The organism is Mesorhizobium sp. NPDC059025, assembly GCF_042739655.1.
Lineage (GTDB): Bacteria > Pseudomonadota > Alphaproteobacteria > Rhizobiales > Rhizobiaceae > Mesorhizobium.
Map to the genome: position 1 here is coordinate 1 of NZ_JBHYIM010000021.1, position 56,892 is coordinate 56,892.

Sequence of the window (56,892 nt, forward strand, 5' to 3'; positions counted from 1 at the left end):
ACTAAGCGCCTGCAAATCAGTAAGGGTGGAAACACTCGCAACCTGGGGCATGCCTGTTCTCCATTGGAGTCGGATTATCGGGGGATCGAAGTCGAAAGATTACTAAGAGGCGCACTGGGCTGGTCTATTTGGCAGCTTTCGGCCTATGGAAGGCCGACGAATGGGTGTGGGGACTGCTTCAGTTGATCAGCTAGTCAACGAGCCCAGATCTCGCAATAGATGAAAACCGCGCTAACTGTAGTCTTGGATCGCGATCTGGATATGAGTCGACTGAAGCCCTCAGCTTTCGCTTTTTGTCGATGTTCTTCCACCTTTCCGGTGGAACCGACGATCAGTTTCCATTCAGGAGCGGTGCCGTTTGGAGCTTTTCTCCAATTCGTAAGGTCGACGTCTATTTGCGACAGAGGAGACGGCCGGCACGCCACCGTATGAGGCATGTAGCCTAGGCGAGTACGACCATCGATCGCTTGTTGCGCTTGCTGCACGCTTGTGCACCCCGCGACTACTGTCGCCCCTAGCACCGCCAAGAACTGAATCTTGATCCGCATTTCTTTCCCCCGCCCAGACTGATCGCCGAAATACCACAAGCAGATATCGTCGAACTAGCCGCCCTTGGCCTTGGCGTAGGCGTTCGGCGCCGCTGACGGCTTATCGGCAAGTAGATTGGAATAGATGGCGCGCCGCATTTGTCGTAGGCTGGGACTCGTTCCTTCAGCGCGCAGCCCTTGCGCCCGACAATCTCAGTAAGCAGGACCGACAACGGACGATCGCCGCCTACCTCCAGCATCTCGAGCTTATCGTATTGCGCATGGATGTCGCATTTAATGGCGATGATGGTCTGCCGGCAGAAACCGCCGGTCGACAAGGAGCAGCGCGACGTGTGGCTCGGCCACGACGAGAAGCGCACGGCCAATGCCTATGAAGCATTGGATCCGGAACACCTGGCAGACTGCATGCAAGCGACCGAAAGGTCGTTGCAGAACTGCAAAAACACACCAAACGCGCCCTGTTTGACTGCAAGTCGCGACTTCAAGGTGGTTGTGGGAGGGAAGGCTTGAAACTGAAAGCCTTGGAAAGGAAGGGTTCGAATGGTGGGCGTGACAGGGATTGAACCTGTGACCCCTACGATGTCAACGTAGTGCTCTCCCGCTGAGCTACACGCCCATCCGACGCCGCGCATACACCACTTTTGTTTCGGCGCGTCAATAGCGAGAAACACCGAAAGAAAGCCGACATCCAAAATGTCGCGATGGCACTGATCCCTAGACAGAATATCGGCTGCCCTGGCGGTCGAATTCCTTCGTTGGCAGGGTGATCGGGAGACAATCCCAACCGGACTGGAGCCGAATCGACCACAATCATGCACAGGCGCACACAGACTTGCGCCTCCAAAATGGCCGCGATGTGTGTTGCGGTCGTGCCGGCCGCTCAGGCGGCGTGCAGCATCTTCTCGACTTCGTTGACGAGGTCGCGCAAGTGGAATGGCTTGGACAGCACCTTGGCGTCGCGTGGCGCCTTCGAATCGGGGTTCAGCGCGACAGCGGCGAATCCTGTGATGAACATCACCTTGAGATCCGGATCGATTTCCGTAGCCCGACGGGCGAGTTCGATGCCGTCCATCTCGGGCATGACGATGTCGGTCAACAGCAGCGAGAACGGCTCTTCACGCAGCCGCTCATAGGCGCTGGCGCCATTGTCGAAATCACTGACCTGGTAGCCCGCGCGCTCAAGCGCCTTGACCAGGAACCGGCGCATATCGTCGTCGTCTTCCGCCAGCAGAATGCGTGCCATTCTCGTCCCGTCCGAATCATCCCCCGAGATTGTGGAGGAACAATCCCGTTAACCATCACGTATATGGAATCGCGAGGGTAAACATCAAGTGAATGATGGGTGTCTATCCCTTGCGTTAAGCCGCCGAAACGCTGGACACGGCCCAAACACGGTGGCACGGTGGGGCCATGAGAGACGCGTTGCGATGGGTTCCTGAAATTTGACGTCGCCAGTCGAGGATTTTGCGGCCGTCCCGCCCTTCGAAGTCCGCTCGGGCGCAGAGCAGCGTGTTCCTTTCGTCTTTAATTCCCCGCACAGCGGCCGCCACTATCCCGATCGGTTCCTGGCGATGGCCAAGCTCGACCGAAGCACCATCCGCCGTTCCGAGGATTGTTATGTGGATGAACTGTTCGGTGCGGCGATCATGCTCGGCGCACCGATGCTGGCCGCCAATTTCCCGCGAGCCTATCTCGATGTGAACCGAGAGCCGTGGGAACTCGACCCACGCATGTTCGTCGAACCGGTGCCGCCTTATTGCAACATCCGCTCGGCACGCGTGGCTGGCGGGCTCGGCACCGTGCCGCGGCTGGTGGGGGAGGGCCTGGATATCTATGCCGCGCGGTTGCCGATCGCCGAGGCCTTCCAGCGCATCGAGCTGATCTACAAGCCCTATCACGAGGCGCTGAAACGGTTGATTGCCGGCACGCATGCCCGTTTTGGCTACGCGGTGCTGATCGATTGCCATTCGATGCCGGCCAGCGTGCGCACCAGCGACCAGGGCGTGCGCCCCGATTTCATCATCGGCGACCGTTTCGGCACGTCCGCTTCGGCGATGCTGACGCACGAGGCGATCTCGCTTCTCAGCGGCATGGGTTACACGGTCGCCTACAACAAACCTTATGCTGGCGGCTTCATCACCGAGCATTATGGCCGGCCGGTGCGCAATCTGCATGCGCTGCAGATCGAGGTGAACCGCGGACTCTACATGAATGAACGCACCTTCCAGAAGTCCGTTGGGTTCGATCCCCTGGCGCAGGATCTGGCGCGCTTCACGGCGGACCTGATGGCGGTACCGGATCACCACTTCCTTGATCTGCCGGAAGCGGCTGAATAGGGAATGGTGATGTATCGGTAGTGAGATGGTGAATGGTGTGACGACACAGTCTTGCCACCGCTCGCCATTTCGCTGCCCACGACCTCACTGCCCCATAAAAAAGGACCGCATCGTTGACACGACGCGGTCGAAGTCTAGGGAGGAAACGCCCAAGATGGGCATGGACAGGAGAACCTGTCCGCCTTCGAGGTTATTGTGCATTGCACAAAAGTCAATCTGATAATTAATTCAAAATGAAATAGGAAAGGATCGCCGCCCCGTGCGCGTGACATTCCCGCAACGCTTTTGTTAAGTACGCGCCAGGCACATAATCCGGCCCGGCAATTCCAGGAGAGGCACTTTGAACATTTCCCCCGACTTCATGCGGCGGATCGCCGGCGCAGCCGCGGCCGAGACCTTACCGCGCTTTCGCAGTCAGGGCGCCGTGGTCAACAAGCTCTCCGGCGGCTTCGATCCTGTCACAGAGGCTGATCGGGAGGCGGAGCGAGCGATCCGCGCGCTGATCGGCGCAGAGTTTCCGGATCACGGCATCCTTGGTGAGGAGCACGGCAGCGAGAACCTTGCCAGCCGGCATGTATGGGTGATCGATCCGATCGACGGTACCCGCGCTTTCATTTCCGGCCTTCCTGTATGGGGCACGCTGGTGGGGCTGACGGTCGACGGTGACGCGGTAGCCGGGCTGATGTCGCAGCCTTTCACCGGCGAATTGTTCTACGCCAATGCCGATGGCGCTTTCTATGAAGGGCCCGGCGGTCCGCGCAAGCTGGCGGCGCGCAAGACGACGAAACTGGAAGACGCGACGCTGTTCACCACCACCCCGGGGCTTTTCAAGGGCGAAGCGCGCAGCCGTTTCGACCATTTCGAGACCAAGGTGCAGTTGTCGCGTTACGGTACCGACTGCTACGCCTTCGCGATGGTGGCAGCGGGTACGGTCGACATCGTCGCCGATCCGGGGTTGAAGCCCTATGACATCGTGGCCCTGATCCCGATCATCGAGAAAGCAGGCGGCGTCATCACCACTTTCGATGGGCGACCGGCCGAGAATGGCGGCGATATCCTGGCGGCTGTAACGCCCGAACTGCATGAGGCTGCCATGGCGGCGCTGCGGGGCTGAGCGACGGATTCGTCGCGGTTTTCGAAGGTCTGACGGACTTTCAAAAGCCTCGAATTGACAGCCGAGGCCCTGCGCAGTTGATCAGAAGCCGTCGCAATCCTCGGCCAGGCGCTTCTGGTGGGCGTTGACGATCTTGCCGTCGGCGATGCGGTAGGTTTCCTGGTTGAGCGTGAGGCCTGGCTGGAAATCATAGCAGACGATCATCGTGATCGAGGTTTCGTCTTTTTCCTGCAGCCTGTGGCGTATCTCGGCGTTGGCCAGCACATCCTGAGACTGCTCCATATAGGCGATGAATTCCTCACGGCTCTGCGACTTGCCTGAGGCCTCCGTGTGAAAGACCGCGTTTGGCGCAATCAGGCCGGCAAGACCGGCAACGTCGGATTCCGAGAGACGTCGATACCATTCCCGCACCACGCGTTCCGGTTCATCGGCCTGCGCAGGGGCTGCCAAGGCACCGGCGAACAGCGAGCCAGCCAACACGACAAACTTCAGGGTGCGGGGCATCTTCGTCCTGTCTCGTGTTCCGTGTTTCAACCCGACGCTGCCTCTGGCTGCATCGCGCTGCCCGGTATGAAGGCGTCGAAAGCCGCCAGGAACTGCTCGCGGTAATAATCCTTCTCTTGCAGGATTTCGTGCTTGGCGCCGTCGATCATAACGAAGGAACCGAGCCGGACGTGGCGGGCGAAATGCTCGACCGCGCGGGTCGAGACGACGCGATCACTGCCGGCGCCGATGATCAAAGTCGGGATCTTCATCGCTGCCATGAATTCGGGGTCGCGCACGGTTTCCGCGGCGGCTGCGGCGGCGCGCAGCCAGCGAACCGTGGGACCACCCAGCGCCAGCTGCGGATAGGCCTGATACAGCCCGGTGTTGCGACGATAGCGCTCGGGATCGCTGGTCAGCAGATTGCGTTCGAATGGCGTCGGCAAGGCCTTGCGTGGTCCCCAGGCGGCGTAGAGCCGGCCAAGACCCAGACAAGTCAGGACACTGCCGAGGCGGCGCACGGTCGTCATCGAGACCCGCTGATCGGGCAGATCGAGAAATGGCGCGATCAACACCATGCGCTGCACACGGTTGACCATGTTGGCGCTGGCAAGCAACGCCACGAGAGCGCCGGCAGAATGCGCGAGGATGTAGTACGGTCCGCGGCAGTCGGGCAGGACCACTTCCGTGAACAGTTGCTCCAGATCCCTGGCATAGTCCTGAAAGCTTTTCACATAGCCGCGCTGCGGGTTCTTGAGCAGCCGGTCGGAGGCGCCCTGGCCGCGCCAGTCGAGCATAGCCACCCCGAAACCGCGGTCGGTCAGGTTCCGCACGGTCTCGAAATACTTCTCGATGCATTCGTTGCGACCTGGCAGGACCACCACCGTGCCTTTCAGCGGCCTGCCGGTGGCGGCAAACCTGGCGAAGCGGATCTGCTTGCGGTCGCGCGTGGTGAGGAAGCCGGAAAAGGCGTTTTCCGGGACGGGATTGCCGTCAAGTTCGTAGAAGAGATCCGTCATCGGGCGCTTCGAGTGTTCGCACCCGCGGGCGGGCCAACCATCAGGTGATAGAGGCTATCCGCTAAAATGCAAAGCAAATCCGGTGATGCGCCAGACCGCCAAAACGTCTGAAGCCGGAAGCGCGTGACGCAGCGCTTCCGGCTCCTGTCGACCCGGGAGGAAGGGACGTTGCACCCGGCTCGGCTTCGTCGCGGCGCTATTTCGCCGCTGATTTCGATGTTGGAATGAAGGTAGCGCCGGCCGTCTGAACGGCGGCAGAAGAGGTGGTTCATCTGCCGTTCATCTCAAACTAGCGCCTGGAACCTTGGTCGAATGCCTTGAAACCGCTTTCCGGCACCCCCAGATGTCCGTTGCGGCCGCCGATGTCGGGGTCGCTGGTTCATTGGAAACGCCTCCAGGGTTTCGCCTGAACCATCACGCAAACCATGTTGCTCAACAGGAGAACACACCATGCGTCATGTCGATTTTTCCCCGCTTTATCGCTCGACCGTCGGTTTTGACCGTCTGTTCACGATGCTGGATTCACTGGCTCAGCCTGAAGGCGGCCAGAGCTATCCGCCCTACAACATCGAGCGCACCGGCGAGGATTCCTACCGGATTTCCATGGCCGTCGCCGGTTTCTCGGATGACGAGATTTCGATCGAGGCCCACCGCAATGTGCTGACCATCAAGGGTGAGCGCAAGGACGAAGCCGATGGCGAAGGCTCGGAAGTGCTTTATCGCGGCATCGCCGCTCGCGCCTTCGAGCGCCGCTTCCAGCTGGCCGACCATGTCGACGTCGTCGGTGCTGCGCTCAAGAACGGCCTGCTTCACATCGACCTGAAGCGCAACATCCCCGAAGAGCTGAAGCCCCGCAAGATCGCGATTTCGGCTGCTCCGGCCAAGACCAAGCAGATCGAAGCCAAAGCGGCCAACTAAGTCGCCGGTTTCGGTAGATCTCCCTCCCGAGATGAAAGCGGCGCCTTGCGGCGCCGCTTTTTGTTGTGATCTGGGATGCCTGGGAGCCTACATGCCGCTTTTGCGATTGAGCGCGATGGCCCCGCAAATGATGGCGAGCGCGGCAAGCCCGCAGGCAGCAGCGAGATAACTCTCCTGAAAGCCGACGGCCTCGATCAGAGGCTGGCTGACGAGTGGCGAGGTGAAGTGGCCGATGAACATCGACGCTGTCGCCATGCCGGCCAGGCGCCCGCGAGTGGCCGAGCTGGCCTGCGTGATGATGCCGGACATCAGGTTGGGTATGGTGAGACCGAGACCCGCGCCGGCAATCGCCATCGCAAGCAGCACCGACGGCATCGTCGTTGAGAAGGCCACCAACACAAATCCCAGGGTCATCAGGCAAAGGCCCATGACGAAAATCGCCGGCACGGAAAGCCTGGCGCGCAGTCGGCCGTAGGCAAGTGCGGAACCCGCCATAACCAGATTGTGCAGACCGAGCGCAAAGCCGGCATTGCTTGCGGCACCGATACCGATCGCGCGCAGGTAGAAAGGCAACTGCGACGGGATGAAATAGAAGATCATGTTGACGAGGAAGGCGAGCACGCACAGGGCCGCGACCGGCAGCCAGCGAACCGCGTGTTCGGAGGGAGTGCCGATGGCCTGTCGACCGTCGGGCGTCGACCTCCCTGGTTCCGTCAGGAAAGCGATTGCGGCGGGGATGATGGCGAAAGCCACGGCATAGATCGCGAAAGGGGCACGCCAGTGATAATCGGCGAGAAGACCGCCCGCGGCGACGAAAACAACACCGCCTATGCCGGTGAAGGCCTGCTGCAATCCCAGATAACGCTCGCGCTCGCTGCCGCTGAAATAGTCGCCGACGAGCGCGGTGGTCAGCGTCATGATGCCGCCGATCGCGATGCCGAGCGCGGCGCGACCGGCAAGCAGCGCTGGCAGGCTGTCGATGAACAGGCCCGAAATACCGGAGAGTCCATAGAGCAGGATCGAGCCGATCAGCAGGCGCAGCCTTCCGTAGCGATCAGCGAGACCGCCGATTAGCGGCGCGCAGAACGCAACGAACAGGGCCGGCAGCGTCAGCACCATGCGGCTGAGCAGCTTGACACCGTCGACATCGGCAAAGTGCGCCTCGAGGGCCGGCAACGAGGGTGAGATCGTGGTGCCGGCCATGATCGTCAGGGTCGCGACCGTGAGCAGCGTTATCTTGCAGCCAATAACCGATCGCGCGCCCGTCGCCGGGACTATCGATTGCACCATTGTCATGCCTCGTCTCCATGCTTCTGGGCTGGCCCCCGTCCTTCATGGCGAGCGGTTGCTTCCCTATGACGTGTCCGGAACGCCGCGCTGTGGCCATTCGGACCGATCGGGCAGGGGTTTACAAGTTCAAGTGAACTTGAGGTCAAGAGGCTTCGAACGAATTCTGCCGGACCGGTTTCAGTTCCTGCCGGGAAGTTATGAAGCGAGGGTCAGGTCCTTTGCAGCGCGAGGTGCGCGCCCAGCCCGACCAGCAGCGCGCCGCCGGCGCGGCGCATCAGCCGCTGGGCGCCGCTGGAGCGTTTCAGACGCGTGACGATGACGCCGGCGAGCAGGACGCAGACGATGTCGGCGGAGGAAAAGATCAGGTTGGCGAGGCTGCCGAGGATCAGGAATTGCGCCCAGACCGGGAACGATGCCGAGGGATCGATGAATTGTGGCAGAAAGGCCAGGAAGAACAACGCCGTTTTCGGGTTGAGCACCTCGACGGTGATGCTCTCCACGAAAGCGCGGCGGCCCGATTTCGCACCAATGGCATGGGGGTTGATTTCACCGCCGTCCGACTTTGCGCGAAACATCGAGATGCCAAGCCAGACCAGATAGGCAGCACCTGCGAGCTTCACCAGCAGATAAAGAACGGGGACAGCGTGAAAGAGCACCGAGAGCCCCGCGGCTGCGGCGACCACATGCACCGTGCAGCCAAGATGGATGCCGGCTGCTGCCATGAAACCCGACCAGCGACCGCGCGCGATGGTCTGCGCCGTCGCGTACAGCATGGCAGGGCCTGGGATATAGGCGAAAACCGACGTCGTGATGAAAAAGGCGATGAGGAGCTCGGTGGAGGGCATGGGTTTTTCTCTGAAGCCGTCAGCTGACCGATTTTACACAAAACTCTGCCCGGGCCCATCATGGCAGATGAATTTCCGCCTTCATGAAGGTCACGGCCTTGCCGGTGATCAGCACACGATCGCCAGCGAGTTCACACAGGAGATGGCCGCCGCGTGCCGAAGCCTGGAACGCCGACAAACGAGTCTTGCCAAGCTTGCCTGCCCAGTGAGGAACAAGTGTCGCGTGGATCGAGCCGGTCACGGGGTCTTCCGGAATGCCGGCACCCGGCGCGAAATAGCGCGAAACGAAGTCGTAGGTGTTGCCCTTGCCGGTGATAACCAGCCCCTGCAGCTTCAAGGTCGCGATTTTCGCCAGATCCGGCGTGAAGGCGCGGACGGCCGCCTCGTCAGGCAGTTCGACGAAGATGTTCTCGAAATTGCGGAAGGCGTGGTGGTCGATATCGGCGAACAGTTCGTCGATCGGCGCTGGCAGGTCCGGCAGTGTTTCCGGGGGAAAGCTCGGCAGGTCCATGCGATAGCCGTCATCGACACGGGCAACACGCAGTTCGCCGACGCGCGTGGAGAACGTCATTTCGCCAACCGTGCCGTGATGCGCGGCAAGTACATGCGCGGTCGCCAGCGTGGCATGCCCACAGAACTCGACCTCATGCACCGGCGTGAACCAGCGCAGGTCCCAGCCCTTGCCGTTCGGTCGGGCAAAAGCGGTTTCGGCCAGATTGTTCTCGGCAGCGATGGACTGCATGGTCTCTGCAGCCAGCCAGTCGTCGAGAACAAGCACGGCGGCCGGATTGCCACCGAAGATCCGATCCGAGAAAGCGTCGACCTGATACATCACCGTCATGGCAGTTGCTTTCACTGCGTTTCAAGCCTTGAGTTGTTCGGCGAAGCGGTCGACATCCTTTTCGGTGGTGGCGAAGCTGGTCACGAACCGGTAGAGCGCTTCATTCTCGGCGATGTGACCGTCGAACCCATGCGGTTTGTGCCAGTCGTAGAACGCAGCTCCTGAAGCCAGAAGCCGCTCGGCCTTCTTCTTGTCGAGAATCGCGAAGACCTCGTTGGCCTGCGGCAGCCAGGCCAGCTTGGAGTTTTCGTCATCCTCGATCGCCGCTGCCAGGCGCCCGGCCATGGCGTTGGCGTGGTGCGCGGTTTCCATCCACAGTCCGTCCTTGAAATAGGCATCGAACTGGGCGGCGATGAAGCGCGATTTCGAGAACAGCTGCGCAGCACGCTTGCGCAGGAAAGCGAGCTCCTTGGCGCGATCGAGATCGAACAGCACGATCGCTTCCGCACACCAGCAGCCATTCTTGGTTCCGCCGAAGGACAGGATGTCGATGCCGCGCTTCCAGGTCATTTCGGCGGGGCTCGCCTCCAGCGAAGCGAGCGCGTTGGCAAAACGGGCGCCGTCCATATGCAGCGGCAGGCCGTAGCGGCTGGCGATCCTGGAAATGGCCTCGATATCCTCCAGTCCGTAGACCGTACCTGTTTCGGTCGACTGCGTGATGGAGATCGCCATCGGCCTGCCGGCATGAACGTTTTCTCCGGCAAAACGCTGGATCGCCTGCTCCAGGGCCGCCGGGTCGATGCGGCCAAGCGCACCGTCGACAGGCCGCAACCGCGAGCCGCCGGTGAAGTATTCCGGCGCACCGCATTCGTCTTCGACGATGTGCGATTCGCGATGGCAGAAGGTGATGCCGCCGGGTTTGTTGTAGGCGGTGAGCGAAAGCGAGTTGGCGGCGGTGCCGGTGGCCACGAAGAAGACCGCGACTTCGCGTTCGAAAATCTCGCTGAAGCGCTGAGCGACTGCCTTGTCGAGATCGCTGTCGCCATAGGCCGCAGCAAAGCCGGTGTTGTTCGCATTGAGTGCGGCGGCGACCTTGGGATGGGCACCGGCCCAGTTGTCGGAGGCAAAAAACATGCTTCGAGGCCTATTTCCTGGCAATTCGGGGAAGGCGCGAACCATGACGGCATTCCGAGCCACTCTGCAAGGTCCAGCACTGGCCGGATGTTTGGAGCCAGAGCTCGTTCGAGCGCTGCGCGTCCTCCTGGACGCGCGCTCTAACACCTTGATCGGGCGTATGATCCTTTCCGAAAACCGATTCCGAGTTTCGGGGTGATAGGCTATGCTGTCCGGCCAGAAAGTTTCTGTGGCGGCGGATCGCGCGTAATTTTCTTTCGCCAATCGGCTGAAAAATTTCCGAATCGGTCTTGTGTGGTGTCGGGATTTCTGTCATAGAAATTTAGGACAGCATTGCTGTCTTATTTACCGGTACCAACCAGGCTGGATTGGCGTAAGATAAGCGCCTGTCCGGCTGCCGCCACGAGTGGCGTGCGATGACAGGCCGAACCGCGGCCGGACGATACCCGGCATGGTTCGCCAGGATTTCGCGACAGGTGCGAGAAGTGTGGAGAGGGAAGTGTCAAGCTTCCCATGGAGAAGCAGCGCCCGAGTGGCGCAGAACAGAGGATAGGACGATGACGGAAGTGACGCCATCTGTGACGACGGTATTTGCCCCGGTTGCACAGACGAAAGCGGCCACCGTCAAAACCGCTCTGCGAACCACCACAAATCCGACTGCCGGACTGTTCGACCGATCGCCTTCGGCCCAGGGCATGTATGATCCGCGCAACGAGCATGACGCCTGCGGCGTCGGCTTCATCGCCCAGATGAAGGGCGTGAAGTCGCACCAGATCGTCAAGGACGGCCTGCTCATGCTGGAGAACCTCACCCATCGCGGCGCGGTGGGGGCGGATCCGTTGATGGGCGATGGTGCCGGCGTTCTCGTGCAGATCCCCGACCGTTTCTTCCGCGAGGAAATGGCCAAGCAGGACATCGAACTGCCGCCGGCCGGCCAGTATGGCGTTGGCCACTGGTTCATGCCGCGAGACCCCGAACTGCGCGCCCATGTCGACGCGATCATCACCGAGTCGGCGCAGTCGGAAGGCCTGCCGCTCATCGGCTTCCGCGACGTTCCGGTCGACAATTCCTCCTTGTCCAAGGCGCCCGATATCGCGGCCGCCGAGCCGTTCCATCGCCAGGTGTTCATCGGCCGCACGCCCGACATTGACAATGACGAGGAATACGAGGCGCGCCTCTATCTCCTGCGCAAGGTGATTTCGGGCCGCATCTATGCCGAGCACAACAACAAGGACATCGGCTCGTACTGCGTGTCGCTGTCGGCGCGCACCATCGTCTACAAGGGCATGTTCCTGGCCTACCAGGTCGGCGCCTACTACAAGGATCTGTCCGATCCGCGCTTCGAGACCGCGTTGATCCTGGTCCACCAGCGCTTTTCGACCAACACCTTCCCGTCATGGAAGCTGGCGCATCCTTACCGCATGGTCGCCCACAACGGCGAGATCAACACCGTGCGCGGCAACAACAACTGGATGGCGGCGCGCCAGGCCTCGGTCGATTCCGAGCTGTTCGGCAACAACATCTCCAAGCTGTGGCCGATCTCCTATGAAGGACAGTCGGACACGGCCTGTTTCGACAATGCGCTCGAGTTCCTGTTCCAGGGTGGCTACACGCTGGCGCATTCGATGATGATGCTGATCCCGGAAGCCTGGGCCGGCAACAAGTCGATGGATGCCGACCGCAAGGCTTTCTACGAATATCATGCGGCGCTGATGGAGCCGTGGGATGGCCCCGCCGCCGTCTGCTTCACCGACGGACGCCAGATCGGCGCGACGCTGGACCGCAACGGCCTGAGGCCGGCGCGCTACATCGTCACCGACGACGACCGTGTCATCCTGGCCTCCGAGGCCGGCGTGCTGCCGGTCGAGGAAAAGCACATCGTGCGCAAGTGGCGCCTGCAGCCCGGCAAGATGCTGCTCATCGACCTGGTCGAGGGCCGCATCATCTCGGATGAGGAGATCAAGAAGGAGATCGCCGCACAGCATCCTTACAAGGATTGGCTGAAGCGCACCCAACTGGTGCTGGAAGATCTGAATCCGGTGGAGCCGCGCGCGCTGCGCAAGGACGTGACCCTGCTCGATCGCCAGCAATCCTTCGGCTACAGCCAGGAAGACCTGAAGCTGCTGATGGCGCCAATGGCCGTCACCGGCCAGGAAGCGGTTGGCTCGATGGGCACCGACACGCCGATTTCGGCGATGTCGGACAAGTCGAAGCTGCTCTACACCTATTTCAAGCAGAACTTCGCCCAAGTCACCAATCCGCCGATCGACCCGATCCGCGAGGAACTGGTGATGAGCCTGGTGTCCTTCATCGGACCGCGGCCGAACATTTTCGACCTGGTCGGTTCCTCCCGCAAGAAGCGGCTGGAAGTACGCCAGCCGATCCTGACCAACGGCGATCTGGAGAAGATTCGTTCCATCGGCCATACCGAGGACCGTTTCGACACCAAGACCATCGACGTCACCTATTCGATCACCGAAGGAGCCGCGGGCATGGCGGGCGCGGTCGAGCGCCTGTGTGATCGCGCCGAAGCGGCGGTTGCCGGTGGCTACAACATCATCATCCTGTCCGACCGCCAGGTCGGCCCGGATCGCATCGCCATTCCGGCGCTGCTGGCGACGGCCGCCGTGCACCATCACCTGATCCGCAAGGGGCTGCGTACCTCGGTCGGTCTGGTCGTGGAATCGGGCGAGCCGCGCGAAGTGCACCACTTCTGCTGTCTCGCCGGCTACGGCGCCGAAGCGATCAACCCGTATCTCGCCTTCGATACATTGCTCGACATGCACAAGAAGGGCGAGATGCCGGAAGAGGTCGATGCCTCGGAAGTCGTGTCGCGCTACATCAAGTCGATCGGCAAGGGCATCCTCAAGGTGATGTCCAAGATGGGCATATCGACCTACCAGTCCTATTGCGGCGCGCAGATCTTCGACGCCGTCGGCCTGAAGGGCGATTTCATCGAGAAGTACTTCACCGGTACAGCGACCCTTATCGAAGGCGTCGGGCTCGACGAAGTTTCGGAAGAGACGGTGGCACGCCATGGTGATGCCTTCGGCGATGATCCCGTGCTGCGCACCACCCTGCAGGTTGGTGGCGAGTACATGTACCGCATGCGCGGCGAGGCCCACATGTGGACGCCTGACGCCGTGGCCACGCTGCAGCATGCCGTACGCAAGGGCTCATGGTCGACCTTCAAGGAATTCTCGCAGCAGATCGACAGCGAGACGGCACGTGCTCAGCAGATCCGTGGCCTTTTCCGCGTCAAGCTCGCTGAAGAGACCGGCCGCAAGAAGGTTGCCCTGGAAGAGGTGATGCCGGCGGCCGAGATCGTGAAGCGTTTCTCGACGGGCGCGATGTCTTTCGGCTCGATCTCGAGGGAAGCCCACACCACGCTGGCAATCGCCATGAACACGATCGGTGGCAAGTCGAACACGGGTGAAGGCGGCGAGGAGCCGGACCGCTATCTGCCGTTGCCGGGTGGCGGCCGCAATCTCGAACGTTCGGCCATCAAGCAGGTGGCGTCGGGCCGCTTCGGCGTGAGCGCCGAATATCTCGTCAACGCCGATATGATGCAGATCAAGGTGGCGCAGGGCGCCAAGCCCGGCGAAGGTGGCCAGCTGCCCGGCCATAAGGTTGACGCCACCATCGCCAAGGTTCGCCATTCGACGCCGGGCGTCGGCCTGATCTCGCCGCCACCGCATCACGACATCTATTCGATCGAAGACCTGGCACAGCTGATCTACGACCTGAAGAACGTCAACCCGGCCGCTGACGTGTCGGTGAAGCTGGTGTCGGAGGTGGGTGTCGGTACGGTTGCCGCGGGCGTCGCCAAGGCACGCGCCGACCACATCACCATCTCCGGCTATGACGGTGGTACCGGGGCCTCGCCGCTGACCTCGCTCAAGCACGCGGGTTCGCCTTGGGAAATGGGGCTGGCCGAGACGCACCAGACACTGGTGCTGAACGGCCTGCGTTCGAGGGTGGCGCTGCAGGTCGATGGTGGCCTTCGCACCGGTCGCGACGTCATCGTCGGCGCGCTGCTTGGCGCCGACGAATTCGGCTTCTCGACCGCACCGCTGATCGCTGCCGGCTGCATCATGATGCGCAAATGCCACCTCAACACCTGCCCGGTTGGCGTCGCCACCCAGGATCCGGTGCTGCGCAAGCGCTTCAAGGGCACGCCCGAACACGTCATCAACTACTTCTTCTACGTGGCGGAAGAGGTGCGCGAGCTGCTGGCTGAAATGGGTTACACCCATCTCGACCAGATCATCGGCGACACCGATCTTCTGGAAAAGCGTGAGGTCATCAATCACTGGAAGGCACGTGGCCTGGACTTCTCGAAGATGTTCTACAAGCCCGAGGCGCCGCGCGAGGCCGTGCACTGGACCGAGCGCCAGAAACACCCGATCGACGACGTGCTCGACCGCCAGATGATCGAACAGGCCAAGCCCGCTCTCGAGGCACGCCAACCCGTCGAGATCGCGCTGCCGATCCGCAATGTCGACCGCTCCGCCGGCGCCATGCTGTCGGGCGAGGTCGCCAAGCGTTTCAGGCACAAGGGCCTGCGCGAGGACACCATCAAGGTGACGCTGACCGGCACCGCCGGCCAGTCCTTCGGCGCCTTCCTGGCGCGCGGCGTGTCGTTCGAACTGATCGGCGCCGGCAACGACTATGTCGCCAAGGGCCTGTCTGGCGGCCGCATCGTCATCCGTCCGCCGGAAGACGCCAAGATCGTCGCCGAGGATTCGATCATCGTCGGCAACACCGTGCTCTACGGCGCCATCGAGGGTGAATGCTACTTCCGTGGCGTGGCCGGCGAACGTTTCGCCGTGCGCAACTCCGGCGCGGTAACAGTCGTCGAAGGCGTGGGCGATCACGGTTGCGAATACATGACCGGCGGCGTCGTCGTTGTCATCGGCAAGACCGGTCGCAATTTCGCGGCCGGTATGTCGGGTGGCGTCGCCTATGTGCTGGATGAAGAGGGCGATTTCGCGCTTCGCTGCAACATGGCCATGGTCGAGCTCGAGCCGGTCCCGGAAGAGGACGACCTGATGGAAAAACTGCTCCATCACGGCGGCGACATCGACCACAAGGGCCGCGTCGACGTGTCCGGCGACATGACCAGCCACGACGAGGAGCGCCTCTATCAGCTGATCTCGAACCATGTGCACTTCACGGGTTCGACGCGGGGCAAGGAGATCCTCGACAACTGGGCGAGCTTCCGGCCGAAATTCCGGAAGGTCATGCCGGTCGAATATCGTCGCGCGCTGCAGGAGATGGAGCGCGCCCGCATGAGCGTGGCGGCCGAATAGGCATCCGGTGAGCCGGGGAGCAGGCGCTTCCCGGCGCCCGTCACACGATACAGCCAATCATTGACCCGATCCCGCGGTTGCGCTTGCGGCCGGATGAGGATAACGGGTGCGGCGGTAACCCCGCCACGTGCTCTACAGGAACCGAGACATGGGCAAGGTAACAGGTTTTCTCGAGATCGATCGGCAGGTGCACAAGTACCAGCCGGCATCCGACCGTATCCGGCATTTTCGCGAATTCACGCTGCCGATGTCGCAGCCCGAGGTCGAGAAGCAGGCCGCGCGCTGCATGGACTGCGGCATTCCCTTCTGCCACGGCCCGACGGGCTGTCCGATCCACAACCAGATCCCTGACTGGAACGACCTCGTCTACAATGGCGACTGGGATGCTGCGATCCGCAACCTGCATTCGACCAACAATTTCCCGGAATTCACCGGCCGCATCTGCCCGGCGCCGTGCGAGGAAGCCTGCACGCTGAACCTGGAAGACATTCCGGTCGCCATCAAGACGGTGGAGCAGGCGCTGGCCGACAAGGCCTACGAGACCGGCTTCGTACGCCCTTATCCGCCGGAAAAGAAGACCGGCAAGAAGGTTGCCGTCATCGGGTCGGGCCCGGCTGGCATGGCCGCGGCGCAGCAGCTTGGCCGAGCCGGCCATGACGTGCATGTCTTCGAGCGCGAGAGCCGTCCCGGCGGCCTGCTCCGTTTCGGCATTCCCGACTTCAAGATGGAAAAGCATTACATCGACCGCCGCGTCGAACAGATGGTCGGCGAGGGCGTGACGTTCCATTGCGGCGTCAATGTCGGCGTCGACAAGAAGGTCGAGGAACTGCTCGCCGAATACGACGCGGTGCTCTACTGCGGCGGTTCGGAAACGCCGCGTCCGGCCGGTATTCCTGGCGACGATTTCGAAGGCGTGCATGACGCGATGCCGTACCTCGTTCAACAGAACAAGCGTGTCGGCGGCGAGGACATCCAGTCGGTCGCCTGGGCGTCGCAGCCGATCGTGGCATCCGGCCAGCATGTCGTGGTCGTCGGTGGGGGCGACACGGCCTCCGACTGCGTCGGCACGGCGTTCCGCCAGGGTGCGGTGCGTGTCACTCAGCTCGATATCCGTCCGCAGCCGCCCGAGAAGGAAGACAAGCTTTCGGTCTGGCCCTATTGGGCAACCAAGATGCGAACCTCTTCCAGTCAGGCGGAAGGGGCCGAACGCGAGTTCCAGGTGGCGACGCTGGAATTCATCGGCGAGGAAGGCCAGCTCACCGGCGTGAAGTGCTGCGAAGTGGACGAGAAGCGCAAGCCGATCCCCGGGACGGAATTCGTCATCCGTGCCGATCTCGCCTTCATCGCCATCGGTTTTGCCGGCCCGATCGACGGCGCCGTGACGGCTGAGCTGGACGGCAAGCTCGAGATCATCACCGACGTGCGGCGTTCCAAGAATGTCGCGGCCAACGACCAGGATTATCGCACCAATATCGACCGGCTCTATGCCGCCGGCGATATCCGCCGGGGCCAGTCGCTGGTGGTGTGGGCGATCCGGGAGGGCCGTCAGGCGGCGCGTGCGATCGATGAGGCGCTGACCGGCGCGAGCGTGCTGCCGCGCTGATCTGCCCCGCGGGTGGGTCTGGGAGACGAACCCGCGGACGTTTGCCATTTTCATGCAAGAGGCGTGCGGTCTTCGGACAGGTTCAAAGGCCGCTGCTTGCTATGGCCGCAAGGCGCCGGTCTTGTCTGGAGCAACCGGCGTGCCTGAAGCAGCTGGCGCCGGTTTTGCAGACCCGCCAAAGTCATCGGCGCGGCCGGGCGACGCGGCTGGGGCAATACCTTGGACGGCCAGCTTTTCGCCTGGAAGTATGAGGGCGGGCTTTGAAGGCTGCGTTGCTCCAAGCAACTCCGTTCCCCCATCGAGCGCCGGATCGCCAAGTGCGATCGGTTCGGTGCGATCCACCGGCATCGGCGCCGCCGGTGTCGGTGGCTGACCTGCCGGCAGAGGGCCAACAGGCAGGGATACCGGTGCTGTTGGAGCCGACAGACCGAGTATCTTCATCAGGGGCTTTTCGGCATAAAAGGCCAGCTTGCGCTTGCCGCCGCGGGTCAGGTTGATGCCATCGTCGGCGCGCAGGCGCACCGGCTGGCCATTGACGTCAGGGCCGGTCGAGACAAAAGCGCCGTTCTCGTCGACGAAGCCATCCCAGATGTCGACGAACTCGCCATTATAGGTCTCCGCCGCCGCGCGATAGATACCGTTGAAGGCCAGCATGTCGGCGGTCATTTTTTGGGTCTTGAAGGCCGGCATGCCGACCCAGAGATAAGGGATCTTGGAAGCCGCCAAAGCCTTTGCAAGCGCCTCGGTGCGCAGTTCATAGGCCTTGGTCCAGACTTCCGTGCGCGGCTGCTCGCGTTCTTCCCCCACCTTCATCTGCTGGCGATCGTTTGACCCCATCATGACGATGACGACGGCAGGCTTCTCGGCCGCCAGCAACGCCGAAATCTCCTGCGGCCAGTTGTAAACGTCGTCGCGTACGAAACCGGAGGAGCCCTTGGCCTTGTCCGCAACGCGGATGGCGGGATTGTTGGCGAAGACCTCATTCAGCCCTTCGGCGAGGCCGCTCGCGATGAAGTCGCCGATGACGAGGATGGTGCGGGCATCGGTTGTCTTCTCGACTACCGGCACCTCTGGCTCGGCCGGTTTGCGCACGACAGGCTTCTTCTTTTTCGGACGCGCCGGGAAGCGGTCTTCCGGCAGCGGCGCTACACGCTCGCTTCGGCGCGGGAAGAAGAGGTCGCGCAATGACCATGGCCGCGCTTCTTCTTCCTGGCCAAAGGCGGGGACGTGGATCACAGCGGCGGTACCGACCAACAGCAGGACCGCTGCGACGATGAGGAGCGGCAGCCGGCGTAGTCTTGCCATCAAGCGCGTTGCCGCCGCCAAGCTGCCTCTCCGTTTCCGATACGGGCGATCCGATCAGCCGGCCCACCCCATTCTTTCAATGTCTGGCGGCGCCTAGCGCCGCCGCAGCGTCTTCAGCACTTCCATGCTGGGATTGCCGTCCGGGGTCAAGCCGACCTTGGACTGATAGGCCATGATGGCATCCTTGGAGGCCTGGCCAATCTTGCCGTCGAAATTGCCGCTGTAGTAGCCGTTGTCGGCCAGGCGCTGCTGCAATTCCTGCTTTTCCGCAAAGCTCAGCTTGGTGAACGGCCGACTCCAGTCATTCACCAGCGTGCCGTAGCCGGCAATCTGGTCGGCTAGCAGGCCAACGGCGAAGGCATACTTGTCGGCGTTGTTGTAGCGCTTGATCACCTGGAAATTGCGGGTGACCAGGAAGGCCGGGCCTTCGCGACCGCCCGGCAGCTTCAGCTCGGCCTTGTCGGCGCCGTTCCTGAAGGGCTTGCCGCTGGCGCGGGCAACACCGAGCGACTGCCATTTGGCGAGCGACATGGAGCCGCCCGGCATCTTGCCATCCGGCAGGGCCACTTCGTAACCCCAGGTCTTGCCTGATTGCCAGCCATTCTTCTTCAGGAGATTGGCTGCGGTTGCCAGCGCATCGGGCACCGAATTCCAGATGTCGCGACGGCCGTTGCCATCGAAGTCCACCGCATAGCTCTGGTAGCTGGTCGGAATGAACTGGGTGTGACCCATCGCACCGGCCCACGAACCTTGCAGATGGCTTTCATCGATATCGCCGGTCTGCAGGATCTTGAGTGCCGCGATCAACTGCGTGCGGGCGAATTTGGAGCGCTTCTTGTCGCCATAGCCGAGTGTCGCCAGCGAACGGATGACGTTGCGCATGACATCGGTACGCTTGAGCATCTCGCCGTAGTTGGATTCCATCGACCAGATTGCGAGCAGGATGTAGCGGTCGACGCCGAAGCGGGCCTCGATCTTGTCGAGCCATGGTTTCCACTTGCGCGCCATTGCCTGTCCATTGGCGATCGACTGCTCGTGGACGCGGTTGTCGAAATAATCCCAGGCAGGGGCAGTGAATTCGGGCTGGAAACGCGCCTTTTCAAGCACTTCCAGATCGGGATCTCTGATGTTGCGGAATGCTTCATCGTAGACCGCACCCGACACGCCCGATTGCACAGCGGTGGCACGGAACGAGGCGACCCAGTTGCGGAAGCCGGCGTCGGCTTGCGCAGGCCCGGTCGGGATCAACAGGGCAATCGATAGCGCCGTCGCCATCGCAAGACTGGCAAGGCGCTTGGAGCCATTCCGGTAAAAGTGCGCAGCGGTTTTGCGTCCGGAATCGTACAAAACCGAGGAGCTGGAGCGTTCCCGCGTTTCCTTAAAGAACGGAAACGCTCTAGCGGCGGTGCGAAAGGGCATCATGTCCTCCATTTTCATCGCAGGAAGAGCATTCATGACCGAACCCGGTTAGGATTTAGTTTACCATAGAGCGGCCGGTCTGCAAAAACATGACCGACAGAAATTTTGACAGGAAGCCTTCGGCCGTTCATTAGAGTGTTTCCGCGTCAGCGGAAATACGGAAACACTCTAACTCTTTGTTTTTGCGCAATTCCAGACGCAAAACCGTTGCACACTTTTGCTGGAATTGCTCTAGTCTTCAATTCCGGCATGAAATGTCCCGGCAAAAGGGTTGTCCCCGCAACGGATGATGGATCTATGAGAAAAGTCAGAAAGGCAGTTTTCCCGGTCGCAGGCCTCGGCACGCGCTTTCTTCCCGCAACCAAGGCCATTCCGAAGGAAATGCTGACCGTCGTCGACAGGCCTGTCATCCAATATGTGGTCGATGAAGCACGGGAAGCCGGCATCGAACATTTCATTTTCGTCACCGGCCGCAACAAGGCGGTGATCGAAGACCACTTCGACGTGCAGTTCGAGCTTTATGACACGCTGGCCCAGCGCGGCAAGGATCAGGTGCTGGAACGCCTGCAGCGCCTGCAGCCTGCACCGGGGCAGACCTCGTTTACCCGCCAGCAGGTGCCGCTGGGCCTTGGCCACGCCGTCTGGTGCGCGCGCGAACTTGTCGGCGACGAACCTTTCGCCCTGTTGCTGCCCGACATGATCATGCAGTCGCAGAAGAGCTGCATGAAAGACATGGTCGAACTTTACGAGGAGACCGGCAACAACATCATCGCTGTGCAGGAATGCGACCCGGCCGAGGCGCACAAGTATGGCATTGTCGGTCGTGGTGAGGACACCCATACCGGTTTCCGCATCACCGAGATGGTGGAGAAGCCGAAGCGGGGCACGGCCCCGTCGAATTTCTACATCAACGGCCGCTACATCCTGCAGCCAGAGATTTTCCAGATCCTGGAAAACCAGGAGCGCGGTGCCGGCAACGAGATCCAGCTGACCGACGGCATGCTGAAGCTGATGAACAGGCAGTCGTTCTACGGCTACCACTATCGTGGTCGCACTTTCGATTGCGGCTCGCCGGAAGGATTCGTCGAGGCCAATGTCGCCTTCGCACTATGGCGCGAGGGCACTGACAGCAGCATGGCTGGCGTCATCCGTGGGCTGCTGGACGAATTCGAGGGCGCCGGGATCAAGACTTCCGCCGTCTGAGAGTTGTCGGCCGGGTTTTCTTAGAGCGTTTCCGTTTTTCACGGAAACGCGGAAACGCTCTAAGTTTTTGTTTTCGTCGCATTTTTGTAACGCCAAGTGATTCCACTTGGCTACAAAATGCTCTAGCCCGGCCGGATGCCCTTCGAGGCGAGCGGCAACGCCCATTGTCGTCTTACCGCTGCACGGTCAGGCCGAGATAGACGCTGTTGGTCTTGCTGTCACGACCGTCGATGCTGCTGGTCAGCCGCTCATGACGCACATAAGAGGTCAGGCCGAGATAGCGGTTGAGCCACCATGTCGCGCCGACCTGCGCGCTGTAGATCAGATCATGATCGCCGGTGCCCTTGTAGTCACGATAGGACAGGCCCAAGGCGGCGTTTCCGGTGAGATTGGCGCGCATCTCGCGCTGAAGAGTGATGGTTGAATTGTAGAGCACCGAACCACTCTGGCCGGGGGTGGTGGTATCTTCCAGCACGGTTTGGCCGTTGAACCCGACGATGGTGCCGCGTACTGGCGACCAGCGCAGATCCGCTGCCACCGTCGCACCCGACACCGGAAGCAGGCGACTGTCATCGAAAGTTTGGCGCAGCCAGCCGACCGACATCTCGCCGTTCAGCTTCTCGCCCAGGTTGAGCTCCACGCCGCCGCGCAGGCCGAGACGCTTGGACGAGCGTTCGTAGCCGTTGAGGTCAACCGTTTCGTCAAACGCGCGGCGGCCAATTTCGACCTCGGCAAAGGGGGTTAGTGCCGGTGAGATCTGATAGCCGCCCCGCAAGGTGGTGGTGTAGAGCGTCGAGTTACGGGTTTCCTGAGACTGGATCGTGCCATCGCCAAGCGTCGCGTCGCCAAAGATGCTACGCTCGGCCGCTCCGGTCAGACCGAGGCGCAGCTTGCCGACGTCCTTCTGCAGGGCAAGACTGCCTTCGAAGGTTTTGCGCTGCGGCTGCGTGATCGCACCCGGCACGCCCTCGGGCGAGGTCGCGCCTTCCGGTGCCGTATCAAACCCAAGCCTGCCGATGGCACGCCAGTCGTGATCGAGATCGACATTGAGCGTGCCCTGGAGGTTACCGCGCCATTCCTTGAGGTCCTGACCAGAAAGGCTTTTTTGGTAATTGAAATTGCCGTCGATGGTGGCCGAATTGGTTGCCCAGTCAGAGACCGCATTGAGGCGCAAGGTGCTTTGCGAAATCGTAGCTGAGCGGCCGGAGGCGCTGTTGTTGGCGTTCGAAGTCGCAAGCACGCCCTGTTCCAGGGAAGGCCTCAGCGTGAAGCTGCCGACCTTGATGCCGAGCGGAGCATAGGGCGTGTCGTCCCGTCGCATGGCGCCGCCCTCGATTGCTTCGGTGCGCGCTGCGCGCGGGTCGAGGGGAGCGCGGTCCGCCGAATCGATTGTTCCGGTGCGAACGATGCGGTCGACTTCCTGATCCGCCTCTGCCGCTGCAGCAGCGGTTCCTGGGCGACGAGGCGCGTTGCGCCTGGTTGTTGCACGATTGGCCTGGTCACCGTCTTGCGCGGTTGTCGCTCCGTTGCGGCCGCGCTGTCTGGCGGTGCCCTGAAGATTGGTACCGGCGGGCTGTCTTGCCGCGGTGGTCCCAGGCTGGCGACGTGGTGCTGGGGCAGCCTGATCCGCGAAAGGGTCGGCTGCTTGCGCGGCCCCAGGGCCATTTGGATCGTCTGCTCCAGGCTGAGCGGGATTGGTCGCGTTCAATTGGCCAGGACCGGCAGGAGGCGTGCCGCCCAGTGCATTGGGGTCATCCGGCAAAGCGCCTGGGCTGGCAGGCTGATATGCCGGATTCGGGATTCCCTCCGCAGGCCTGATCGCTGGTGGCAAAGCACCCGGTGTGCGGTTGAGCGGCGGCAGGCCGTTGGCGCCGAGCTGTCCTGCCGGCGGCAGGCCGCCAGGCTGGTTCTGCGTGCCGGCCTGCTCGTTGAGGGGGCCGCGCAAATCAAGTTGCTGGGCAAAGACAGATGACGCCAGCAGCAAAGGCAAAGCCGTTGCGGCCAGCAGCAAAGCGCCGGCGGCCGTCTTTCCTTGGCTGCTTCTGTCAGGCTGGGCCCGCGACATCGTTACCACACGTTTGTGGCGCACACCCCTGGCGCCATGCTTACCGAACCGTAAATTGGGATGGTTAATGGAGTGTTAGGTTTGGACGCCGTATGGCCGGCAAACGAATGAAATGGACAGATCGAGCGGGAAAGGATAATCGCTTCGTCCATGCATGCTGCAAGCTTGAAAAAGAGGCCGGCGGATCGTCAGGCCGCCATTGCTTCGGCGCTCAGGACCGTGGCCACCGAACAGGCCGGACTGGCCGCGCTCAGCACGGCGCTGGAGAACGGTCTGGCCGAACCGTTTGCACGGGCTGTCGACATCCTGTCGCGCATTACCGGTCGCGTCATCGTCACTGGCGTCGGCAAGAGCGGTCATATCGGTTCCAAGATCGCCGCCACGCTGGCTTCCACCGGTACTCCGGCCTTCTTCGTGCACCCCGTCGAGGCCAATCACGGTGATCTCGGCATGATCGCGCCGGACGACGCGATCATCGCGCTGTCGTGGTCGGGTGAGAGTCTCGAGCTGAAAGGCATTATCGATTATTCACGGCGTTTTTCGATCCCTCTGATCGGGCTGACATCCGGCGAAAAATCGGCACTGGGGCGCGCGGCTGATGTGGTTCTGGCGCTGCCCAAGGCTCAGGAGGCCTGCCCGCATGGCTTGGCTCCGACCACTTCGACGCTGCTGCAACTGGTGATGGGTGATGCCCTGGCGATCGCGCTGCTGGAAGCGCGTGGTTTCACGCCGGATCATTTCCGCACTTTCCATCCGGGTGGCCAGCTCGGCGCCAATCTGACGCTGATTTCCGAGATCATGCGCACCGGTGACCAGATTCCGCTTGTCTCGCTCGGCACCAGGATGCCGGAAGCGGTGATGACCCTGGCGCAGAAGAAAGTCGGCTGCGTGTGTGTCATCGATGGCGACGGCAAATTGGCCGGTATCGTCACCGACGGCGACCTCGCCCGCAATCTGCATCGCAATCTTGGTGAGACAACGGTCGACGAAGTCATGACCCGCACACCGAAAACGGTCGAACCGCAAATGTTCGCCGGCGCGGCCATTGCCTTGCTCAACAAGCACAACATCAGTGCGCTTGTCGTGGTGGAAGGCGGAATGCCGGTGGGCGTGGTGCATTTCCACGATCTGCTGCGCATCGGCGCAGCCTGATCTGAAACGTCGTTCCAGGCAGGGAGGCAACGCGTCGTAGCGCTGCCCGTCAGGAACCTCAGATTTTTTCGACGGTCAATTCCAGGTCCGTTTCCGACGCGCCCGTCACCCGCACACGCACACCGGCCGGCAGATCAGGTCCAGAGACCCGCCACAGCGTGTCGCCGAGCTGGATGCGGCCGCGACCTTCGCGGATCGGCTCGGCCAATGTCGCAGTCCGGCCAACCATCTGCTCGCCGCGCCGGTTGAGCAGCGGTTGGTCGCTGCTCTCGCGTTTGCTGCTGAAGAAACGCTTGCCGGCATAGGCAGACAACAATGCCAGCACGAGGAATGACAGCACCTGCGCCTGCCAGGTCCACAAGGTGGTATCCCAAAGCACCAGCGAGGCCGCGCCGATCAGCAGCGCGGCTATGCCGATCCACAAGAGGAAGACGCCGGGGGCGAGGATTTCGGCCACCAGCAGCGCGAAGCCGAGAACCATCCAGTTCCAGGGGCCGAGTTCGAGGAGAAGACGCTGCAGCATGGGCTGGGCTCCGCAATCAGCTCTCGTTTGGCCGTACCAGCGGCGGGCGTGCCGCCTGCCGCTGCGCACCCGGACCGTCGCCCTTGAACACTTCCTTGGCAATCTCGCCGATGCCGCCCAGCGTGCCGATCAGCGACGAGGCTTCCATAGGCATCAGCACGATCTTGGAATTGCCAGCCGTGCCGATCTTGGCCAGCGCCTCGGTGTATTTCTGCGCCACGAAATAGTTGATCGCCTGCACGTCGCCCTTGGCGATGGCTTCCGAGACCACCTGGGTGGCACGTGCCTCGGCTTCGGCGGAGCGCTCGCGCGCTTCGGCGTCGCGGAAGGCGGCTTCGCGGCGGCCTTCGGCTTCGAGGATCTGTGACTGCTTCAGGCCTTCGGCAGCCAGAATCTGCGCACGCTTGTCACGCTCCGCCATCATCTGGCGGGCCATGGAATCGACCAGATTGGCCGGCGGGTTGATGTCCTTGATCTCGACGCGGGTGATCTTGACGCCCCACGGGTGAGCGGCCTCGTCGACCACGCGCAGCAGGCGCTCGTTGATGGCATCGCGGTTCGAGAGCAATTCGTCCAGGTCCATCGAGCCCATCACGGTGCGGATGTTGGTCATGGTCAGGTTGAGGATGGCGTTCTCCAGCCCCGAGACCTGATAGGCAGCCTGTGCGGCGTTCAGGATCTGGTAGAAAGCGATGCCGTCGACACCGACTATGGCGTTGTCGCGGGTGATTATCTCCTGGGTCGGAACATCAAGCACCTGCTCCATCATGTTCAGCTTGGCGCCGATGCGCTCGAAGATGGGATTGATGATGTTGAGGCCGGGCGTCAGCGTCTTGGTGTAGCGGCCGAAACGCTCGACCGTATGGTTGAAGCCCTGCGGCACCGTGCGAATGCCTTTGAAGAGCAGGATGAGAACCAGTGCGACCAGAACGACGATCGCGATATCGAAACCGGTGAAACCGCTGAAATCCATTCGGCTCTCCCTCAATTGCCGACAGAGTTGCGAGGCTGAACCTCACGAAACACTTAAGTGTGTTTCAGTGTCGTTACAATCCAGGGCAGCTACAATCGAGGAGGGAACGCAGCTTTGTCTTGTTCGAATACTCTTCGCCGGCGATCAGATCCAGCCTGCCAGCTCCCGCCGTGCCAGGGTCTCGATCACGTCCATGCCTTCCGGGCTGTCATTCAGGCAGGGAATGTGAGCGAACCTCTCGCCGCCGGCATGCAGGAAAATCTCCTGTGCTTCCTGCGCGATCTCTTCCAGCGTCTCGATGCAGTCCGACGAGAAGCCTGGATTGACGACGGCGATACGCCTGACGCCTTCCTTGCCAAGTCGCTGCATCGTCTTGTCGGTGTATGGCTGCAGCCATTCCTGTGCGCCGAAACGCGACTGGAAGGTGGAGATCAGCTTCGCTTCACTCCAGCCGAGTTTTTCACGCAGCAGTCGCGTCGTTTCCAGGCAATGCTGCTGGTAGGGATCGCCCTTGTCGGCATAAGGCTTCGGGATGCCGTGATAGGAGGCGACCACCACTTCCGGTTCGAAGTCCAAGGTGGCGAGATGTTTTTCGATCGAGCGGGCGAGGGCATCGATATAGACCGGCTCGGCATAGTAGGGCGGAACGGAACGCACAGCCGGTGCACGCCGCATCGTCATCAGCGCGCGGAACAACTGATCGTTGGCGGTGGCTGTCGTCGTTGCCGAATATTGCGGATAGAGCGGAAAAGTGAGAATGCGGTCGCAGCCTTGAGTGACCAGCTTTTCTACCACCGAGCGTGTCGACGGATTGCCGTAACGCATAGCCCAGTCCACGCTGACATTGGCAAGATCGCCAAGGCGTTGCACCAGCTTCTCACCTTGGCCGCGCGTGTAGGTGCGCAGCGGCGACTCGTCCTTCTCGCGATTCCAGATCTTGGCGTAATTGGCGCCGGACTTCCTTGGCCGCGTCGTCAGGACAAGGCCGTAGAGGATCGGATACCAGAGCAGGCGCGGCAGCTCGATAACGCGCGGATCGGAGAGGAATTCTCGTAGATAGCGCCACATCGGCCCATATTCGGTGCCGTCAGGCGTGCCGAGATTGATCAGCATCAGTCCCACTTTTTCGAGACTGTCATTTTTCAGGCTGCCAGCGGCCACGGGAGCCTCGATTTCGGTAGCGAATGTCATGGGCATCTAATTAACAGTGCCGGACGCGGTTTCAATGCCGCGTCTGGCCGCACCCTGGAACATCTCGCTGGCCCAGACGGACCAGCAAGGCGTTCACTTTGCCGGTATCTTCAGCTCGCCTCCCACCAGCAGTCGATGCGGTTCCTGGCCGGGATTGGCGTGTGCTATGCGCCGCCATTTGGTGCCGTCACCATAGGCTTTTACGGCGATATCCCAATAGGTGTCGCCCTTGACGATGGTGTGGGTGCCACCGGCCTGGACTGGCGTTGCGGCGTCAGCGGGCTTGGCAGCTTCCGCTGGAGCAGCTTCGCCTGGTTTTGCCGCCGGTGCTTCGACCGCTGGTGGCGTGTTGGCAATGTCGTTGGACGCGGCAGGCGGAGCCGGCACGGCTGGCGCAGCCTCGGGTGCCGAGGTACCGCCTTGCGCCGCGTCCGCCGGTTTTGCCGTCTCTGCCGGCTGTGTCGCACCCACCTCTGTGATACGGCCTTCCAGCTTCGGCGTGTACGGACTATGGGCGCCAACATAGTCGGCTACAACCTGTTCCAGGCTCGGGCCGTAGTCGTAGGCATCCTTGCCGTCGATGAACAGCTTATAGCCGTCGCCGCCCTGGCGGACATAGTTGTTGGTGGCGACGATGTATTCCTTGGCCGGATCGATAGGCTTCCACTGGCCGCCTTCCATGACCTCGACCGATTTGATGCGGCCCGCATTGGCCGGCGCAGACCTGTCGAAGGAATATTTGAGACCGGCCACTTGCGGGAACTGGCCCTTGCCTTCTTCAACCCCCGAAACGCCATGCTCCAGCGCGCCGACCACGGTCTTGCCAGGAATCTTGAAGGTGGCGACGGTGTTCTGGAACGGCAGCACCGTCAGCACTTCTCCCATCGAGACCTTGCCCTGGTCGATCGAGGCGCGCAGGCCGCCACCGTTGGTGAAGACGATCTCGACGCCCTGGCCCTTCACGCGGTCGAGCACCGCGTCTGAAACGAGGTTGCCCATGGCGCATTCGCGCGTCCGGCAGCTTTCGCGGCTGCCGTCGATGGCGGCGGTGGTTTCGCCGACCTGCTTGGCCTTCAGCTCCTCGATGGGCGCACCGAGTTCCTTGATGCGTGCGAGCACCTGCGGGTCCGGCGTCACCGACTTGTCGAGCGGGATCGGGTTGCCACTTGCTTCCTTGACCACGCCATTGTCGTCGAACACGACCTTGAATTCGCCGAGAAGCTTGGAATAGGAGGCGGCCTGCGTCACCGGTACCTTGTAGCCGTCCGGGTTGTCGATCATCGTCGGGTAGGGACCCTCGGCCTTCGGATCGGTGTTGGACAGCAGCGAATGCGAATGTCCGCCGACCACCACGTCGATGCCGGGGATCCTGGCAATCATCTCCTTGTCGCGCGGGTAGCCGACATGGGTCAGCGCGATGATCTTGTTGACGCCCTGGCCTTTCAACTTCTCGACTTCGGCGGTGATGGTCTTGACGTCGTCCTCGATGGTGATGTTGGGACCAGGGGTGGCGAGATCGGGTGTGTCGTTGGTGACGGCACCGATGATGCCGATCTTCTGGCCGCCGAGTTCAATGACGACGGACGGTTTGATGCGGTCGCCAACCTTGGCGGCGGCACTTGCCTTCACATTGGCCGAAAGCACCGGGAACCTGATGACGTCGAGGAACGGTGCCAAGGCATCTTCACCATCGTCGAATTCATGATTGCCGACGGTCATGGCGTCGAACTTCATCTGGTTCAGGAATTCGGCCTCGGTCTGGCCTTTGTAGGTCGTATAGAAGAGCGAGCCCTGGAAGTTGTCGCCGCCATTGAGCAGCAGCACGTTCTGGCCTTCCAGCTTCTTGCGCTCGGCGGCAATCGCCGTGACGAGACGTGCGGCGCCACCAAAACACTCACCTTTGGTTTCTTCCTCGGCGGAACAGGTGGATTCGTACTTGTTGTTGCTTTCGATGCGGCTGTGCCAGTCATTGATATGCAGGATGTTCAGCGTGTAGTCGGCAAAGGACATGCCAGTACTCATGCCGAGTGCCGAGGCCGAAAGTGCCGTGGCGACAGCGATCTTCTTCATTCCTGCTCTCCCGTTGCGTTCGTGCGGTCTCGCCCTGGGCAATGATCGTGTCGAACCCGGAGCGATGCGAATGGCCTGCCGTGGTGTTGTAGGCGCCTTGCTTGACTGGAGTTTTACACGCCCTGGCGGGCATGTTCCCATTGCCTTTCGGCCGTTGCAAGCGGATTCGCGGCCGCGGTTTTGCCGGCGAAACGTCTCGCGCAAACGAGAATGGCCGCATCGCTTGGATGCGGCCATTCAGCCATTCAAGGAATACCGGTCGTTGGCGCTCGTTGTGCCGGCTTTGGTCAGCTGCGGCGCGTCAGCACGAAATTCTGGCCGGCCTGGCTGGTACAGTTGAGCTGGTTGATCGAGACGAGAAGGCAGTTGAAGGCGATCGGCGACTGGCGGATCAGCGACGTGCCGTTGATCTCGATCGAAGTCTGGCTGGTCATGCGATAGCTGCCGTCGGCAAGCTTCTGGCCGGTGTCGGTGGCAACCGTCTGGAATTTGCCGGCCGAAATGGTCGAAAGCCCGGTCCCCTGCGCATCGATCCAGGAGCCCTCCACACCCTTCGGCGCGGCAGCAGGTGGCGGTTCGCCGGGGCCACCCCCGGTTTGGCAGGCGGCCAGTGCCACGGTCGCGGCTACGGCTAGGCTGGCCGAAACAAGTTTGCGCGCTGTCATCATGTCGTAAAACCTCTCCTCGGTCCGCGCCTCTTCCATCGCTCGAATTGATGATGAAAACAAGGCTCGCTAATAGATGCGATGCGTGTAGCGTGGCCTGCCGGCAACAGTTTTGGGGGCGCCACGGTCCACCGTTTTGTCGGGGAGAGCTGATTGACAGCCTCTTGAAAGGCTGCAACTTTCGTATATCGAAGAACACAAATGTTCTTGGAGAGGCGCGCCGGAAACAACCGGGCGTCCTGGGGAGGAAAAATGGATACGTTTTTGACCGGCCTGAAATCGGCCGTGGATACGCTTGGCGCGACGGTTCTGTTGCCCATCGTCATTTTCATCATCGCCGTGGTGCTGGGCGCCAAGGTGGGGAGGGCATTTCGCGCCGCTGTCACCATCGGCGTCGCCTTCATCGGTATCAACCTGGTGCTCGGGCTGATGCTCACCTCGATCGGCGACGTGGCCAAGGCCATCGTCACCAACACCGGTATTCAGCGTGACATCGTCGACGTCGGCTGGCCCTCTGCCGCAGCCATCGCCTTCGGTTCTTCCGTCGGTCTCTGGGTTATCCCGATCGGTATTGCCGTCAACGTGGCGCTCCTGCTCCTGCGCCTCACGCGGACACTCAATGTCGACGTGTGGAATTTCTGGCATTTCGCCTTCGTCGGCTCGCTGGCCACGGCTGCCACCAACAGCCTTGCCTATGGCCTGATCGTCGCGGCTCTGGTGGCGGCCCTGGCTCTCCTGTTCGCCGATTGGTCGGCGCGTGCCGTGCAGCAGTTCTACGGCATTCCAGGCGTATCGGTGCCGCATCTGGCATCCGCCCAGATCCTGCCGATCGCGATCGTGCTCAACTGGGTGATGGACCGCATCCCCGGCATCAACAAGATCAACATCAGCACCGAGACGATCGAAAGGCGCTTCGGCGTGTTCGGCGAACCTGTGGTGCTCGGCCTGATCATCGGCCTCGTGCTCGGTCTGATCGCCTACTACAACGCAGGCGATTTCGGCACTGTGCTCTCGAAGGTGCTTTCCACCGGCATGACGCTTGCAGCGGTCATGCTGCTCCTGCCGCGCATGGTGAAGGTGCTGATGGAAGGCCTGCTGCCGGTGTCGGATGCCGCGCAGGAATTCGTGCGCAAGCGCACTGGTGACCGCGAGCTGCTGGTCGGTCTCGACTCGGCGATCCTGATCGGGCATCCGGCCGCGATCTCGTCCTCGCTGATCCTGGTTCCGATCGCCATCATCCTGTCGGTGATCCTGCCGGGCAACCGCGTCATCCTGTTCGCCGACCTTGCCGTCATCCCGTTCATCGTGGCCATGACCGCGCCACTGCTCAAGGGTAACGTCTTCCGCATGGTGGTGGTGGGCACGATCACGCTCGCTCTCGGCTTTTACGTTGCCAATGCGCTGGCACCGCTGTTCACCAGTGCCGCCGTCGCGTCCGGCTTCAAGATGCCTGAGCATGCAGTGCAGATCACCTCGGTGGTGGACGGCTTCCTGTGGATTCCCTACGTGATCATCGAGGCGATCCAGGGCCTTGGCGTTGCCGGCCTTGCCGTGCTGGCGCTGGTGATTGCAGGTGCCTTCGTGCTCTACCGCCGCAACACGCTGGGCTGGGAACGGGCAGCCGGCGCCGAGGACGAAGCAGCCTGATGCCGCATAGGACGGGTCTCCGTCCGCCGGAGGCGGGTTGCACCCGCCTGAAATGAAACATGGGGCCGGCGGCGCGAGATCGTCGCCGGCCCCAAACTTGGAGAAGAAAAGCATGGCGCAAGCCTTGATCGACCATATCGACCCTGAAGCGATCCTGCTTGGCGTTAGTGCCGACAGCAATGAGGCCGTGATCCGTCAACTGGCATCGCGGCTGGAAGCACTGGGTTATGTCAAGCCAAGCTATGCGGATGCGGTGGTGAAGCGCGAGCAGACCATGCCGACAGGCTTGCCGCTCGGGCTCGCCGAAAATGTCGCTGTGCCCCACACGGATCCCATCCATGTCAACAAGGCCGGCGTTGGGCTGGCAGTGCTGTCGAAGCCGGTCGACTTCGCCAATATGGAAGAACCGGACGAGGCGGTGTCTGTCGGCATCGTCTTCCTGCTTGCCATCAACGACAAGGACAAGCAGATAGAGATGCTGCAGGAGATCATGGGCACGATCCAGAGCCCCGAAGCGCTGGCAAGCCTGAAACAGGCCATGAGCGTGGACGACGTCAGAGCAGTACTGAGCCAGCGGTAAGGGACATCCAATATGGCCAAGCAGAAGACCATTCTTTTCGCCTGCGGCACTGGTGTCGCTACGTCCACAGCGGTCAACGCCACGGTGACGGAAGCCATGAAGGCGCACGGGCTGACTTTCAACGCGATGCAATGCAAGGCGACCGAGGTGGCCAGTCTGGCGGATGGCGTCGACCTGATCGTCTCGACCACGCCGATCTCGGCTTCGGTGACTGTGCCCATCGTCAAGGGGCTGGCCTTCCTCACCGGTATCGGCAAGGACAAGGCGCTGGATGATATCGAGGCCGAATTGAGGAAGTAGCATCGGTCGCTGCAACTCTGCGACCGTTTCGACCCCAGAATGAAAAAGGGCGCCAATCGGCGCCCTTTCTTGATTCACGTGCTGGTCAGCGCACCAGGATGTTGCGGAACTGCCAGGGATCCTTCTCGTCGATGTCTTCCTTGAACAGGCCGGGCCGGCCGTCCAGCGGCGTCCAGTCGGTGTAGTATCCCTTGACCGGGCCGAGATAGGGCTTCTGCACTTCCAGGCAGCGGGCGAAGTCCATCTCGTCGGTCTCGACGATGCCGGCTTCCGGGTTTTCGAGTGCCCAGACCATGCCGGCAAGCACTGCTGACGACACCTGCAGGCCGGTGGCGTTCTGATGCGGCGCAAGCTTGCGGGCTTCCTCCAGCGTCAGCTGCGAACCATACCAATAGGCATTCTTCTTGTGGCCGTAGAGCAGGACGCCGAGTTCATCGGAACCATCGACCAGCTCGTTTTCCTCGAGCACGTGGTGCACCGGCTGCGCCTTGCCGGCTGCGCCGAACATCTCGTGCAGCGACAGCACCGCGTCGTTGCTCGGATGGTAGGCATAGTGGCAGGTCGGGCGATAGGTCACCTCGCCATGCTTGTCGCGCACGGTGAAGAAGTCGGAGATCGAGATCGCCTCGTTGTGGGTGACCAGGAAGCCGTATTGCGGACCGGGGGTCGGCACCCAGGTGCGCACACGGGTGTTGGCCCCCGGCTGCTCCAGGTAGATCGCCGCCTTCGAGCCCTTCTTGTGTTTCTTGGCGTTCTTGGGCATCCACTTCTCGTGAGTGCCCCAGCCGAGCTCGGCCGGCTGCAGACCTTCCGAAATGAAACCTTCGACCGACCAGGTGTTCCAGAACACGTTCAGCGGCTTCGGCTTCTTGCTGCGCTGGGTGTCGCGCTCGGCGATATGCACGCCCTTGACGCCTACCTTCTTCATCAGCCTGGCCCAGCCTTCGCGGTCATGCTGCGCGGGCGTCTCGACCTCAAGGCCGAGTTCCTTGGCGAGCTCGATCAGCGCCTGCTTGACGAACCAGGACACCATGCCGGGATTGGCGCCGCAAGTGGAGACGGCCGTCGGGCCGCCCGGATGCTTGCGCTTTTCCGCCAGGAGGCCCTCGCGCAGCGCATAGTTGGTGCGGGAGGCATTGCTGGCTTCTGTATCGAAATAGAAGCCGAGCCAGGGTTCGACGACCGTATCGACGTAAAGCGCACCGAGCTTGCGGGTGAGCCGCATGAGGTCGACAGAACCGGTGTCGACCGACAGGTTGACGCAGAAGCCCTGGCCGCCGCCATTGGTCAGCAACGGGGTCAGCACTTCCTTGTAATTGTCCTTGGTGATGGCCTGCTTGATGAAGGTGATGCCGCGTTCGTCCGCCAGTTTGCGGTTCTCCTCGCTGGGATCAATGATCACCATGCGGGACTTGTCGAATTTGAAATGGCGCTCGATGAGCGGAAGCGAGCCACGGCCGATCGAACCGAAACCAATCATCACGATCGGGCCGGTGATCTCACCATAGACGGGCCATTTTTCATTCGCCATTTTTTGCGGCACTCCTTCTTTGTCGTATGACCTCACAGAAAAGCCGGGCGCGGATGCGCCCGGCTGCAACTGCTAAACCATACATGCTTGTCACAATAAAGCGAATCCGGTCGCTGGCGTTAACGACGGAGGCCGCCGGCCGTCAGCTTGTCGTCATTCCCTCAAGATACGCGACCAGCCGGTCACGATCGGCAATCAGGCCCTTGTAGTCGAGTTGTGCCTGATCGAGCTCGCCGAGCTGCGCCGCGAAACCGGCGGCGATACGGGCGCGGTCCGGATGGCGGATCAGCACCGCCAGCGGGTCGAGATAGATGCGAATGGTGAAGAGAATGTCGCGCGACACAGGCAGTTTCCGCAGGGTCTGCCGCTCGACGCGGATGAAGGCGTGCGTGTTGAGGTCCCCATCCGGGAAAGTCGATTGCCGCTCGGCGGAGCGGGCGATGCGCTGGCGATCCGAAAGCGGATGATAAAGCGCGTCATTGGCCTGGATAGACCAGTTGAAGCGCTCAACGGCCTGGCCCTGAAGGTTGTCGAACATGCGGCTGATGATGTCGGCCGGGCGCGTGCCGGTGCCGAACCCGGGGACGGGGTCGTGGATATGGTGCAGCGGCTTGCCGAACTTTTCGTTCAGCGACCAGGACGACGGGAAGCACAGGGAGCCTGCGGCGAGGCGCCAGCCATCGTCGCCGCGGCGCATCAGGATGAGATCATCCTGCGTCATCAACGAAGCCGCCACCAGCGGTGAATCGGCCAGCGCGCCGGGTTCTGGGGCGCTCAGTGCGCGTGCTTCGGCCAGCGCCTGCGCATGGTATTGGTGCATGCTCGTTTCAATGAGCCCAAGCACCTCGCTCTGTGCGTCGCGCGTATCGGCTTGTTCGACAAAAACCTTGTCCGGCAGTTCGGCATAGAGGCGATGCTTCTCGGCCAGCTGGGCACCAAAATATCCGTCGACCTCCAGCCAGCGCTCGAGTTCCAAAGGTTTCAGACCGATGGCAAAGGCTTTCGATGAGCCGTCATAGGGCGTGTGCGGGGGCAGGGGGCGCTGCACGGTCATCAGTCTTTCAGCGCCTCAAGCCCAGCGGCAGTGCTGGTCGCGGCAAAGTCGATGACATCGTAGTCTGCGACATTGGCCTTGGCGAAAGGATCTTCGGCCAGTCGCACATCAAGCGCCTCGCGTGGGCCGCGGGCGAGGATGACGCCGCCGGTGCGCGGACGCTTGGCGCCGGAAGCGATGAAGACGCCGTCGGCGTAACCAGTCTTCACCCACTCCATATGCGCGTCGCGCAGCCGGTCGATCTCGGCAAGCGGCGCCGTATAGGTGAGGTTGACGACAAACATGGCTTCTCCAGTCAATAAGCGAAGTGGGATGAATTCAGGCCAACGCGGATGGTTTCGCCGTACCGTCTGCGCCCAGCTGATCCGGGATGTGTTCATTTCGCAAGGTCGAGTGCTTTCTCAAGTACGGGATCGCGGCCGGCCGCGTAGTCTGCGAATGTCGGGTCGACCAGGACATCGGGCTTCAGTGAAATGCTGCGCGGGCCAAACGCAACCGTTGGCCAATAGCATTCGGCCGGATCGAGGCAGCCATTTTCGTAGTCTTCGAAAGTGTCGCTGTAGTGGACTTCGATACCGGAGTTCGGAAGCTTGATGTCATCGCCTTCAGCCCAGAAGCGGCCATCGTCGCCCATCGGTTCGCCGACGAGGATGACGTTGTCCTGAGACGCACCCTTCAACATCGCGGCCGTGACGAGCGCTGCCGAAAATGTCGCGCGACCAACCAGCACCATGATCTGACCGCCGCGCGGCATGAGCTTGGGTAACGCCTGAGAAAAGAGGATGGTGTTGAAGAAGTCTCCGCCATTGTTGAAGCGCAGGTCAACGATGACGGTATGCGGTCGCTTTGCCACGACCGATTTGGCGAGGATGTCCCCCAACTTCAGTTGAAGAGGCGTTTCCCCCAGGCTGTTGATCGAATTGCTCCGGATGTAGAGCACGTGCTGATCTTGGTCGAGCCAACGCTGTTCGACGTCGGTGCGGGCGGCGTATGCCGGTGAATGTGTTGCTGCGGTGTCCAGAACATGCGGCCAGCGTTTCGGACTATCCTGCGCATCCGGTACCAGTATCGAATAGACACGCTTGGTCGGTTGTTGCTCGTCGCCAGGAGCGCGACTTGGAGCCGGTGCGAGCGTCCTCTCGCTGATCTCGCCGTCTTTTGAAACTGTCAGCGTCACCTCGTCGTCGGGGCTGACCCCTATTGCTTTCAGCACGTCCGGGCTGGTGAGGAAGGCGGCACTCAGATAGCGCACCCGCATGCCGGTACCAGAAATGAGGGGCGTGACACGCATCAGCGCCTCTTCGCTGGACAAGGTGCCGAACTTCTCTATCCGGGCCCCGAGCAGATCCTTGTGGGCTTCGTCAGTGCTGACGACATAGAGGCCATCGGCAAACCACCATGCGCGGACGGGAAGCGGGCGCAATTCCGTGCCGATCGCCGCCGTGGTGTGGCCATTGCGGGATGTTGCGGCCGCCTTTTGCACCGCAAGGGCAAAATCCGCAGCAGACATGGAGCCGGCATCGGCGAAAGCCGCGTCGACCACGCGGTCGAAATCGCGTCTCTTGGCGTCGTTGAAGCTTTTGTCGCGCGGCAACCACGCGTCGCGCAGCACGACAAGATCCTCGCGCATCTGGTCGGGTGTCAATCCGACGTCCGGCTGTGCTCCCGCCGGCGAGGGTAGGCCGAGTGCCATTGCCGTGGAAATCAGGATGGCCAGCGCACAGGCTCGTGATGGGCCCGACGGCCATATCGGCATTGGTATTCCTCTCGTTGGCGTGGAGGCTATCGACGCAGTTTTGCCGCGATCAGTCCGCGCAGCGAGTTCCCAACGTAAAGCCGCTTTGCAGCGACAAGATCGTGCAAGGTTAGAACCGCTTCATGCGCCCTGCCTTGGTCCAGCAATTCGCCGCGCAATATGCCTGGCAGCAGACCACAGGCAACCGCAGGCGTGAGCAGTGGGCTGTCATCGCCGGAATCGATGAAAAGATTGGTGATGGTGCCTTCGCAGATTTCACCGCGTTCATTGGCCAGCAACACCTCGTCGGCGTCGGCCGCGGCATATTCTGTACGCGCCTGCTGGTAGATGTCGCGACGGCTGGTCTTGTGGCGCAGCAGGGTGTCCTGGGAGGAGAGTTGCGCCTGCGCCAGTTGCAAGGTCCAGACGGTGCCGACAGACAAGAACTGGAACGGCTGCGCTGTTGCTTCCACACTGCCGCTTGCGGCGAGGGTAAGGCGCACGCGTTGCGCCGCCGACGCGTTTTTGACAGCACTCAGCAATGCGGTGTTTGCGGCGTTGGCGTCGTGGCGGAAACCGAGGGCTTCTGCCGAGGCTCCCAGTCGGGCAAGATGGCGGTCGAGACGCAGGAAGCCGGTTCCAGGCTCCCAGCGCAGTGTCTCGATCAGCGAGATGCCGGGAGCGTTCCCGTCGCGAAGCGGGCTTTCAGCAGGCACTCTTCATACTCCTCCTCCGCCGTGGAATCGAACACAACGCCGCCACCGACATTGTAGACGGCCTCGCCATTGGCAAAGAGCGAGATGGTCCGGATGGCGACCGAAAACCGCATCGTCCCGTTTGGCGCTATCCAGCCGATGGCGCCGCAATAGGCGTCGCGCGGGGTCTGTTCCAGCTCGCGCAGGATTTCCATGGCGCGGATCTTTGGCGCTCCGGTGATCGAGCCGCAGGGAAAGAGGGCGGCAAAAATGTCCCGGATGGTAAGATCGGGCAGCAGCCGGGCCCGCACCGTCGAGACCAATTGATGCACGGTCGGATAGCTCTCGATGCGGAACAGGTCCGGCACATCGAGCGTGCCGACTTCGGAAATCAACGAGATATCGTTGCGCAACAGGTCGACGATCATGCGGTTTTCCGCCTGGTTCTTCTCGTCGTTGCGCAGGAATTCCTTGAGGGCGGCATCCTCCTCCGGCGTGTTGCCGCGCGGCGCTGTGCCCTTCATCGGATGCGTCTCGATCCAGCCGTCGCCGTCCACCTGGAAGAACAGTTCCGGCGAGCGCGACAGCACCGTCGGACCCGCCAGGGAAACGAGCGCGCCATATTTCACCGGCTGGCGCGCAATCAGCGCGTTGAAGGTGTCGAGTGGATCCCCCGACCATTGCGCCTTGACGGGAAAGGTGAGGTTGCCCTGGTAACAATCGCCCTTGCGCAGATGCAGATGCAGCCGTGCAAAGCGCTTTTCATAGTCTTCATAAGACCATTGCGCCCTGGCGTCGAAGATTGGGCCGTTGGTGGCGGGCTCGACCGACGGCAGGATGCGATCGGACGGTCCGTCGAAGACGCCGAGTGCGACCAGCGGTGCACGTCGGCCCTCGGGCAGCAGCGGCTTCAACTTGGACTCGAGCAGATAACCGGCCTCATAGGAAAAATAGCCGGCCAGCCATTTGCCGTGGCGGCGTGCGGTCTCTGCCTGTTCCAGCGCATGTTCGAAATCCTGCGGGCTATCGGCAACGATCAGTGCCGAAGGCTCTTCGAACAGAACGTCGCGACCAGCCGGGTCGTCGCGGAAAAGTGCGAAAGGGGCTGCCGTCAATTTACCGTGTACCCCCAACCCCGTCCCGCTCCGCCATCTTGCGCCTGATCCCGAAAATCGCTTCCGACTTTCAGGTTCGTGCATGAAGCCGAACGCAGGCGCCTTCGAGCAATTCCAGAAAAAGTGTTTAGCGGGTTTTCGTCCGGAATTGCGTAAAAAACAAAGAGTTGGAGCATTCCCGCTTTTGGGAGAAAAGCGGAAATGCGTTAGTCCAGTGCTTCCAATTCGTCGATCAGGTTGGAGATGACGCCGAGCCCGATCTGCCAGAACGCCGGGTCGCTGGCATCCAGGCCGAACGGCTTCAGAAGCTCGGAATGGTGCTTGGTGCCGCCGGCGCGCAGCATGTCGAAGTACTTCTCCTGGAAGCCACGTTCGGCGTTCTGGTAGACCGCATAGAGCGAGTTCACCAGGCAGTCGCCGAAGGCGTAGGCGTAGACGTAGAACGGCGAATGAATGAAGTGCGGGATATAGGTCCAGAAGGTCTCGTAGCCCTCGCGCAGCTTGATCGCCGGCCCCAGGCTCTCGGCCTGCACTTCCAGCCAGAACTTGCCGAGCTGGTCGGAGGTCAGTTCGCCGTTCTTGCGCTCGGTGTGCACCTTGCGCTCGAATTCGTAGAAGGCGATCTGGCGCACGACCGTGTTGATCATGTCCTCCACCTTCTGGGCAAGCATGGCCTTGCGCTCGCGCCGGTCCTCGGTCTTGTCGAGCAAGGAACGGAAGGTCAGCATTTCGCCAAACACCGAGGCGGTTTCCGCCAGGGTGAGCGGTGTGGAGGCCATCAAGGCACCCTGGCCGCCGGCCAGAACCTGATGCACGCCATGGCCGAGTTCGTGCGCGAGCGTCATCACGTCGCGCGGCTTGCCCATGTAGTTCAGCAGCACATAAGGATGCGCGGACGGCACCGTGGGATGCGCAAAGGCGCCGGGCGATTTGCCGGGCCGCACCGGCGCGTCGATCCAGTTGCGGTCGAAAAAGTGGCGCGCAATGTCCGCCATCTCCGGGGAGAAGCGGTGATAGGCTGACAGAACGGTGTTCCTGGCTTCGTCCCACGGTATGGTCGCTTGAGGCGTTTCGGGCAACGGCGCGTTGCGGTCCCAGTGGTTCATCTCGTCCATGCCGAGCCAGCGCGCCTTCATGCGATAATAGCGGTGCGAAAGGCGCGGATACGCATCGCGAACGGCGCTCGCCAGCGCATCCACGACGCTGCGCTCGACGCGGTTGGCGAGATGCCGCGAGTCCGCGATATCCTCGAAACCACGCCAGCGGTCGGAAATCTCCTTGTCCTTGGCCAGGGTGTTGGTGATCAGCGTGAACGCGCGCAGGTTCTTGGCGAAGGTGGCAGCCAGTGCTTCCGAAGCCTGACGGCGGACCGCGCCATCCGCATCCTGCAGCCTGTTCAGCGTCGGTTCCAGAGTGAGCTTTTCGCCATCAATGTCGAAACGCAGTTCCGTCATCGTCTCGTCGAACAGGCGGTTCCAGGCGCCGCGGCCGGTGACCGACTTTTCGTGGAACAACTGCTCGATGCGGTCTTCCAGCTGGAAGGGTTTGTCCTTCCTCAGATCCAGGACCCAGGGCCGGTAGTGGCCGAAAGCCGGGTCGGCATCGAGCGCCTGTTCGATCGCCCGGTCCTCGACGAGGTTCAATTCCAGGCCGAAGAACAGCAGATGCGAAGATGCGTCCGTCATCTTTTCCTGCACGTCGCCGTAAAGCTTCGCACGCTGCGGGTCGGAGGTGTCGCCAGCATAGACAAGGCCGGCATAGGAGACGATCTTGCCGACAAGCTCCTCCAGAGCCTCATAAGCCCTCAGCGCCTCGCCGAGCTTGCCCTCGGCGCCGCGTGCCGCCTCCGCTGCCAGCGTGCCCTTCCAGCGGCTCTCAAAGGCGACCGCATCGGCACCGGCCTTGTCGATGTCGCGCCGCAGTTCCGGGGCATCCATGCCGGGATAGAGGTCGGCAAGATTCCACTCAGGCAGGTTGCCGAGCTCCAGAGCCTTGCGACCGGACTGGGCCGGTGCATGCAGCCGGCCGAAAAAAGTATGCATTTCAACACCTTCCGGAAATGTCGCGCGAAGCCGATCAATTTCTAAGCAATTCGTTCACCGGCTTTTTTGAAAGCTTATTTAGAACCCTGTGCCAAGATGATCCATAGGATAAGGCGCGGAGCAGGGGCGAATTCGCAACACTCATGACAGGTTCGATCCTCATCGTCGATGACGACCCGGTTCAGCGCAGGCTTGTGGAGGCTGCGGTCGGTCGTTTCGGCCATTCAGCACTCACTGCTGAAAACGGCGAAGCCGGCCTTGCCGTCATGGACGGGCCCGATGCACGCGAGGTTTCTGTCGTGGTGCTCGACCTTGCCATGCCCGGCATGGACGGCATTGCGGTCCTGCAGGCCATGCGCGACCGCGACATCCATATCCCTGTCATCGTGCAGACCGCGCAAGGCGGCATCGAGACCGTGGTGAACGCAATGCGTCATGGCGCCTTCGATTTTGTCGTCAAGCCGGCCTCACCGGAGCGCCTGAACGCGGCGATCACCAGTGCGCTCAAGGTGGAGGAGGTCGAGGTCGCGGTGAAGCGATCGTCGCGCCGTCTTGGCCAGACGCTCACTTTCAAGGACCTCGCCACGCGCAGCTCGTCGATGGAGCGAGTGATCCGGCTTGGCCAGAAAGCGGCGGGGTCGTCGATCCCGATCCTGATCGAAGGCGAGTCCGGCGTCGGCAAGGAAATGGTGGCCCGAGCCATCCAGGGCAGCAGCGATCGCAAGTCAAAACCGTTCGTCACCGTCAATTGCGGTGCCATTCCCGATAATCTCGTCGAATCAATCCTGTTCGGTCATGAGAAAGGCTCTTTCACGGGCGCCACCGAAAAGCACACCGGCAAGTTCGTCGAGGCGCATACCGGGACGCTGTTCCTGGACGAAATCGGTGACCTGCCCCTCGATGTACAGGTGAAGCTCCTGCGTGCGGTGCAGGAAGGCGAAGTCGACCCGGTCGGCGCCCGCGCTACCGTCAAGGTCGATATCCGCCTTATCTCGGCTACTCATCGCGATCTGCTGCAGCAGGTGAAGGACAGCCGTTTCCGCGAGGATTTGTTCTATCGGCTCAACGTCTTCCCGATCCTGGTGCCGCCTTTGCGTCGTCGCAAGGAAGACATCCCCTTTCTTGCCCGGCATTTCATGGACAAGGTGTCGCCCGTCGCTCCGCGCCGACGCCTCACCCTATCAGACCCCGCCCTTGCCATGCTCCAGGCCTATGATTGGCCGGGCAATATCCGCCAGCTGGAAAATGCCATCTATCGGGCATCCGTGCTCGTTGAGGGCGAGGTGCTGACCCCGGAGGAGTTTCCGCAGATCCGTGCCCAGGTAGAAGGCACGGTGGTGCTCGAAGCCGCGGCGCCGTCGGTTGTGCCCGATCTGCCCGATGAGATCGAACCAGCACTGCCTCGTGAGCGACCCATTGCCGGGGAGGTCGTCAGCGATCGTATGCCGAGGGTTGAACCAAGGTTCGGCACGCTGACCGCGCTGGACGAACGCGGCAATGTCCGTTCGCTTGCCGCGGTCGAACTGGAGATGATCCGGCTCGCCATCGATCACTACAATGGCCAGATGAGCGAGGTGGCCAGACGGCTTGGCATTGGCCGCTCTACGCTGTACAGAAAACTCAAGGAGTACGGCATTGACCCGGAAACCGGGCGCGCGGAAAAAATGGCTTCCTGAATCCCGCGCAAGCTTCGGGTGAGTTTCCTGGTTTAAACCAGTGGTTTACCACGAGTTGAGGCGCAGCATTTTGGGCGGGATATCGCCATGGTGTTACCGCATTTCAGCTTCAATAAGCGTCGATTAACCATTAGGATCGATTATCGGGTGTGAATCCAACCGCATCCGTTTGATCAAATCCGGGGACAAACGGCAGTCTGCAAGGCCATTTGATTTGAGCAGAATCGAACGACACCAGAACAGGCGTCCATCCTCGTTGAGCGTCTGGCAGAAGTGGCTGACCGGCGCGGTTATGGCTGCGGGGCTGCTGGCCGTCTCGGCAGGAACCGCCAGCGCCGAGGTTCGCGCGCTGAAGCTGCGCAACCTGCACACCGGCGAGGTTGACGAGATCGTCTTCAAGCGGAACGGCCGCTACGACCAGGCTGGCCTCAAGAAACTGAATTTCTTCCTGCGCGACTGGCGTCGCAACGAGCCGACGAAGATGGATCCGCGCCTGATGGATCTGGTGTGGGAAGCCTATCGGCAGAGCGGTTCGCGTGGCTACATCCAGGTGATCTGCGGCTATCGCGCGCCCTCCACCAATGCCATGCTGAAATCGCGCAGCCGCCGCAGCGGCGTTGCCGAGAAAAGCCAGCATATCCTCGGCAAGGCGATGGATTTCTACATCGAAGGCGTGCCGCTGAAGAAGCTGCGCGACATCGGCCTCAAGATGCAGGGCGGCGGCGTCGGCTATTATCCGACTTCCGGCTCGCCTTTCGTGCATATGGACGTCGGCAATGTGCGCCACTGGCCGGGTATCAGCCGCCAGGAACTGGCGCGCCTGTTCCCGAACGGCAAGACGCTGCACGTGCCGAGCGACGGCCGGCCGTTGCCTGGTTATGAGCAGGCGATGGCTTCCTACAAGGCGCGCAAATCCAATGGTACGCCCAACATCGAACTCGCCAGCGCTGGCGGCTCGACCCACAAGTCGGGCGGGTTCCTTGCCGCTTTCTTTGGCGGTGGCGAGGACGAGGAAGACGATTCGGCCGATGTCGCCATGGCGCCGGCGCCCAAGCCGAAGGCCGCGATGAAGCCGGCCGCATCGGCCAAGAGCAGCCTGCCGGGCATCGCCATCGTCTCGCCCGAGAACGCACAGCGCATCGACATGCCGGCCGCTACCGAGCCGGAAGAGCCGCAGATGGCTGAAGAGCCGAAGCAGACACCGGAAACGATCCTTGCCGCATTGCCGGCGCGTTCGGTGCCAGTGCCGGGTGCGGCGCCGCGTCCGAAGGCGGATGTGGGCATTGCAGCAGCGCCGACACCTGAAACCGTTCCGTTCGGTGTCGCCGACGCTTCTGCCGTCGAGCAGGCAGAACAGCCTGTCGTCGTGGCGGCAGCCGCGCCGGTTCCACCGGAAAACGTGCCTTTCGGCATGGCTGATCCCAATGCGCCTGCACCGATTGCCGAAACCACGTCGGTTGCCGGCGTGCAGGCTGTTGCCGGCAATGTTCCGTTGCCGACACGCCGTCCCAAGACGCCTGGCGCAGCTGAGCCCAACCAGGAATCGGTGCTGCTCGCGCTGGCCGATACCGCCAAGCGTGACGGGCAACAGACGGCGACCGACGCGTTGGCCATGCTGCCAACCCAACGTCCTGACGAGGTCAAGGCGGTCCTGGAGCAAGCGTCGACCGACACTTATCAGGTTGCGGCTCTGCCGACCTCGCGTTCGGCTTTCAACGACCCCTCCGGTGTCGATGCGGCAACCCCGCGCGCTGTCGTGGTAAGCCGTCCGGCCGGATCCGACCCGGCTGCGGCGATGGGCGGCAATGTGAAGACGACACGCAAGGCAGCGCGTGCCAATGCGCAGGACGCCAAGCCCGATCACAAGTCGGTGGTTGTTCCGGCGGCGCCAAAAGTGGCGCGCTGGGCCCTCCAGGGCAATGAGCAGATCGCCAAGGTGACTGATTCCACCACGGCGCCGCGCATGGCTTACAACGTGGTTCGCACGGCGCCGAGCGAGGTCTATACGGCCGGCTTCCAGACCGCCAACGAAATGGCGGATTCGAACCGCTTCACCGGGACTGCGGTGAAGTTCATGTCGGTCGCACGCTTCCCGACCAAATAGATCGTGGGGTTCTGAAATGCGAAAACCGCGCCATATGGCGCGGTTTTTGTTTTTGGCATGCTGCAGACGGGCCGGCTGGTTCTACAGCAATTCCAGGAAAAGCGCGCAACGGTTTTCCGTCCGGAATTGCGTAACAACAAAGGGTTAGAGCGTTTCCGTGTTTCCGTTAAAAAACGGAAATGCTCTAGGATTTGCGCAACTTGCTGGCTTCGCGTGCCAGAGCCTCGATACCAGCCCAGTCCCCGGCCTTGACCATCTCGTCGGGCGCAACCCAGGAGCCGCCGACGCAGATCACGTTGGGAAGGCTGAGATAATCGGTTGCGTTCTTGGCGCCGATGCCGCCGGTCGGGCAGAATTTTACATCGGCAATCGGCGAGGCCAATGCCTTTAGAAAGGCTGCCCCACCTGCCTGCTCTGCAGGGAAGAACTTCAGGAAGTCGAGCCCGGCCTCCCGCGCTGCCATGATTTCGCCGGGCGTGATCGCCCCCGGCAGCAGCGGCACCGGGCTGTCAGCGGCGGCGGACAGCAACTGGCTTGTGATGCCGGGGCTGACGATGAATTGCGAGCCGGCCTTGGATGCCTCCTCGAACTGCCGCGCATTCAAGATGGTGCCGGCACCGACGATCGCTTCTTCGACCTCTGCCGCCGCGCGATGGATTGCCTCAAGCGCGGCGTCGGTGCGCAGGGTGATTTCGATCGCCCTGAGACCGCCGCGCGCCAGGGCGCGCGCCAACGGCACCGCGTCCCTGGCGTCGGCAATCTTGATTACGGGGATAACTGGCTGGCCATCGAGCAGCGAAAGAAGTTTCCGGGTTTTGCTGGTCATGACGTCGCGCTTCCTTGCTGTTTTCAATCGATTTAACAGACGGTGTTTTTTGAGTCTACGGTGTCATGATGACACTGTGTTGGAGCGGTTGGCCATCAGCAGGTCAGGCTCGGTGCGACCTGAGAATCGTGCTGACAAGTCGCGCAAGCCAGTTCCAGAAGGAGGACCGGCCCTTGGCTGCCCGCAATGCATGGCCGATTGCTGCCTGGGTAGCCCGACCGGCAATGCCGTCGGCGGCGAGACCATGTTCCTGCTGAAATCTGCGCACAGCGCTGGCCGTGCCGGGACCATAGATGCCATCCGTGTCGACGACGTAGTCCAGGGCAACCAGAGCTTCCTGCAATTCGGTGACCAGTTCACCCCGTGAGCCGATCTTCATCAGCCGGTCGCCAGGCGCGGGTCCCTCCACCTGCTGCCTGTAGGCTTCCGCCAGTTTCAGATGGTAGCCATTCTTGGCGAAGCCGGGGCCATTGTAGCCATGGCCAACGGCTTCCCAATCATGGGCGTTGAGTGCCGTGGCAAGTCCCGATCTGTCGATATAGCGCGCCATCAGCCGGGCCTGGCCGGCGGCTCCGGAGCGTGCTTCTTCGACGAGGCCGTCGACCGTATCGAAGCCCAGCCATTGCCAGTGCGCACCCATGACCTGGCCCAACCCCCAGGAAGTCGATTCATAGGCCGCCTGCCGGTCGATCTCCGCTGCCCGTTCGATGAGCTGCCAGCGCGCAGCCTGGCTGCGCGGATTGGCTATCTCGCCTGCAACGGGAGAGGCAAGACCCGCGGCTCGCGCCGTTTCCCGTCTGTCCTCAGCAAGCCGGCGATCGAAATAATGTCCCTCAAAACGGATCAAGGGTTCGTTGCGTCCGTCGATCCGGGCAAAAACCTGGCCGGCACTTTCAATCTCGGCAATGGCAAGCAGCACCTTGGGCTCCAGCCCGAATTCCCGCGCTGCCTTTTCAATTTCGTCCGCTGTATGCTTGCTGAACATGCGACCCTCACTCCCCGAGACGGGAGCCATTCAAACGACCCTAGCGGCCGCGGATGAACATTTGCGTAATCGGACTATCGCTTGGAGCAGGTGATGCGCCTGTAATCCTTGACCTTTCCGGCCCACATTGAAAATCATCGGGCAAGGCGGTACGGCAGCGGACATGAACCTGTCCGTTTCTCCTTTCCGCGTCGCAGCGCTTTATCGTTTTGTACGTCTCGATGGCTACGAGGCGCTGCGTCAGCCGCTGGCCGCTTTCTGTTGCGGACGTGACATCAAGGGCACGCTGCTTCTAGCACGCGAAGGCATCAATGGCACCGTCGCCGGCCGCGAAGAAGCCATTGCGGAACTCATCACGCATCTGGAGGCGATGCCTGAATTCGCCGGCCTGGAGGTCAAATATTCCGCAGCCGCCGAAATGCCGTTCCATCGCATGAAGGTGCGGCTGAAGCGAGAAATCGTCACCATGGGCGTGGAGGACATCGATCCGCTTCGCGCCGCTGGCAGCTATGTCGACGCGGCCGACTGGAACGCCTTGATCTCCGATCCTGATACGGTCGTCATCGACACACGCAACGACTACGAGGTGACACTGGGCACATTCAAGAACGCCATCGACCCTCACACCAAGAGTTTTCGCGAGTTTCCGCAATGGGCGCGCGAACACAGTGCGGAACTCGAAGGCAAGAAGATCGCCATGTTCTGCACCGGCGGCATACGCTGCGAGAAGGCGACGGCCTATGTTAAGTCGCTCGGCTTTGACGATGTGTTCCATCTCAAGGGCGGCATCCTGAAGTATCTGGAAGATGTGCCGCAGGAAGAGAGCCTCTGGAAGGGCGAGTGTTTCGTTTTCGACGAACGTGTCTCGGTCTCGCATGGGCTCGAAGAAGGGGAGGCGGAGTTGTGCCGGGCTTGCCGGCATCCACTGACCCCTGAGGAGCGGATATCGCAGCAGTATCAGCCAGGTGTCTCCTGCCCGCATTGCTATGAAGCGCGCAGCGATGAGGATCGCGCCCGCTATGCCGAACGTCATCGCCAGGTGGAACTGGCGGACCAGCGCGGCGAGCGCCGGCACATCGGCAGCTAGAAGGGCTTTTATCGCCTGCCTGGCGGGGTCGGGTTTTAGAACGTCATTGTAATGTTGCCTTTGCGCGCCTACCTCTGCGGGGATCAACCGCCGAGCCTAGAGCGGTTCCGTTTTTCACGGGAACGCGGAAACGCTCTAACTTTTGTTTTTACGCAATTCCAACCGCTAAACGCTTTTGTTGGAATTGCTCTAGCTGGAGCCATTGATGTTCGACCCCAAGAAACTGCTCGACGATCTCCTGAGTTCACAGGTTCCCGGAACTACCGGAACGGTGCGCGACAAGGCTGGCCAGGCCGTGCAGATGGCCAAGGACAATCCGCTTGCCGCCGGTGCGCTTGCCGCCGTGCTGCTCGGCACCGGGGCCGGGCGTCAGGTTACCGGTACCGCAGTGAAGCTCGGCGGTCTCGCTGCCATTGGCGGTCTCGCCTACAAGGCGTACCAGAACTACAAGGCCGGCCAGCAGCCGGCCGAAGCCGCGAAGCAGCCGGAACTGCTGCCGCCGCCGGCCGGCGACAGCTTCGATCCGGCGCAGGCGCCGCAAGGCGAGGGTGAGTTCGCGCTCACCATCGTGCGCGCCATGATCGCCGCCGCCAAGGCCGACGGACGCATCGATGAGGAAGAGCGCGGCAAGATCATCGACAAGGTCAGCCTTTCCGGTCTCGGCGCCGAGGCGACGGAGTTCTTGAAGGAAGCCTTGGCCGCGCCAGCCGACGTTGACGCACTCGCCTCGGCTGCCAGGAACGAGGCGCAGAAGATCGAGCTTTACACGGCCTCGCGCCTGGCCATCGAGCCGGACACGCGTGCCGAGCGTGGCTATCTCGACATGCTAGCTGGACGGCTCGGCCTGGACGACAAGCTGGTCGACCATATCGAGGCGACTGTTTCGGCAGCGAAGGAACCCGTGCCGGCATCCGGCGCCAATACCAAGTGGTAGGCGTTGCCACGACTGGGACGGCGTTGCTGTTAACCTTTCGTTAACCAGTCAGGCGCATCATTTTAACTAGTCGGATCGGCTTTCCTCCTCCCAAGCTGGTTCAGATCGGGGCGGTCGCCAATGACCGCCCTTTTTTGTTGCTCCCCAATTATTCCGGCCCTGCTGGCGCTTGTCATCGAAGGCGTCGTTTGCCATGCCTCTTTCTTTCCAGGAGGTCGACATGGCAATCAGAGGCACTGCAATCGTCACGGGCGCTGGCACCGGAATCGGCAGGAGCGTGGCAACAGCGCTGCTGAAGGAGGGCTGGAACACGGTGTTCTGCGGTCGTCGCAAGGCACTGCTGGATGAGGCGATCGCGGGTGCCGGCAAAACCGAGGCTCGTGCACTGGCGGTGGCGTGCGATATCAGCCAACCAGACCAGGTCGAAGCCCTGTTCGAGGAAGCCGTCGCAACCTTCGGGCGTGTTGACCTGCTCTTCAACAATGCGGGCATGGGATACAAGTCGACGCCGATCGATGAAATTCCGGTCGAGGTCTGGAATGACGTCGTGGCGGTCAATCTGACCGGCTCATTCCTGTGCGCTCGCGCGGCCTTTGCCGCCATGCGCCGGCAAGCACCGATGGGCGGCCGCATCATCAACAACGGCTCGGTTTCGGCGCAGGCGCCACGACCGGGTTCCGTGCCATACACGGCCACGAAACACGCGATCAGCGGCCTCACCAAAACACTGGCGCTCGATGGCCGCCCCTTTGACATCGCCTGTGGGCAGATCGATATCGGCAATGCACTGACCGACATGGCCGTGCCGATGACGGTAGGGGTGCCGCAAGCCAATGGTACGATTGCCGCGGAAGCGGTGATGGATGTCGAGCGCGTGGCGGAAGCGGTTGTCTATATGGCCGGCCTGCCGCTCGATGCCAACGTGCTGTTCATGACGGTGATGGCAACCAAGATGCCACTGGTGGGACGGGGTTAGGCACTCTCCGTCCTCGCTCATGAGGGGGGAACGGTCAGCATTCCCCATCCTTGAGCCTGGCGGTCCCTGCCGCGCGGCGTGCGCAGTCATTGCCATAGGTCTTGCCGTCGCATCCGCAGACCGGCCGATATTCCTCCGTGCAGACCTCAGGTCTGGGCATGCAGATCCCCATGCGGTCGGCGCGGCCGCATTGGGTTTCGGCAGGAAATTCGCAGAACTGGCCGGCATCGCAGGTGAGACCCCTTATGCCGCCACAGGCCCTGACCGGCTCGTCGGCAAGGCTGGGAAGGATGGTCGCGCCAAGCAAGGCGAAAGCCGCAAACCCGATGGCGACGATGCGTCTCATGTCGTGGCCTCCTCGGGCTTGGCGTTCGCTGCGAGGAAGCTACCGATGCGCTCCAGCGCGCGAAGAATGTTCTCTTCCGAATTGGCATAGGACAGCCGCATATAGCCTTCGCCGAGCACGCCGAAATCCGGTCCTCCGATCAACGCAACGCCGGCTTGCTCCAGCAGCGCCGTGGCCAGCTTCTTGGCCCCCCAACCGGTGCCCGAGATGTTGGGGAACGCGTAGAAGGCTCCTTTTGGCGCGATACACGAAATACCCGGCAGCGTGTTCAGGCCTTCGACCACCAGCTTGCGACGACGGTCGAAGGCCCGCATCATGGTCGCGACCTCATCCTGAGGTCCATCTATGGCGGCGATGCCGGCATATTGGCTTGGCGCATTCACGCAGGACCAGCAGTTGACCGCAAGCTTGCGCACCTTGTCGTAGAGATGCGCACCCCGCTCCCCGTTCGGCCAGATCGACCAACCCATACGCCAGCCTGTCATGGCCCAGGTCTTCGACCAGCCGTTGAGCACGATCAGCCTGTCGCGGATTGCCGGAAACTGGAGCAGGGACGTGTGTGCCTCGCCGTCATAGGTCATCACGTCATAGATCTCGTCGGAGAGGATGGCGACGTGCGGATGCTTCTCCAGTCCCTTCACCAGTTTCTCGATCTCGGCGCGCGGGGTAACGCCGCCAGTCGGATTGGCCGGTGAATTGAGAATGAGCAGCCGGGTGGCCGGCGTGATCAACGCCAGTGTCTCCTCGGCCGAGAAAGCAAAGCCGTTTTCCTCACGGATCGGCACCGGCACCGGCCGCGCGCCGGTGAATTCGATCATCGACCGGTAGATCGGGAAACCGGGGTCCGGATAAAGAATATCCGTGCCTTGCTCTCCGAACATCAGGATGGCGGCGAACATGGTCGGCTTGCCGCCCGGCAGGATCATCACATTGTCCGGTGAAATTTCGATGCCGGTGGTCGTCAATGTGCGACGCGCGACGGCTTCACGCGTGGGCAGAAGACCGGTGGCGGGCGTGTAGCCATGATGGCCGTCGCGCAGAGCCTTGATCGCCGCCTCGACAATGTGCCCCGGCGTGCGGAAATCCGGCTGACCAATGCCGAGATTGACGATGTCGCGGCCCTGCTGGGCAAGCGCGGTGGCGCGGGCGAGCACGGCGAATGCGTTTTCCTCGCCGAGGCGGTCGAAGGCAGGGATCGTGTGGATCATTTTGTTGGTCCAACTGGCGCTAGTTGCGGGCTGATGTTTTTTGGAAGGGTGGAGAGGCCCTGTCAAATAAGGCGATTTCGAAGAATTATTGCATCGATTTTAGACCAAAGGTCGCATCTGCAGATGGTTTGTGACCACCCATAGATGCAATAATTCTTCGAAATCGCCTAATATGGAGCTGATGGTGACCGAGGACCTGAAGAACTGGCAGCCGCGTCCGCGTCCCGAACGCAAGGTGCTCGAAGGTCGCTATGTACGCCTTGAACCTCTCGATGCCGCTCGCCACGGCGACGGACTTTTCGAAGCGTCTTCCGTGAGCGACGCCGACGCCCGTTTTCGCTGGTTGTCGGAATTCGCACCCGAGAAACGAGAGGACTTTCAGCCATGGCTGGAGAAGGCGGAAGCCAGCGTGGACCCACTCTATTTTGCGGTGATCGACAGGGCGAGCGGCAAGGTCGCCGGACGTCAGACACTGATGCGTATCGAACCTGCCCATGGCGTCATCGAAATCGGCCATATCTATTGGGGGCCACTGGTCGCGCGCAAACCGGCAGCGACGGAGGCACAGTTCCTGTTCGCGCAATACGCTTTCGACGATCTGGGCTATCGGCGCTACGAATGGAAATGCAACAACAACAACGCGCCCTCAAAACGGGCGGCGGAGCGATTCGGTTTTGAGTTCGAGGGTATTTTTCGCCAGAACCTCGTCATCAAGGGTGAGAATCGCGATACAGCGTGGTATTCCATCATCGACAAGGAGTGGCCGGAGCTGAAAAAGGCGTATGAAGCCTGGCTTGATCCGAGCAATTTCGACGACCAAGGCCAGCAAAAGCGCCGTCTGGAGGATTTCCAGGCCTAAATATATTTAGGCTTCCTAATGTGTCTTTGTTAGCCGGGAAATTTTTTTCATGCTTCGGTGCATGACCCTCATCGGATACTTTAATATCCAAATGGATTGAATTAAGTTCGGCGCCCAAAGAGGGGTGACCGATGGGTCGTGAATATCAATCCCACACAGACGGTGACCACGATCACGGTGGTGCAGGACATCAGCACGAAACTTCAGACAAGAAGCGCGTGCTGATTGCTGCAATACTGACCGGTGGATTCATGGTTGCCGAAATAATCGGCGGGATGCTCACGGGTTCTTTGGCACTGCTTGCTGATGCCGGCCACATGTTCACCGACGCCATCGCGCTGGCGCTGGCGTGGTATGCCTTCCATCTCGCCGATAGGCCAGCGACAGGCCGGCACACCTATGGCTATGGCAGGGTCAAGACCCTTGTCGCCTACACCAACGGGCTGGCGATTTTCTTCGTTGCTGTGTGGATCTGCTACGAGGCCTGGCGGCGGTTCCAGGCACCTCCGCCGGTGCTGGGCGGGCCAATGCTCATGGTCGCGCTGCTCGGGCTCGTGGTGAACATCGCAGGCTTCGTCATCCTGCATGGTGGAAGCCGCGAAAGCCTCAACATGCGTGGTGCCATCGTACATGTTCTGGGCGATCTTCTGGGCTCGCTGGCCGCAATCGTTGCAGCGCTGGTCATCATGGCCACCGGCTGGACGCCGATCGACCCGATCCTGTCGGTGCTGGTCGCGGTGCTGATCCTGTCAACTGGCTGGAGCCTGATGCGCGCAGCCGCGCATGTGCTTCTGGAAGGCTCGCCCGCGGGCCTCGATCGCGACATGATCACCCAGGATCTGCAGGCTTCCATCAAAGGCGTCCGTGAAATCCATCATGTCCATCTGTGGTCGATTGACGGCGCCAGCAACATGGCGACGCTGCATGCAAGCCTGATGGATGGGCTGGACGCGCATATTGCCGTGGATGCCATAAAACAGCGCCTGTTCACCCAGCATGGCATCAGCCACGCAACCGTTGAGATCGACTACGACCGCCGTGCCGAAGACGGCCGCGCGCGCGACCAGGTCCGTGGCGTCACATCGCAGCCCAGGCACCTGCATTGAAGCGGCGTCTGTGCTAACCATCCTGTCAGGAAGTGCAGGTGGTCCGGAGTGATGATGAGCCCTGAAAACAAGAGCGCCGCGATCGCTGCGCTGTCGATCATGCTGCTGTTCGGCGTGACCGCTTATTATCTGCCGACCATCATGCTGGCGATCGGCCATTTCTCGACGGTGCTGGCCGGCGCTTTCGCGGTTCTGTTCGTGGCCGCCTTCTTCCTGGTGTTCTGGCTGCGCGGGCGAAGCCGCACGCAAGGGAGGGATTGAGAATGCGCGTGCTGATCACCGGCGCGGCTGGCATGATCGGTCGCAAGCTCGTTGCGCGGTTGCTCGAGGACGGAACACTGCGTGGCCGTAAGATCAGTCAACTCGACCTGCATGATATCGTAGTGCCCGAGGCGACCGGCAGCGCCGATGTCGTCATCAATAGCCATACCGGCGATCTCTCGGTTTCGGGAGCCGCCGCCACGCTGGTTGCGGAAAAGCCGGATGTTATCTTCCATCTGGCGGGAGTCGTTTCGGGCGAAGCGGAAGCCAATTTCGACCTCGGCTATCGTGTCAATCTCGACGGCACCCGCGCCTTGTTCGATGCGGTTCGCCTTGCCGCCTACAATCCGCGCCTGGTGTTCGCGTCCTCGATCGCCGTATTCGGAGCGCCCTTTCCGGAAGTCATCCCGGACGATTTTCACGCGACGCCACTAACCTCCTACGGTACCCAGAAGCTGATGGGGGAAGCCCTGCTGTGCGATTATTCGCGGCGCGGTCTGTTCGATGGCGTCGCGATCCGGTTGCCGACCATCTGCGTGCGGCCCGGTAAACCGAACAAGGCCGCATCCGGTTTCTTCTCCGGTATCATCCGCGAACCGCTGAAGGGCGAAAGCGCAGTGCTGCCGGTCCCGCGTACGGTCGTGCACACCCATGCCAGCCCTCGATCGGCGGTAGGCTTCCTGATCCGTGCTGCCGAGATCGATGGTGCGGCGGTCGGGCCGCAGCGCGCGCTCAACATGCCCGGCGTCGGCGTCAGCGTCGCAGAGCAGATCGATGCTCTCGGGCGCGTTGCCGGCAGCAAGGCGGTAGCGCTGATCCGCGAGGAGCCCGACGAGACTGTCTGGGCGATCGTGAAGAACTGGCCGACCCGTTTTGAAGCGCGCCGGGCACGGGAACTCGGTTTTGTCGCCGAAACCAGTTTCGATGACATCATCCGCGCTCATATCGAGGACGAGATGAATTGATGGATCGGCGGGCCACCGTCTCCTTCTGAACGAAGAGAAGATCAGGCGCCGAGGCTGGCGGTCAACAGGATCACGCCGAACAGGAAGACCAGGGCCGCGCCGCCGATTTCGATGGCCGAATGGACGCGGTTGCCGAGGCGGCCGTCGCCTGCAAGCGCCACCGCCCAATCTTTTGCCGTGACGGCCAGCGTCGCCAGGATGGAAACGGTGATCGCCGTACCGACGGCCATCGCCAGCACCGACAGGATGCCGCCGGCCCAAAGCCCGTTGAGGAAAGCAAAGGACAGCACGATCAGGGCACCGGAGCACGGTCGGATGCCGACGGCGGCGACGGCCGTCCAGGCGGTGCGCCAGTCGAAGCGATCGCCGGAAAGCAGGGTCGGGTCCGGTGCATGCGAATGCCCGCAGGTCTCACAGACCTCGCCCGGCCCATGATGGTGATCGTGATGGTGGCCGCCATGGTCGTGGTGGTCATGCGCATGATGCTCATGGCCATGGTGATCGTGATGGTCATGATCATGCGCGGCGGGATCATGCGTGTGGGCGGCGTGAGCGTGGCTGGCGTGGCCGGCATGCGCGGCTGACAGGCTATAAGCTGGTGCTGTTCCGAACAGCCGCGTCAGCGACGGACCGAGCTTTCGCCACAGCAACCAGGCACCGAATGCGGTGACGAACGCATAGGAGGCAATCTCCAGGAACCATGCCGTGTCGGTCATGGAGACCGAGGTACCGCGCAAGACGAAATAAGCGAGCAGCATCACCACAATCGCCGTCACGGCCTGCAGGAAGGCGGAGATGAACGAGAGCAGGATGCCACGCCGCAGCGCAACCTCGTTGGCCAGCATGTAGGAGGAGATCACGGCTTTGCCGTGACCGGGGCCGGCAGCGTGGAAGATACCGTAGAGGAACGACAGGCCAATCAGCAGCCACAGCTTCGAGCCGTCCTGGCGCATCGCTTTGATGGCCTCGGCGAGTGCGTGGTAAAAGCGTTGCTGGTGCAGGTTGACCCAGTTCAAAAAGCCCGCAAACAGACCGGTCGTCGGCGTCATGGCATCATTCGTGCCGATGCCGAGCGAACTCTGCGCATAGGCGTGGCCGGCCGCGGTGATGAAGGCCACACCGAGCAGGCAGAAGATCAGGCGGACGGTCATCCTGTTCATCGAGGTCACCCTTCCGTGCGGCAGTTCAGCTCGAGCTTGGTGGCGAAGATCTTGCTCATGTCGGTGCCCGTCGGGTCATTGAAGAAGGCCTCGGTGAGCGTTTTCTGGTTCTGGGCGATCGCCGTGTCCGGATCAGGCCGTACCACCGCGCGTGCGCATGAGGCCGGCAGATCCTTCACGGACAGGTTGGCGTCGTCGGTGAAATCGATGGCGGTGTAGAAGGTCGGGTCATAGACGCCGAGATCGATCTTGCCCTTCAGCTTGATCGGCTCCTGCGGCTGATCTTCGAACAGCACGATCAGCTGGTTGTTGTCGAAGGAGGCAACGATTTCGGGTGGCGCCTTCATCTTGATGTCCTTGCCGTCGAGCGTGACCACCTGGAAATAATTGTATTCGGCAAGTGATGCCTTGATGGTGTTTGCCACTTCCTTCAGCTCGGCGTCGTCCAGCTTGAGGTCGGAATTCTTGTCGAATTCCATCAGCACGGTCGAGGAAAACAGCTCGTCGAAACGCCACAGGTGGCGCAGCGCGGCGATCGACTTGTGGTCGGGAGAAAGCACGACGTCCAGGCGGGCCTCGGCAAAGACGTGCGGGTGGACAAGAGCCGGCGTCGTGCCTGCGAGAAGCAGGCCGAAGGTAACGGCCATGGTGGCTGTTGATGCCTGAAGCTGCATGGCCGGCGGCGATTCCCCAGTGTCAGTGTGGCCTGAGGGTTACCAGAAACCGGGCGAAAATGGGACCTAGCTAACGAAAATGTTATGACGTTTCATGCGTCTTGAACCACTGCACCATGAAGTCGACGAAGACACGCACCTTGGCGGGCAGGTAGCGGCGGTGCGGGTAGACGGCGAAGATGCCGCCGTTGAAGTCGATGCGGTCTTCCAGCAAGGACACCAGCCGGCCGCTCTTGATTTCGGGTGCTGCGATAAAATCAGGCAGCAGTGCAAAGCCAAGCCCGTCCAGCGCGGCCATGCGGGTGGTGATCGGGCTGTTGACCATCATCGGACCGCTGATCGGGATGCTGGTGATATCGCCGTCATCGTCGCGGAACGGCCAGTTCGAGGCCCAGCGGCCATTGGTGTCGACCACGCAGGGCATATGCGCGAGATCTTGCGGTCGGGTTGGCTTGCCATATTTGGCGATCAGTTCCTGCGAACCGCACAGCTTGAGCGAGAACGGGGCCAGCTTGCGTGCGATCAGCGAGGAGTTTTCCAGCCGGGTGATGCGGATGGCCAGATCGAAACCTTCTTCAACAAGATCAACGAAACGGTCGTCGAGATGCACCTCCAGCGAGACATCCGGATATTGCTTGGCGAAGTCGATCATGGATTGACCGACCGCCGCGTCGGCCATGGTCCGGGGCGCTGTCAGCTTGATCCTGCCGCGCACGTCGCCGGCGCTGTCGCGCACCACGTCGGACAGGCTGTCGATCTCACGCACGATCTCGGAAGCGCGGCGGTAATAGGTGTGACCCGCTTCCGTCAGCGAGAACTGGCGTGTGGTGCGGTTGAGCAGCAGCGCACCGAGTTCGTCTTCCAGCTCGCGCACATATTTGGAAAGCAGCGCCTTCGAGCGACCGATCTTGCGGCCGGCCGCCGAGAAGCCTTCCGCCTCGACCACGTCGATGAAGGCGCGCATCCGGGTTAGCGTGTCCATGGCGTCAGGCCTTTCCGATCGTTTCGAGAATGCGTCGTCCAAGCCCGATCAAGGCGAGATCGCTCCCGACGGGGCCAAGCAGGGAGAGGCCGAAA

The 56,892-nt window shown here is 61.7% G+C and carries 50 protein-coding genes and 1 tRNA gene (1 of these 51 only partly in view); 20 read left to right on the forward strand and 31 right to left on the reverse strand.

What is annotated here, in order from left to right; all coding sequences use genetic code 11:
* Positions 1-824: 824 nt before the first annotated feature.
* Complete coding sequence (locus tag ACFWYE_RS29470; RefSeq protein ID WP_379066849.1) at positions 825-1,058, forward strand: hypothetical protein; 234 nt, start codon at positions 825-827, stop codon at positions 1,056-1,058.
* A 31-nt stretch (positions 1,059-1,089) separates the two neighbouring features.
* Here the strand turns inward: ACFWYE_RS29470 and ACFWYE_RS29475 are convergent.
* A tRNA-Val gene (locus tag ACFWYE_RS29475) sits at positions 1,090-1,164 on the reverse strand.
* Positions 1,165-1,428: 264 nt separating this feature from the next.
* Positions 1,429-1,791 carry a cell cycle two-component system response regulator CpdR gene (gene cpdR, locus ACFWYE_RS29480; protein WP_018429348.1) on the reverse strand — a complete coding sequence of 121 codons (363 nt, stop codon included), beginning with the start codon at positions 1,789-1,791 and terminating at the stop codon, positions 1,429-1,431.
* A 199-nt stretch (positions 1,792-1,990) separates the two neighbouring features.
* Here cpdR and ACFWYE_RS29485 point away from each other — a divergent pair, with 199 nt between their 5' ends.
* Positions 1,991-2,884 carry an N-formylglutamate amidohydrolase gene (locus tag ACFWYE_RS29485; RefSeq protein WP_379115571.1) on the forward strand — a complete coding sequence of 298 codons (894 nt, stop codon included), beginning with the start codon at positions 1,991-1,993 and terminating at the stop codon, positions 2,882-2,884.
* A gap of 340 nt (positions 2,885-3,224) precedes the next feature.
* Positions 3,225-3,998 carry a histidinol-phosphatase gene (hisN, locus tag ACFWYE_RS29490; protein WP_379115572.1) on the forward strand — a complete coding sequence of 258 codons (774 nt, stop codon included), beginning with the start codon at positions 3,225-3,227 and terminating at the stop codon, positions 3,996-3,998.
* A gap of 81 nt (positions 3,999-4,079) precedes the next feature.
* Here hisN and ACFWYE_RS29495 read toward each other — a convergent pair whose 3' ends face one another.
* Both ACFWYE_RS29495 and ACFWYE_RS29500 read right to left on the reverse strand, forming a co-directional pair.
* Positions 4,080-4,502: a nuclear transport factor 2 family protein gene (locus tag ACFWYE_RS29495; protein WP_379115573.1), complete on the reverse strand. Its 423-nt coding sequence runs from the start codon at positions 4,500-4,502 to the stop codon at positions 4,080-4,082.
* Positions 4,503-4,528: 26 nt separating this feature from the next.
* A complete protein-coding gene (locus ACFWYE_RS29500) occupies positions 4,529-5,500 on the reverse strand; it encodes an alpha/beta fold hydrolase (protein WP_379115574.1) in 972 nt (323 codons plus the stop codon).
* A 450-nt stretch (positions 5,501-5,950) separates the two neighbouring features.
* Here ACFWYE_RS29500 and ACFWYE_RS29505 point away from each other — a divergent pair, with 450 nt between their 5' ends.
* A complete protein-coding gene (locus tag ACFWYE_RS29505) occupies positions 5,951-6,418 on the forward strand; it encodes an Hsp20 family protein (protein ID WP_379066859.1) in 468 nt (155 codons plus the stop codon).
* An 87-nt stretch (positions 6,419-6,505) separates the two neighbouring features.
* On the opposite strand, the gene ACFWYE_RS29510 is transcribed toward ACFWYE_RS29505, so the two are convergent.
* The 4 genes from ACFWYE_RS29510 to ACFWYE_RS29525 all read right to left on the reverse strand — a co-directional run bounded on the left by ACFWYE_RS29510 (position 6,506) and on the right by ACFWYE_RS29525 (position 10,468).
* Complete coding sequence (locus ACFWYE_RS29510) at positions 6,506-7,714, reverse strand: MFS transporter (RefSeq protein WP_379115575.1); 1,209 nt, start codon at positions 7,712-7,714, stop codon at positions 6,506-6,508.
* 203 nt (positions 7,715-7,917) lie between these two features.
* Positions 7,918-8,553 carry a LysE family translocator gene (locus ACFWYE_RS29515; RefSeq protein WP_379066863.1) on the reverse strand — a complete coding sequence of 212 codons (636 nt, stop codon included), beginning with the start codon at positions 8,551-8,553 and terminating at the stop codon, positions 7,918-7,920.
* 58 nt (positions 8,554-8,611) lie between these two features.
* Entirely contained in the window at positions 8,612-9,409 is a 798-nt protein-coding gene (locus tag ACFWYE_RS29520; RefSeq protein ID WP_379115576.1) for a PhzF family phenazine biosynthesis protein, read from the reverse strand.
* Positions 9,410-9,415: 6 nt separating this feature from the next.
* Entirely contained in the window at positions 9,416-10,468 is a 1,053-nt protein-coding gene (locus ACFWYE_RS29525; protein ID WP_379115577.1) for a threonine aldolase family protein, read from the reverse strand.
* 557 nt (positions 10,469-11,025) lie between these two features.
* On the opposite strand from ACFWYE_RS29525, the gene gltB reads away from it, so the two are divergent.
* Positions 11,026-15,780 (forward strand): glutamate synthase large subunit, encoded by a 4,755-nt coding sequence (gene gltB / locus ACFWYE_RS29530; RefSeq protein ID WP_379115578.1) that lies wholly within the window; start codon positions 11,026-11,028, stop codon positions 15,778-15,780.
* A gap of 148 nt (positions 15,781-15,928) precedes the next feature.
* Positions 15,929-17,383 carry a glutamate synthase subunit beta gene (locus ACFWYE_RS29535; RefSeq protein WP_379115579.1) on the forward strand — a complete coding sequence of 485 codons (1,455 nt, stop codon included), beginning with the start codon at positions 15,929-15,931 and terminating at the stop codon, positions 17,381-17,383.
* Between the two features lie 99 nt (positions 17,384-17,482).
* Here the strand turns inward: ACFWYE_RS29535 and ACFWYE_RS29540 are convergent, their stop codons facing one another.
* Both ACFWYE_RS29540 and ACFWYE_RS29545 read right to left on the reverse strand, forming a co-directional pair.
* The gene (locus ACFWYE_RS29540) at positions 17,483-18,709 is read right to left on the reverse strand and encodes a DUF459 domain-containing protein (RefSeq protein WP_379115580.1); all 1,227 of its coding nucleotides are present in this window, start codon (positions 18,707-18,709) and stop codon (positions 17,483-17,485) included.
* Positions 18,710-18,781: 72 nt separating this feature from the next.
* The gene (locus ACFWYE_RS29545; protein ID WP_379115581.1) at positions 18,782-19,963 is read right to left on the reverse strand and encodes a lytic murein transglycosylase; all 1,182 of its coding nucleotides are present in this window, start codon (positions 19,961-19,963) and stop codon (positions 18,782-18,784) included.
* Between the two features lie 441 nt (positions 19,964-20,404).
* Between ACFWYE_RS29545 and galU the strand changes: the two genes are divergently transcribed.
* Positions 20,405-21,310: a UTP--glucose-1-phosphate uridylyltransferase GalU gene (galU, locus tag ACFWYE_RS29550; RefSeq protein WP_379066876.1), complete on the forward strand. Its 906-nt coding sequence runs from the start codon at positions 20,405-20,407 to the stop codon at positions 21,308-21,310.
* 172 nt (positions 21,311-21,482) lie between these two features.
* Here the strand turns inward: galU and ACFWYE_RS29555 are convergent, their stop codons facing one another.
* Positions 21,483-23,255 (reverse strand): outer membrane beta-barrel protein, encoded by a 1,773-nt coding sequence (locus ACFWYE_RS29555; RefSeq protein WP_379115583.1) that lies wholly within the window; start codon positions 23,253-23,255, stop codon positions 21,483-21,485.
* A 270-nt stretch (positions 23,256-23,525) separates the two neighbouring features.
* On the opposite strand from ACFWYE_RS29555, the gene ACFWYE_RS29560 reads away from it, so the two are divergent.
* The gene (locus ACFWYE_RS29560) at positions 23,526-24,527 is read left to right on the forward strand and encodes an SIS domain-containing protein (protein WP_379066880.1); all 1,002 of its coding nucleotides are present in this window, start codon (positions 23,526-23,528) and stop codon (positions 24,525-24,527) included.
* Between the two features lie 58 nt (positions 24,528-24,585).
* Here ACFWYE_RS29560 and ACFWYE_RS29565 read toward each other — a convergent pair whose 3' ends face one another.
* The 5 genes from ACFWYE_RS29565 to ACFWYE_RS29585 all read right to left on the reverse strand — a co-directional run bounded on the left by ACFWYE_RS29565 (position 24,586) and on the right by ACFWYE_RS29585 (position 29,952).
* On the reverse strand, positions 24,586-25,050 hold the full coding sequence (locus ACFWYE_RS29565; protein ID WP_379115584.1) for an NfeD family protein: 465 nt from the start codon (positions 25,048-25,050) through the stop codon (positions 24,586-24,588).
* Between the two features lie 16 nt (positions 25,051-25,066).
* Entirely contained in the window at positions 25,067-26,023 is a 957-nt protein-coding gene (locus ACFWYE_RS29570) for an SPFH domain-containing protein (RefSeq protein WP_379066882.1), read from the reverse strand.
* Between the two features lie 144 nt (positions 26,024-26,167).
* Entirely contained in the window at positions 26,168-27,220 is a 1,053-nt protein-coding gene (gene hemH / locus ACFWYE_RS29575; RefSeq protein ID WP_379115585.1) for a ferrochelatase, read from the reverse strand.
* Between the two features lie 87 nt (positions 27,221-27,307).
* Entirely contained in the window at positions 27,308-29,284 is a 1,977-nt protein-coding gene (locus tag ACFWYE_RS29580; RefSeq protein WP_379115586.1) for a 5'-nucleotidase C-terminal domain-containing protein, read from the reverse strand.
* A 287-nt stretch (positions 29,285-29,571) separates the two neighbouring features.
* The gene (locus tag ACFWYE_RS29585) at positions 29,572-29,952 is read right to left on the reverse strand and encodes a hypothetical protein (protein WP_379066888.1); all 381 of its coding nucleotides are present in this window, start codon (positions 29,950-29,952) and stop codon (positions 29,572-29,574) included.
* 249 nt (positions 29,953-30,201) lie between these two features.
* Here ACFWYE_RS29585 and ACFWYE_RS29590 point away from each other — a divergent pair, with 249 nt between their 5' ends.
* The 3 genes from ACFWYE_RS29590 to ACFWYE_RS29600 all read left to right on the forward strand — a co-directional run bounded on the left by ACFWYE_RS29590 (position 30,202) and on the right by ACFWYE_RS29600 (position 32,476).
* Complete coding sequence (locus ACFWYE_RS29590) at positions 30,202-31,596, forward strand: PTS galactitol transporter subunit IIC (RefSeq protein ID WP_379066890.1); 1,395 nt, start codon at positions 30,202-30,204, stop codon at positions 31,594-31,596.
* 112 nt (positions 31,597-31,708) lie between these two features.
* Positions 31,709-32,176 (forward strand): PTS sugar transporter subunit IIA, encoded by a 468-nt coding sequence (locus tag ACFWYE_RS29595; RefSeq protein WP_379115587.1) that lies wholly within the window; start codon positions 31,709-31,711, stop codon positions 32,174-32,176.
* A gap of 12 nt (positions 32,177-32,188) precedes the next feature.
* Positions 32,189-32,476 carry a PTS sugar transporter subunit IIB gene (locus ACFWYE_RS29600; protein WP_379115588.1) on the forward strand — a complete coding sequence of 96 codons (288 nt, stop codon included), beginning with the start codon at positions 32,189-32,191 and terminating at the stop codon, positions 32,474-32,476.
* A gap of 85 nt (positions 32,477-32,561) precedes the next feature.
* Here the strand turns inward: ACFWYE_RS29600 and ACFWYE_RS29605 are convergent, their stop codons facing one another.
* From ACFWYE_RS29605 to ACFWYE_RS29635, 7 genes are all read right to left on the reverse strand, one after another.
* The gene (locus ACFWYE_RS29605) at positions 32,562-34,007 is read right to left on the reverse strand and encodes a homospermidine synthase (RefSeq protein WP_379115589.1); all 1,446 of its coding nucleotides are present in this window, start codon (positions 34,005-34,007) and stop codon (positions 32,562-32,564) included.
* A gap of 142 nt (positions 34,008-34,149) precedes the next feature.
* Positions 34,150-35,061, reverse strand: a complete 912-nt coding sequence (locus ACFWYE_RS29610; protein ID WP_379115590.1) for a DUF3445 domain-containing protein — start codon at positions 35,059-35,061, stop codon at positions 34,150-34,152.
* Entirely contained in the window at positions 35,061-35,345 is a 285-nt protein-coding gene (locus ACFWYE_RS29615) for a YciI family protein (RefSeq protein WP_379115591.1), read from the reverse strand. Before ACFWYE_RS29615 ends, ACFWYE_RS29610 begins: the two co-directional genes overlap by 1 nt.
* A gap of 92 nt (positions 35,346-35,437) precedes the next feature.
* Positions 35,438-36,817, reverse strand: coding sequence for a peptidase S41 (locus tag ACFWYE_RS29620; RefSeq protein WP_379115592.1), 1,380 nt, complete (start codon positions 36,815-36,817; stop codon positions 35,438-35,440).
* 26 nt (positions 36,818-36,843) lie between these two features.
* Positions 36,844-37,512, reverse strand: a complete 669-nt coding sequence (locus ACFWYE_RS29625; protein ID WP_379115593.1) for an aminotransferase class IV family protein — start codon at positions 37,510-37,512, stop codon at positions 36,844-36,846.
* The gene (locus ACFWYE_RS29630) at positions 37,461-38,606 is read right to left on the reverse strand and encodes an aminodeoxychorismate synthase component I (RefSeq protein WP_379115594.1); all 1,146 of its coding nucleotides are present in this window, start codon (positions 38,604-38,606) and stop codon (positions 37,461-37,463) included. Before ACFWYE_RS29630 ends, ACFWYE_RS29625 begins: the two co-directional genes overlap by 52 nt.
* A 206-nt stretch (positions 38,607-38,812) precedes the next feature.
* Positions 38,813-40,648 (reverse strand): M3 family oligoendopeptidase, encoded by a 1,836-nt coding sequence (locus ACFWYE_RS29635; RefSeq protein WP_379115595.1) that lies wholly within the window; start codon positions 40,646-40,648, stop codon positions 38,813-38,815.
* Between the two features lie 143 nt (positions 40,649-40,791).
* Here ACFWYE_RS29635 and ACFWYE_RS29640 point away from each other — a divergent pair, with 143 nt between their 5' ends.
* The gene (locus ACFWYE_RS29640) at positions 40,792-42,324 is read left to right on the forward strand and encodes a sigma-54-dependent transcriptional regulator (RefSeq protein ID WP_379115596.1); all 1,533 of its coding nucleotides are present in this window, start codon (positions 40,792-40,794) and stop codon (positions 42,322-42,324) included.
* Between the two features lie 256 nt (positions 42,325-42,580).
* Complete coding sequence (locus ACFWYE_RS29645; RefSeq protein ID WP_379115597.1) at positions 42,581-44,428, forward strand: DUF882 domain-containing protein; 1,848 nt, start codon at positions 42,581-42,583, stop codon at positions 44,426-44,428.
* 184 nt (positions 44,429-44,612) lie between these two features.
* Here ACFWYE_RS29645 and ACFWYE_RS29650 read toward each other — a convergent pair whose 3' ends face one another.
* The gene (locus tag ACFWYE_RS29650; RefSeq protein ID WP_379115598.1) at positions 44,613-45,254 is read right to left on the reverse strand and encodes a 2-dehydro-3-deoxy-phosphogluconate aldolase; all 642 of its coding nucleotides are present in this window, start codon (positions 45,252-45,254) and stop codon (positions 44,613-44,615) included.
* Between the two features lie 103 nt (positions 45,255-45,357).
* Positions 45,358-46,239, reverse strand: a complete 882-nt coding sequence (locus tag ACFWYE_RS29655; RefSeq protein WP_379115600.1) for an N-acetylmuramidase domain-containing protein — start codon at positions 46,237-46,239, stop codon at positions 45,358-45,360.
* 163 nt (positions 46,240-46,402) lie between these two features.
* Between ACFWYE_RS29655 and ACFWYE_RS29660 the strand changes: the two genes are divergently transcribed.
* The 3 genes from ACFWYE_RS29660 (at position 46,403) to ACFWYE_RS29670 (ending at position 49,236) form a co-directional block, all read left to right on the forward strand.
* Positions 46,403-47,326 (forward strand): rhodanese-related sulfurtransferase, encoded by a 924-nt coding sequence (locus ACFWYE_RS29660; RefSeq protein WP_379115601.1) that lies wholly within the window; start codon positions 46,403-46,405, stop codon positions 47,324-47,326.
* 205 nt (positions 47,327-47,531) lie between these two features.
* Positions 47,532-48,260, forward strand: a complete 729-nt coding sequence (locus tag ACFWYE_RS29665) for a tellurite resistance TerB family protein (protein WP_379115602.1) — start codon at positions 47,532-47,534, stop codon at positions 48,258-48,260.
* Positions 48,261-48,480: 220 nt separating this feature from the next.
* Positions 48,481-49,236 (forward strand): SDR family oxidoreductase, encoded by a 756-nt coding sequence (locus tag ACFWYE_RS29670; protein ID WP_379115603.1) that lies wholly within the window; start codon positions 48,481-48,483, stop codon positions 49,234-49,236.
* A 34-nt stretch (positions 49,237-49,270) separates the two neighbouring features.
* On the opposite strand, the gene ACFWYE_RS29675 is transcribed toward ACFWYE_RS29670, so the two are convergent.
* Both ACFWYE_RS29675 and ACFWYE_RS29680 read right to left on the reverse strand, forming a co-directional pair.
* Entirely contained in the window at positions 49,271-49,582 is a 312-nt protein-coding gene (locus ACFWYE_RS29675; protein WP_379115604.1) for a Kazal-type serine protease inhibitor family protein, read from the reverse strand.
* Complete coding sequence (locus tag ACFWYE_RS29680; RefSeq protein WP_379115606.1) at positions 49,579-50,790, reverse strand: pyridoxal phosphate-dependent aminotransferase; 1,212 nt, start codon at positions 50,788-50,790, stop codon at positions 49,579-49,581. The genes ACFWYE_RS29675 and ACFWYE_RS29680 overlap by 4 nt, the downstream gene beginning before the upstream one ends.
* A gap of 184 nt (positions 50,791-50,974) precedes the next feature.
* Between ACFWYE_RS29680 and ACFWYE_RS29685 the strand changes: the two genes are divergently transcribed.
* From ACFWYE_RS29685 to denD, 4 genes are all read left to right on the forward strand, one after another.
* Positions 50,975-51,649 (forward strand): GNAT family N-acetyltransferase, encoded by a 675-nt coding sequence (locus ACFWYE_RS29685; RefSeq protein ID WP_379115607.1) that lies wholly within the window; start codon positions 50,975-50,977, stop codon positions 51,647-51,649.
* 251 nt (positions 51,650-51,900) lie between these two features.
* A complete protein-coding gene (locus tag ACFWYE_RS29690) occupies positions 51,901-52,755 on the forward strand; it encodes a cation diffusion facilitator family transporter (RefSeq protein WP_379115609.1) in 855 nt (284 codons plus the stop codon).
* 51 nt (positions 52,756-52,806) lie between these two features.
* The gene (locus tag ACFWYE_RS29695) at positions 52,807-53,016 is read left to right on the forward strand and encodes a hypothetical protein (protein ID WP_379066919.1); all 210 of its coding nucleotides are present in this window, start codon (positions 52,807-52,809) and stop codon (positions 53,014-53,016) included.
* A gap of 2 nt (positions 53,017-53,018) precedes the next feature.
* Positions 53,019-53,981: a D-erythronate dehydrogenase gene (gene denD, locus ACFWYE_RS29700; RefSeq protein ID WP_379115611.1), complete on the forward strand. Its 963-nt coding sequence runs from the start codon at positions 53,019-53,021 to the stop codon at positions 53,979-53,981.
* A 41-nt stretch (positions 53,982-54,022) separates the two neighbouring features.
* Here the strand turns inward: denD and ACFWYE_RS29705 are convergent, their stop codons facing one another.
* From ACFWYE_RS29705 to ACFWYE_RS29720, 4 genes are all read right to left on the reverse strand, one after another.
* Entirely contained in the window at positions 54,023-55,132 is a 1,110-nt protein-coding gene (locus ACFWYE_RS29705; RefSeq protein ID WP_379115623.1) for a nickel/cobalt transporter, read from the reverse strand.
* Positions 55,133-55,146: 14 nt separating this feature from the next.
* Positions 55,147-55,815, reverse strand: a complete 669-nt coding sequence (locus tag ACFWYE_RS29710; protein ID WP_379115612.1) for a DUF1007 family protein — start codon at positions 55,813-55,815, stop codon at positions 55,147-55,149.
* A gap of 82 nt (positions 55,816-55,897) precedes the next feature.
* The gene (locus tag ACFWYE_RS29715; protein WP_379115613.1) at positions 55,898-56,797 is read right to left on the reverse strand and encodes a LysR family transcriptional regulator; all 900 of its coding nucleotides are present in this window, start codon (positions 56,795-56,797) and stop codon (positions 55,898-55,900) included.
* A 4-nt stretch (positions 56,798-56,801) separates the two neighbouring features.
* Positions 56,802-56,892 carry the final stretch of an amidase gene (locus tag ACFWYE_RS29720; protein WP_379115614.1) on the reverse strand. 1,103 nt of this gene lie beyond the right edge of the window, so only the last 91 of its 1,194 coding nucleotides appear in the window; the start codon falls outside the window, past its right edge; its stop codon occupies positions 56,802-56,804.

Bases quoted from the DNA above. Each gene is read 5' to 3' on its own strand.
- ACFWYE_RS29470 (WP_379066849.1), top strand. From the start codon at position 825: ATGGCGATGATGGTCTGCCGGCAGAAACCGCCGGTCGACAAGGAGCAG.
- cpdR (WP_018429348.1), bottom strand. From the start codon at position 1,791: ATGGCACGCATTCTGCTGGCGGAAGACGACGACGATATGCGCCGGTTC.
- ACFWYE_RS29495 (WP_379115573.1), bottom strand. From the start codon at position 4,502: ATGCCCCGCACCCTGAAGTTTGTCGTGTTGGCTGGCTCGCTGTTCGCC.
- ACFWYE_RS29500 (WP_379115574.1), bottom strand. From the start codon at position 5,500: ATGACGGATCTCTTCTACGAACTTGACGGCAATCCCGTCCCGGAAAAC.
- ACFWYE_RS29505 (WP_379066859.1), top strand. From the start codon at position 5,951: ATGCGTCATGTCGATTTTTCCCCGCTTTATCGCTCGACCGTCGGTTTT.
- ACFWYE_RS29510 (WP_379115575.1), bottom strand. From the start codon at position 7,714: ATGACAATGGTGCAATCGATAGTCCCGGCGACGGGCGCGCGATCGGTT.
- ACFWYE_RS29515 (WP_379066863.1), bottom strand. From the start codon at position 8,553: ATGCCCTCCACCGAGCTCCTCATCGCCTTTTTCATCACGACGTCGGTT.
- ACFWYE_RS29525 (WP_379115577.1), bottom strand. From the start codon at position 10,468: ATGTTTTTTGCCTCCGACAACTGGGCCGGTGCCCATCCCAAGGTCGCC.
- gltB (WP_379115578.1), top strand. From the start codon at position 11,026: ATGACGGAAGTGACGCCATCTGTGACGACGGTATTTGCCCCGGTTGCA.
- ACFWYE_RS29535 (WP_379115579.1), top strand. From the start codon at position 15,929: ATGGGCAAGGTAACAGGTTTTCTCGAGATCGATCGGCAGGTGCACAAG.
- ACFWYE_RS29545 (WP_379115581.1), bottom strand. From the start codon at position 19,963: ATGGCGACGGCGCTATCGATTGCCCTGTTGATCCCGACCGGGCCTGCG.
- galU (WP_379066876.1), top strand. From the start codon at position 20,405: ATGAGAAAAGTCAGAAAGGCAGTTTTCCCGGTCGCAGGCCTCGGCACG.
- ACFWYE_RS29560 (WP_379066880.1), top strand. From the start codon at position 23,526: ATGCATGCTGCAAGCTTGAAAAAGAGGCCGGCGGATCGTCAGGCCGCC.
- ACFWYE_RS29565 (WP_379115584.1), bottom strand. From the start codon at position 25,050: ATGCTGCAGCGTCTTCTCCTCGAACTCGGCCCCTGGAACTGGATGGTT.
- ACFWYE_RS29570 (WP_379066882.1), bottom strand. From the start codon at position 26,023: ATGGATTTCAGCGGTTTCACCGGTTTCGATATCGCGATCGTCGTTCTG.
- hemH (WP_379115585.1), bottom strand. From the start codon at position 27,220: ATGCCCATGACATTCGCTACCGAAATCGAGGCTCCCGTGGCCGCTGGC.
- ACFWYE_RS29580 (WP_379115586.1), bottom strand. From the start codon at position 29,284: ATGAAGAAGATCGCTGTCGCCACGGCACTTTCGGCCTCGGCACTCGGC.
- ACFWYE_RS29585 (WP_379066888.1), bottom strand. From the start codon at position 29,952: ATGATGACAGCGCGCAAACTTGTTTCGGCCAGCCTAGCCGTAGCCGCG.
- ACFWYE_RS29590 (WP_379066890.1), top strand. From the start codon at position 30,202: ATGGATACGTTTTTGACCGGCCTGAAATCGGCCGTGGATACGCTTGGC.
- ACFWYE_RS29595 (WP_379115587.1), top strand. From the start codon at position 31,709: ATGGCGCAAGCCTTGATCGACCATATCGACCCTGAAGCGATCCTGCTT.
- ACFWYE_RS29600 (WP_379115588.1), top strand. From the start codon at position 32,189: ATGGCCAAGCAGAAGACCATTCTTTTCGCCTGCGGCACTGGTGTCGCT.
- ACFWYE_RS29605 (WP_379115589.1), bottom strand. From the start codon at position 34,007: ATGGCGAATGAAAAATGGCCCGTCTATGGTGAGATCACCGGCCCGATC.
- ACFWYE_RS29610 (WP_379115590.1), bottom strand. From the start codon at position 35,061: ATGACCGTGCAGCGCCCCCTGCCCCCGCACACGCCCTATGACGGCTCA.
- ACFWYE_RS29615 (WP_379115591.1), bottom strand. From the start codon at position 35,345: ATGTTTGTCGTCAACCTCACCTATACGGCGCCGCTTGCCGAGATCGAC.
- ACFWYE_RS29620 (WP_379115592.1), bottom strand. From the start codon at position 36,817: ATGCCGATATGGCCGTCGGGCCCATCACGAGCCTGTGCGCTGGCCATC.
- ACFWYE_RS29635 (WP_379115595.1), bottom strand. From the start codon at position 40,648: ATGCATACTTTTTTCGGCCGGCTGCATGCACCGGCCCAGTCCGGTCGC.
- ACFWYE_RS29640 (WP_379115596.1), top strand. From the start codon at position 40,792: ATGACAGGTTCGATCCTCATCGTCGATGACGACCCGGTTCAGCGCAGG.
- ACFWYE_RS29650 (WP_379115598.1), bottom strand. From the start codon at position 45,254: ATGACCAGCAAAACCCGGAAACTTCTTTCGCTGCTCGATGGCCAGCCA.
- ACFWYE_RS29655 (WP_379115600.1), bottom strand. From the start codon at position 46,239: ATGTTCAGCAAGCATACAGCGGACGAAATTGAAAAGGCAGCGCGGGAA.
- ACFWYE_RS29660 (WP_379115601.1), top strand. From the start codon at position 46,403: ATGAACCTGTCCGTTTCTCCTTTCCGCGTCGCAGCGCTTTATCGTTTT.
- ACFWYE_RS29665 (WP_379115602.1), top strand. From the start codon at position 47,532: ATGTTCGACCCCAAGAAACTGCTCGACGATCTCCTGAGTTCACAGGTT.
- ACFWYE_RS29670 (WP_379115603.1), top strand. From the start codon at position 48,481: ATGGCAATCAGAGGCACTGCAATCGTCACGGGCGCTGGCACCGGAATC.
- ACFWYE_RS29675 (WP_379115604.1), bottom strand. From the start codon at position 49,582: ATGAGACGCATCGTCGCCATCGGGTTTGCGGCTTTCGCCTTGCTTGGC.
- ACFWYE_RS29680 (WP_379115606.1), bottom strand. From the start codon at position 50,790: ATGATCCACACGATCCCTGCCTTCGACCGCCTCGGCGAGGAAAACGCA.
- ACFWYE_RS29690 (WP_379115609.1), top strand. From the start codon at position 51,901: ATGGTTGCCGAAATAATCGGCGGGATGCTCACGGGTTCTTTGGCACTG.
- ACFWYE_RS29695 (WP_379066919.1), top strand. From the start codon at position 52,807: ATGATGAGCCCTGAAAACAAGAGCGCCGCGATCGCTGCGCTGTCGATC.
- denD (WP_379115611.1), top strand. From the start codon at position 53,019: ATGCGCGTGCTGATCACCGGCGCGGCTGGCATGATCGGTCGCAAGCTC.
- ACFWYE_RS29705 (WP_379115623.1), bottom strand. From the start codon at position 55,132: ATGACCGTCCGCCTGATCTTCTGCCTGCTCGGTGTGGCCTTCATCACC.
- ACFWYE_RS29710 (WP_379115612.1), bottom strand. From the start codon at position 55,815: ATGCAGCTTCAGGCATCAACAGCCACCATGGCCGTTACCTTCGGCCTG.
- ACFWYE_RS29715 (WP_379115613.1), bottom strand. From the start codon at position 56,797: ATGGACACGCTAACCCGGATGCGCGCCTTCATCGACGTGGTCGAGGCG.